At 69.6% G+C, this 56,431-nt stretch carries 49 protein-coding genes, 1 tRNA gene and 2 pseudogenes (2 of these 52 only partly in view); 22 read left to right on the top strand and 30 right to left on the bottom strand.

Annotated elements, in window-relative coordinates; translation table 11 throughout:
* The 3 genes from moaA to GGQ59_RS14915 form a co-directional block, all read right to left on the bottom strand.
* Positions 1-165: the beginning of a GTP 3',8-cyclase MoaA gene (gene moaA, locus GGQ59_RS03955; RefSeq protein ID WP_183815999.1), read on the bottom strand. Its footprint begins 834 nt before the window's first position; 165 of the gene's 999 nt are visible here — the first part of the coding sequence; its start codon is at positions 163-165; the stop codon falls past the left edge of the window.
* Between the two features lie 70 nt (positions 166-235).
* Entirely contained in the window at positions 236-1,375 is a 1,140-nt protein-coding gene (gene hisC / locus GGQ59_RS03950) for a histidinol-phosphate transaminase (protein ID WP_183815997.1), read from the bottom strand.
* Positions 1,372-2,046: a DUF4328 domain-containing protein gene (locus tag GGQ59_RS14915; RefSeq protein WP_183815995.1), complete on the bottom strand. Its 675-nt coding sequence runs from the start codon at positions 2,044-2,046 to the stop codon at positions 1,372-1,374. The genes hisC and GGQ59_RS14915 overlap by 4 nt, the downstream gene beginning before the upstream one ends.
* 112 nt (positions 2,047-2,158) lie before the next feature.
* Here GGQ59_RS14915 and metX point away from each other — a divergent pair, with 112 nt between their 5' ends.
* The gene (gene metX, locus GGQ59_RS03940) at positions 2,159-3,271 is read left to right on the top strand and encodes a homoserine O-acetyltransferase MetX (protein WP_425511349.1); all 1,113 of its coding nucleotides are present in this window, start codon (positions 2,159-2,161) and stop codon (positions 3,269-3,271) included.
* Positions 3,272-3,273: 2 nt separating this feature from the next.
* Complete coding sequence (gene metW / locus GGQ59_RS03935) at positions 3,274-3,885, top strand: methionine biosynthesis protein MetW (protein WP_221400855.1); 612 nt, start codon at positions 3,274-3,276, stop codon at positions 3,883-3,885.
* Here the strand turns inward: metW and GGQ59_RS03930 are convergent.
* Positions 3,780-4,622 carry a methyltransferase domain-containing protein gene (locus GGQ59_RS03930; RefSeq protein ID WP_183815991.1) on the bottom strand — a complete coding sequence of 281 codons (843 nt, stop codon included), beginning with the start codon at positions 4,620-4,622 and terminating at the stop codon, positions 3,780-3,782. The two genes, metW and GGQ59_RS03930, sit on opposite strands and share 106 nt — an antisense overlap.
* 45 nt (positions 4,623-4,667) lie before the next feature.
* Here GGQ59_RS03930 and gloB point away from each other — a divergent pair, with 45 nt between their 5' ends.
* Genes gloB through GGQ59_RS03915 form a run of 3 tightly spaced genes read left to right on the top strand, consistent with a single transcriptional unit; the run spans position 4,668 to position 6,345 of the window.
* Positions 4,668-5,468, top strand: a complete 801-nt coding sequence (gene gloB / locus GGQ59_RS03925; RefSeq protein WP_183815989.1) for a hydroxyacylglutathione hydrolase — start codon at positions 4,668-4,670, stop codon at positions 5,466-5,468.
* Positions 5,465-5,875 (top strand): cupin domain-containing protein, encoded by a 411-nt coding sequence (locus GGQ59_RS03920; RefSeq protein WP_183815987.1) that lies wholly within the window; start codon positions 5,465-5,467, stop codon positions 5,873-5,875. The genes gloB and GGQ59_RS03920 overlap by 4 nt, the downstream gene beginning before the upstream one ends.
* Positions 5,872-6,345, top strand: a complete 474-nt coding sequence (locus tag GGQ59_RS03915) for a DUF3429 domain-containing protein (RefSeq protein ID WP_183815985.1) — start codon at positions 5,872-5,874, stop codon at positions 6,343-6,345. The genes GGQ59_RS03920 and GGQ59_RS03915 overlap by 4 nt, the downstream gene beginning before the upstream one ends.
* Positions 6,346-6,369: 24 nt before the next feature.
* Here GGQ59_RS03915 and pdeM read toward each other — a convergent pair whose 3' ends face one another.
* The 5 genes from pdeM to GGQ59_RS03890 all read right to left on the bottom strand — a co-directional run bounded on the left by pdeM (position 6,370) and on the right by GGQ59_RS03890 (position 12,048).
* Complete coding sequence (gene pdeM / locus GGQ59_RS03910) at positions 6,370-7,095, bottom strand: ligase-associated DNA damage response endonuclease PdeM (protein ID WP_183815983.1); 726 nt, start codon at positions 7,093-7,095, stop codon at positions 6,370-6,372.
* Positions 7,096-7,167: 72 nt separating this feature from the next.
* Complete coding sequence (locus tag GGQ59_RS03905; protein ID WP_183816725.1) at positions 7,168-8,250, bottom strand: 2'-deoxycytidine 5'-triphosphate deaminase; 1,083 nt, start codon at positions 8,248-8,250, stop codon at positions 7,168-7,170.
* Positions 8,251-8,298: 48 nt separating this feature from the next.
* On the bottom strand, positions 8,299-10,122 hold the full coding sequence (locus tag GGQ59_RS03900) for a hypothetical protein (RefSeq protein ID WP_183815981.1): 1,824 nt from the start codon (positions 10,120-10,122) through the stop codon (positions 8,299-8,301).
* Positions 10,119-10,535 (bottom strand): GtrA family protein, encoded by a 417-nt coding sequence (locus tag GGQ59_RS03895; RefSeq protein ID WP_183815979.1) that lies wholly within the window; start codon positions 10,533-10,535, stop codon positions 10,119-10,121. Before GGQ59_RS03895 ends, GGQ59_RS03900 begins: the two co-directional genes overlap by 4 nt.
* A gap of 4 nt (positions 10,536-10,539) precedes the next feature.
* The gene (locus tag GGQ59_RS03890; protein WP_183815977.1) at positions 10,540-12,048 is read right to left on the bottom strand and encodes an NAD(P)/FAD-dependent oxidoreductase; all 1,509 of its coding nucleotides are present in this window, start codon (positions 12,046-12,048) and stop codon (positions 10,540-10,542) included.
* A gap of 239 nt (positions 12,049-12,287) precedes the next feature.
* Between GGQ59_RS03890 and metZ the strand changes: the two genes are divergently transcribed.
* Positions 12,288-13,487, top strand: a complete 1,200-nt coding sequence (gene metZ, locus GGQ59_RS03885; protein ID WP_221400853.1) for an O-succinylhomoserine sulfhydrylase — start codon at positions 12,288-12,290, stop codon at positions 13,485-13,487.
* Between the two features lie 10 nt (positions 13,488-13,497).
* Positions 13,498-13,932 carry a Co2+/Mg2+ efflux protein ApaG gene (gene apaG / locus GGQ59_RS03880; RefSeq protein ID WP_246408265.1) on the top strand — a complete coding sequence of 145 codons (435 nt, stop codon included), beginning with the start codon at positions 13,498-13,500 and terminating at the stop codon, positions 13,930-13,932.
* Positions 13,933-14,031: 99 nt separating this feature from the next.
* Here apaG and GGQ59_RS03875 read toward each other — a convergent pair whose 3' ends face one another.
* Both GGQ59_RS03875 and GGQ59_RS03870 read right to left on the bottom strand, forming a co-directional pair.
* Positions 14,032-14,463, bottom strand: a complete 432-nt coding sequence (locus GGQ59_RS03875; protein ID WP_183815975.1) for a hypothetical protein — start codon at positions 14,461-14,463, stop codon at positions 14,032-14,034.
* Between the two features lie 167 nt (positions 14,464-14,630).
* Complete coding sequence (locus GGQ59_RS03870) at positions 14,631-14,975, bottom strand: hypothetical protein (RefSeq protein WP_183815973.1); 345 nt, start codon at positions 14,973-14,975, stop codon at positions 14,631-14,633.
* Positions 14,976-15,188: 213 nt separating this feature from the next.
* Here GGQ59_RS03870 and GGQ59_RS03865 point away from each other — a divergent pair, with 213 nt between their 5' ends.
* The 3 genes from GGQ59_RS03865 to GGQ59_RS03855 all read left to right on the top strand — a co-directional run bounded on the left by GGQ59_RS03865 (position 15,189) and on the right by GGQ59_RS03855 (position 18,670).
* Positions 15,189-15,617, top strand: a complete 429-nt coding sequence (locus tag GGQ59_RS03865) for an FKBP-type peptidyl-prolyl cis-trans isomerase (RefSeq protein WP_183815971.1) — start codon at positions 15,189-15,191, stop codon at positions 15,615-15,617.
* A gap of 723 nt (positions 15,618-16,340) precedes the next feature.
* Positions 16,341-17,093, top strand: coding sequence for a nuclease-related domain-containing protein (locus GGQ59_RS03860; protein ID WP_183815969.1), 753 nt, complete (start codon positions 16,341-16,343; stop codon positions 17,091-17,093).
* Between the two features lie 158 nt (positions 17,094-17,251).
* Positions 17,252-18,670 (top strand): alpha/beta fold hydrolase, encoded by a 1,419-nt coding sequence (locus GGQ59_RS03855; RefSeq protein ID WP_183815967.1) that lies wholly within the window; start codon positions 17,252-17,254, stop codon positions 18,668-18,670.
* Between the two features lie 21 nt (positions 18,671-18,691).
* Here the strand turns inward: GGQ59_RS03855 and lepA are convergent, their stop codons facing one another.
* From lepA to GGQ59_RS03830, 5 genes are all read right to left on the bottom strand, one after another.
* Positions 18,692-20,494 (bottom strand): translation elongation factor 4, encoded by a 1,803-nt coding sequence (lepA, locus tag GGQ59_RS03850; RefSeq protein WP_183815965.1) that lies wholly within the window; start codon positions 20,492-20,494, stop codon positions 18,692-18,694.
* A 101-nt stretch (positions 20,495-20,595) separates the two neighbouring features.
* Positions 20,596-21,168 carry a DUF4114 domain-containing protein gene (locus GGQ59_RS03845; protein ID WP_183815961.1) on the bottom strand — a complete coding sequence of 191 codons (573 nt, stop codon included), beginning with the start codon at positions 21,166-21,168 and terminating at the stop codon, positions 20,596-20,598.
* 176 nt (positions 21,169-21,344) lie between these two features.
* Entirely contained in the window at positions 21,345-21,782 is a 438-nt protein-coding gene (gene mscL / locus GGQ59_RS03840; RefSeq protein ID WP_221400852.1) for a large conductance mechanosensitive channel protein MscL, read from the bottom strand.
* A 96-nt stretch (positions 21,783-21,878) separates the two neighbouring features.
* Entirely contained in the window at positions 21,879-23,435 is a 1,557-nt protein-coding gene (locus tag GGQ59_RS03835; protein WP_183815959.1) for an alkaline phosphatase, read from the bottom strand.
* 221 nt (positions 23,436-23,656) lie between these two features.
* Complete coding sequence (locus GGQ59_RS03830) at positions 23,657-24,964, bottom strand: hypothetical protein (RefSeq protein WP_183815957.1); 1,308 nt, start codon at positions 24,962-24,964, stop codon at positions 23,657-23,659.
* A 172-nt stretch (positions 24,965-25,136) separates the two neighbouring features.
* Between GGQ59_RS03830 and GGQ59_RS03825 the strand changes: the two genes are divergently transcribed.
* From GGQ59_RS03825 to GGQ59_RS03815, 3 genes are all read left to right on the top strand, one after another.
* Positions 25,137-25,427, top strand: a complete 291-nt coding sequence (locus GGQ59_RS03825; protein ID WP_183815955.1) for a hypothetical protein — start codon at positions 25,137-25,139, stop codon at positions 25,425-25,427.
* Positions 25,428-25,503: 76 nt separating this feature from the next.
* Positions 25,504-27,564, top strand: a complete 2,061-nt coding sequence (locus GGQ59_RS15125; protein WP_183815953.1) for a TonB-dependent receptor — start codon at positions 25,504-25,506, stop codon at positions 27,562-27,564.
* Positions 27,565-27,628: 64 nt separating this feature from the next.
* The gene (locus tag GGQ59_RS03815; RefSeq protein WP_183815951.1) at positions 27,629-28,228 is read left to right on the top strand and encodes a DUF1134 domain-containing protein; all 600 of its coding nucleotides are present in this window, start codon (positions 27,629-27,631) and stop codon (positions 28,226-28,228) included.
* 57 nt (positions 28,229-28,285) lie between these two features.
* On the opposite strand, the gene GGQ59_RS03810 is transcribed toward GGQ59_RS03815, so the two are convergent.
* From GGQ59_RS03810 to GGQ59_RS14900, 3 genes and pseudogenes are all read right to left on the bottom strand, one after another.
* Positions 28,286-28,894, bottom strand: coding sequence for a YadA-like family protein (locus tag GGQ59_RS03810; protein ID WP_246408246.1), 609 nt, complete (start codon positions 28,892-28,894; stop codon positions 28,286-28,288).
* A gap of 30 nt (positions 28,895-28,924) precedes the next feature.
* Positions 28,925-29,308, bottom strand: a pseudogene (locus GGQ59_RS15540) (hypothetical protein); the annotation flags it as partial.
* Between the two features lie 44 nt (positions 29,309-29,352).
* Positions 29,353-31,080: pseudogene (locus GGQ59_RS14900) on the bottom strand (hypothetical protein); the annotation flags it as partial.
* Between the two features lie 715 nt (positions 31,081-31,795).
* Here GGQ59_RS14900 and GGQ59_RS03785 point away from each other — a divergent pair.
* Together GGQ59_RS03785 and GGQ59_RS03780 are read left to right on the top strand one after the other, a co-directional pair.
* Positions 31,796-32,578 (top strand): MauE/DoxX family redox-associated membrane protein, encoded by a 783-nt coding sequence (locus GGQ59_RS03785; protein WP_183815947.1) that lies wholly within the window; start codon positions 31,796-31,798, stop codon positions 32,576-32,578.
* A gap of 88 nt (positions 32,579-32,666) precedes the next feature.
* Positions 32,667-33,530 carry a pirin family protein gene (locus GGQ59_RS03780; protein WP_183815945.1) on the top strand — a complete coding sequence of 288 codons (864 nt, stop codon included), beginning with the start codon at positions 32,667-32,669 and terminating at the stop codon, positions 33,528-33,530.
* Between the two features lie 18 nt (positions 33,531-33,548).
* Here GGQ59_RS03780 and putA read toward each other — a convergent pair whose 3' ends face one another.
* Entirely contained in the window at positions 33,549-36,662 is a 3,114-nt protein-coding gene (putA, locus tag GGQ59_RS03775) for a bifunctional proline dehydrogenase/L-glutamate gamma-semialdehyde dehydrogenase PutA (protein WP_183815943.1), read from the bottom strand.
* A 196-nt stretch (positions 36,663-36,858) separates the two neighbouring features.
* Between putA and GGQ59_RS03770 the strand changes: the two genes are divergently transcribed.
* The 3 genes from GGQ59_RS03770 to GGQ59_RS15120 all read left to right on the top strand — a co-directional run bounded on the left by GGQ59_RS03770 (position 36,859) and on the right by GGQ59_RS15120 (position 42,110).
* Complete coding sequence (locus GGQ59_RS03770) at positions 36,859-38,244, top strand: family 8 glycosyl hydrolase (protein WP_183815941.1); 1,386 nt, start codon at positions 36,859-36,861, stop codon at positions 38,242-38,244.
* Between the two features lie 86 nt (positions 38,245-38,330).
* Positions 38,331-39,422: a PAS domain-containing protein gene (locus tag GGQ59_RS03765; protein WP_183815939.1), complete on the top strand. Its 1,092-nt coding sequence runs from the start codon at positions 38,331-38,333 to the stop codon at positions 39,420-39,422.
* A gap of 138 nt (positions 39,423-39,560) precedes the next feature.
* On the top strand, positions 39,561-42,110 hold the full coding sequence (locus GGQ59_RS15120; RefSeq protein WP_183815937.1) for a M10 family metallopeptidase C-terminal domain-containing protein: 2,550 nt from the start codon (positions 39,561-39,563) through the stop codon (positions 42,108-42,110).
* A gap of 15 nt (positions 42,111-42,125) precedes the next feature.
* Here the strand turns inward: GGQ59_RS15120 and GGQ59_RS03755 are convergent, their stop codons facing one another.
* Positions 42,126-42,917 carry a class I SAM-dependent methyltransferase gene (locus GGQ59_RS03755; protein ID WP_183815935.1) on the bottom strand — a complete coding sequence of 264 codons (792 nt, stop codon included), beginning with the start codon at positions 42,915-42,917 and terminating at the stop codon, positions 42,126-42,128.
* Between the two features lie 195 nt (positions 42,918-43,112).
* Between GGQ59_RS03755 and ihfB the strand changes: the two genes are divergently transcribed.
* The 4 genes from ihfB to trpB are packed head-to-tail and all read left to right on the top strand — an operon-like array spanning position 43,113 to position 45,810.
* Positions 43,113-43,439: an integration host factor subunit beta gene (gene ihfB, locus GGQ59_RS03750; protein ID WP_183815932.1), complete on the top strand. Its 327-nt coding sequence runs from the start codon at positions 43,113-43,115 to the stop codon at positions 43,437-43,439.
* Positions 43,440-43,486: 47 nt separating this feature from the next.
* Positions 43,487-43,873: a LapA family protein gene (locus GGQ59_RS03745; RefSeq protein WP_183815930.1), complete on the top strand. Its 387-nt coding sequence runs from the start codon at positions 43,487-43,489 to the stop codon at positions 43,871-43,873.
* Positions 43,870-44,562 carry a phosphoribosylanthranilate isomerase gene (locus tag GGQ59_RS03740; RefSeq protein WP_221400851.1) on the top strand — a complete coding sequence of 231 codons (693 nt, stop codon included), beginning with the start codon at positions 43,870-43,872 and terminating at the stop codon, positions 44,560-44,562. Before GGQ59_RS03745 ends, GGQ59_RS03740 begins: the two co-directional genes overlap by 4 nt.
* A 3-nt stretch (positions 44,563-44,565) precedes the next feature.
* Positions 44,566-45,810: a tryptophan synthase subunit beta gene (gene trpB / locus GGQ59_RS03735; protein WP_183815928.1), complete on the top strand. Its 1,245-nt coding sequence runs from the start codon at positions 44,566-44,568 to the stop codon at positions 45,808-45,810.
* Positions 45,811-45,814: 4 nt separating this feature from the next.
* Here trpB and GGQ59_RS03730 read toward each other — a convergent pair whose 3' ends face one another.
* From GGQ59_RS03730 to rplT, 9 genes are all read right to left on the bottom strand, one after another.
* Positions 45,815-46,585, bottom strand: coding sequence for an SDR family NAD(P)-dependent oxidoreductase (locus GGQ59_RS03730; protein ID WP_183815926.1), 771 nt, complete (start codon positions 46,583-46,585; stop codon positions 45,815-45,817).
* A gap of 32 nt (positions 46,586-46,617) precedes the next feature.
* Positions 46,618-48,552, bottom strand: a complete 1,935-nt coding sequence (locus tag GGQ59_RS03725; protein WP_183815924.1) for an acetyl-CoA carboxylase biotin carboxylase subunit — start codon at positions 48,550-48,552, stop codon at positions 46,618-46,620.
* Positions 48,553-48,584: 32 nt separating this feature from the next.
* Positions 48,585-51,305 carry a G8 domain-containing protein gene (locus tag GGQ59_RS03720; protein WP_183815922.1) on the bottom strand — a complete coding sequence of 907 codons (2,721 nt, stop codon included), beginning with the start codon at positions 51,303-51,305 and terminating at the stop codon, positions 48,585-48,587.
* A gap of 158 nt (positions 51,306-51,463) precedes the next feature.
* Positions 51,464-51,539 (bottom strand) — tRNA-Thr (locus GGQ59_RS03715).
* A 34-nt stretch (positions 51,540-51,573) separates the two neighbouring features.
* On the bottom strand, positions 51,574-52,260 hold the full coding sequence (locus tag GGQ59_RS03710) for a GNAT family N-acetyltransferase (protein WP_183815920.1): 687 nt from the start codon (positions 52,258-52,260) through the stop codon (positions 51,574-51,576).
* The gene (pheT, locus tag GGQ59_RS03705; protein WP_183815918.1) at positions 52,257-54,638 is read right to left on the bottom strand and encodes a phenylalanine--tRNA ligase subunit beta; all 2,382 of its coding nucleotides are present in this window, start codon (positions 54,636-54,638) and stop codon (positions 52,257-52,259) included. Before pheT ends, GGQ59_RS03710 begins: the two co-directional genes overlap by 4 nt.
* Positions 54,635-55,027, bottom strand: a complete 393-nt coding sequence (locus GGQ59_RS03700) for an acyl-CoA thioesterase (protein ID WP_183815916.1) — start codon at positions 55,025-55,027, stop codon at positions 54,635-54,637. The genes pheT and GGQ59_RS03700 overlap by 4 nt, the downstream gene beginning before the upstream one ends.
* 10 nt (positions 55,028-55,037) lie before the next feature.
* Positions 55,038-56,084 (bottom strand): phenylalanine--tRNA ligase subunit alpha, encoded by a 1,047-nt coding sequence (pheS, locus tag GGQ59_RS03695; RefSeq protein WP_183815914.1) that lies wholly within the window; start codon positions 56,082-56,084, stop codon positions 55,038-55,040.
* A gap of 88 nt (positions 56,085-56,172) precedes the next feature.
* Positions 56,173-56,431, bottom strand: the 3' portion of a protein-coding gene (gene rplT / locus GGQ59_RS03690) for a 50S ribosomal protein L20 (RefSeq protein WP_183815912.1). It continues 98 nt past the right edge of the window; 259 of the gene's 357 nt are visible here — the last part of the coding sequence; its start codon lies beyond the right edge, outside the window — the gene reads right to left on this strand; the stop codon is at positions 56,173-56,175.

The following is a 56,431-nucleotide window of genomic DNA, read 5'->3' as shown; positions in this document are numbered from 1 at the left end:
CGCGACCCGGTCCAGCTCTTCGAGGCTCAAGACCTCGGGCTTGGGCAGGAAGCGCATCCGCTCGGCCATGCAGTAGCGGCATCGAAGGTCGCACCGGTCCGTCACCGACAGCCGCAGGTAGCGGATCTGACGGCCGAAGGGGTCGGTGAGGGGCGCCTCGGTCATGCCCCAGCCTGCGCCTCGGCCGAGCGAAGGCGCAACCGCTGCTGCTGCACGAAGTGGGTAGCGGCCCGCCTCAAGCCGCGCCCTCGACGAAGCGGGCCACCGCGGCGAGGAAGGCGTCGTTCGCCTCCTCGCTGCCGATCGAGACGCGGACGTAGTCAGGCAGCCACGCGCCGCCCATGGCGCGGATCATGATCCCCTCGCTCTCGAGGTGCTCGAGAAGGCTCGCCGCCTCGGACGCCCGTGCCGCTTCGTCGGCGCCGCGCATCCGCACGAGGAGGAAGTTCGCGAAGCTCGGCGCGGCGGTGAAGCCCATGCCTTCGAGGCGGTCCAGCACCCGCGCCCGCTCGGCCGCGTTGTGCGCTCGGTTCCTGTCAACGAAGCCCTGGTCGCCGAGCGCGGCCTCGGCCGCTGCGAGCGCCAGCGCGTTGACGTTGAAGGGCGGCCTGATGCGGTTGAGGACGTCGATGACGGAGGACGGCCCGAACGCCCAGCCGACGCGCAGCCCGCCAAGCCCGTAGATCTTCGAGAAGGTCCGCATCATGACGACGTTGTCCGCGCCGCTCGCCATGGCCTCGCGCACCATGTCCGCGCCGTCCGTGTAGTCGTCGCCCGCCTCCATGTACTCGGCGTAGGCGCCGTCGAGGACGAGGATGATCTGCGGCGGCAGCTCTTCGCGCAGGCGCCGCACCTCGGCGGAGGGGATCACCGTGCCGGTCGGGTTGTTGGGGTTCGCGAGGAAGACGATCTTGGTGTCCTCGCGCACCGTCCGCAGGATCGCGTCCACATCGGCGTGCAGGTCCGTCTCCTCGGCGAACAGGGGCTCCGCCCCCGCCCCCTGCGCCGCGATCCAGTAGTAGCTGAAGCCGTGGCGGGTCTGGACGATCGAGGTCCCCTCGCCGGCATAGGCGCGCAGGAGGAGCGTGATCACCTCGTCGGAGCCCGACCCGATGATCAGGTTCTCCTCCGGCAGGTCGTAGGTCTTGCCGAGCTTCGCCTTCAGGCTTCGCGCGGCGCCGTCGGGATACATCTCGGCGTGCGGCGCGACGCCGGCCAGCGCGGCGAGCGCGGCCGGCGCGGGGCCGAGGCCGCTCTCGTTCGAGGAGAGCTTGTAGACCTTGCGGCCGGCCGCCGGCGTCGGTGCCTTGCCGGGCTTGTAAGGCGTGATGTCGAGGAGGCCGGGGCGGGGCTCCGGCCGCGAAGGGGTCGTCATGCGTCGTACTCCGGTTCGGGCGCCATCGAGGCGCCTTCTTGCAGGCGGCGCGGGCGCGGCTCGATCCCCGAGTGGCGCTGCCGCTGCGCGAAGAGGCGCAGGAGGACGAGCGCGAGGACCTGACCGAGGACGCCGAGCGCCGATGAGGTTACGGTGAGGATGGTGATGCCGTCCTGCACGTCGAACAGCATCAAGGCGAGGTGCGCGAGCGTGATCCCCCACCAGACGGGCAGAACGGCGGGCGGCGGCACGGCCGCACGCCGCTGCGCCCGCCAGAGCGCCTCGAGGTCGCGTGGCGGCTGGTAGAGGTTCACGCCGGGAATGAAGTAGGCCCAGACGACCTGCGCCGGCGTGCGCGGGAACGCCCGCCCCTCCGCCGCCAGGTTCTTCACCGACCAGTCGAGCCATCGCATCCAGGTGAAGCAGCCGAGCGGGATCGCGACCGCGAAGGTGAAGAAGGAGGCGAGGTAGGCATGGCCGAGCGCGGTCCGTCCGCCTCCCGGCTGCGGCAGGACGAGCCCCGGCGCCAGCACCTCGCAGGCGAAGGTGAAGGCGTGAAGGACGAGCTGCACGAGGAGCGCGCCCATCATCACGGCGTAGAGCGTGCGCAGGCTTCGCGGGAAGCCCGTGGGCCTGCCTCTCGCACTCGCCTCGCGCTTACCCGCGTTCACGTTTCGGCCTCTTCGTTGTCACTCGCGCTCAACTGCCCTATCCGCGCGGCCTTACGAGCGTAAAGGGGCCGCGCCAGTGCACGGGTCGATCGAAGAGGGACGTAGCGGCCTCCTGCCGCCGGGCGAGGGCGAAGTCCTGCGTCTACCCGCGCCCCTGCCCCTCGACTGCGGCCGCACGCTCGAGAGCGTCGATGTCGCCTACGAGACCTACGGCACGTTGAACGAGGACCGCTCGAACGCGGTCCTCCTCTGCCACCCCCTGACCGCGGACCAGTTCGCGGGCCGCGACCACCCCGTCACCGGAAAGCCCGGCTGGTGGAGCTACCTGATCGGTCCCGGCCTGCCCCTCGACACGGACCGTGTCTTCGTCGTCTGCGCCAACGTCCTCGGCGGCTGCATGGGCTCGACGGGACCCGCCAGCCTCGATCCCGAGACCGGGCGCCCTTATGGCCTCGGCTTCCCCGTGGTCACCATCAGCGACATGGTCCGCGCGCAGGCCGCGCTTCTGGACGCGCTCGGCATCGGCCGCCTACTCGCCGTGGTCGGCGGCTCGATGGGCGGAATGCAGGCGCTCGCCTGGGCTGCGGACTTCCCAGAGCGGGTCCGGAACGCGGCCATCCTCGCCTCCGCCGCCCGCCACACGCCGCAGAACATCGCCTTCCACGAGGTCGGCCGCCAGGCGGTGATGGCCGACCCCGCCTGGCGCGGCGGCGACTATGCGGGCGAGGAGCCGCCCAAGGCCGGCCTCGCCGTCGCCCGCATGGCCGCGCACGTCACCTACCTCTCCGAGGCCGCCCTCGAGGAGAAGTTCGGCCGCAGGTTCCAGGACCGCGCGAGCTTGGGCTACGGCTTCGACGCCGACTTCCAGGTCGAAAGCTACCTTCGCCACCAAGGGTCGAGCTTCACCGATCGCTTCGACGCCAACAGCTACCTCTACATCACCCGGGCCATGGACTACTTCGACCTCGGCTCGGGCGAGGCGCTGTCGGAACGCTTCTCGGGCACGAAGACGCGTTTCCTCCTCGCCTCCTTCACCTCGGACTGGCTGTACCCCACCCCTGAGAGCCGGCGCGTCGTCCGGGCTCTGCACGGCGCGGGCGCGGCGGTCTCCTTCGTCGAGCTTCGAAACGACCGTGGCCACGACGCCTTCTTGATCCCCGACCCCGCCTTCGAGGCGGTGCTCGAAGGCTTTCTCGGCACCGCCATGCGCGAGGCGGGAGTCTGACCGTGCCGACCACGACCTCCCGCTACGACGTGATCGCGAGCCTCGTGCCGCACGGCGCGCGCGTCCTCGACGTCGGCTGCGGCGACGGCACGCTGCTGCGACGCCTCGCCGAGGAGCGCGGCGCGCAGGGCTACGGGCTCGAGATCGACGCCGGCGCGGTTTCCGCCGCCGTCGCCCAGGGCCTCTCGGTCGTTCAGGGCGACGCCGACACCGACCTTCAGGACTACCCCGACGGCGCCTTCGACGCGGTGATCCTCTCGAACTCCGTCCAGGCGCTCCGCGACCCGATCTTCGCCCTTCGCCAAGCCGTGCGCGTCGGCAAGCGCGCCGTCGTGGCCTTCCCGAACTTCGGCCATTGGCGCATCAGAGGTCAACTCCTCCTATCGGGCCGGATGCCGCGCAGCCGCGCGCTCCCTGCGAGTTGGTACGAGACGCAGAACATCCACCTCTGCACGGTCTTGGACTTCCTCGACCTCTGCCGGGACGGCGCCTTCGTGCCCGAGGCGGCCTACGGCCTGTCGGACCGCCGCGCCCGGCGCTTCGATCCGTCCTCGCCGAAGCTCTCCAACCTGCGCGCGCAGGAGGCCGTCTTCGCGCTGTCCGCGGGCACGTAGCGCGCGGCGGGACCCAAGACCCCCGGCGCGAAGACGCCGCGCAGGACCTCGGCCTTCGAGCCCTTGATCGGCACGGCCATGGACTTGCGCGCCTCGATCAGGTTCACGCCCGCCAGGTTCGGCAGGAAGAAGGGCGGCCCGAGCGCGCCGATCGCCGAGCCGACACGCTCCCAAGAGCCTGCGACCCGTAAGAGCGCCTCGTGGTTCACCGGCGGGAAGTGCAGCGCCGTCGCGTAGGCCGTCGGCGCGAACATCGCGCCCTGCAGCAGCATGTCGAGCTGGCGGCGCGAGTAGGGCCGCCCGACGCTGAAGGGCGTCGTCTCGACGAGTGCCCAGAGACCGCGCCTGTTGGCGCAGACGACGATCATCAGCCCGTCATCGGCCAGCACCCGCCACGCCTCGCGCAGCATCCTTCGCGGCCCCGAGACGTCTTCGAGCCCGTGCACGATCAGGAGGCGGTCGACGCTCGCGTCGGGCAGCGGCCAGAGGAAGTCCGAGACCACCGCCATCGGCACGCCTTCGTCCCGGCGCACGCCCGCGCCCTCGGGCACGAGGGCGACCAGACGCTCGGCTTCGGTGAAGGCGCCCATGAAGGGGCTGACATAGCCGAAGCCCGCGACGCGCTGCCCCTGCGCGGTGCCCCACGCCTCGGCGAGCTTCGTCGTCACGTGGTGGGCCGCGAGGCTTCCCAGCGCGCCGTCGTAGAAGCTCGTCAGCTCAGAGGTCGTGGTCCGCACGTCCGCTTCCTTGCCCGTCTTCGGGTCCGACCTAGAACATAGGGCATGCCGAGCCCGACCTCACGCCGCTTTTCGCATGGCGCCCTCACCGTTCATCAGATCCCGTGTCTGAAAGACAACTACGCCTTTCTCCTTCGCGACGAGGAGACGGGCGACGTCGCGGTCGTCGACACGCCCGAGGCGGGGCCGATCCTCGCGCTCGCGGACGATCTCGGCTGGCGCATCGGCACGATCCTGAACACCCACTGGCATGCCGACCACACGGGCGGGAACGAGGAGATCAAGGCCGCTCACGGCGCGCGCATCGTCGGTCCCGCCGCCGAGGGCGACCGTATTCCCGGCCGCGACGAGGCGGTATCGGAGGGCAACGAGGTCCGGGTCGGAAACCTGAGGGCAGCCGTCATCGCGACCCCCGGCCACACCCGCGGCCACATAACCTATCACTTCGAAAGCGTGGGTGTCCTTTTTCCCGGCGACACGCTCTTCTCGCTCGGCTGCGGTCGCCTCTTCGAGGGGACGCCCGAAGAGATGTGGTCCTCGCTGTCCAAGATCCGCGCCCTGCCGGACGAGACCGTCGCCTACCCGGCGCACGAGTACACGGTCTCGAACGCGAAGTTCGCGCTTGGCATCGACCCGGGCAACGCGGCCCTCCGCGACCGCGCTGCGGAGGCCGAGCGCCAACGCGCTGCGGGCGAGCCGACCCTGCCCGTCCGCCTCGGTGCCGAGAAGGCGCAGAACCCGTTCCTGCGCGCTGACGACCCCGGTCTCGCGGTGGCCGTCGGCCTCGAAGGCTCGCCGCCCGCGCAGGTCTTCGCAGAGGCCCGCCGCCGGAAGGACCAGGCGTGACCCCGGCCGAGGTCGCAGAGCGCCACCGGTTGACCGAGCACCCCTATGAGGGCTGGTTCCGCCAGACCGACCACGCCGAGGGCCGCTTCCGCTCCTTCCTCTACCTTTTGCCGGCGGGCGTCTTCGCGCCCTGGCACCGCGTGCCCGCGGACGTGCTCTGGAGCTACGAGGACGGTGGCCCCCTCGCCGTCAGCACCTCGCCCGACGGGATGCAGGTGGGCGCGGCGAAGCTCGGTCCCGGCGCGGGCTTCGCGCGCAGTTCCTGGGTCCGTCAGGGCGCCTACCAGACGCTCGAGCCCGTCGGCGAGTGGACGCTCCTGCGCGGCACGCTCGTCCCCGACGTGACGATGGCGGACCGCGAGGTGACGCCGGACGCCTGGTATCCCGGCGGCGGAGCCTGGGCATGACGCCCGAAGGCCAGGTCCGCCGGGACGCCCAGGCCTTGGGCTATGCCGGCCTCCTCCCCTTCGCGGCCGGCGCGCTTGCGCCTTGGGTCTTCCCCGCCTTCGCGAACGCGTTCCTCGGCTGGCTCCTCGCCTACGGCGCGGTCATCCTCTCCTTCATGGGCGGGGCCAGGTGGGCGCTCGCCATGACGAGCCCAGAGGCGCGGCAGGGGCGCCTCTTCTCGGGCCTCCTCGCCGCCGTCGCCCCCGCCCTCCTCGCCTGGGCGATGCTGGTCCCGGAAGCGATCCTGCCGATCCCCCTTGCCTTCCGCCTGATCGTCTTGGGCGTCGGCTTCGCCCTTCTCCTCCTCGATGACAGGGCAGGTGCGCGCGCCGGCGAGGGTCCAGCCTGGTGGGCGCCGCTCAGGACGAGGCTGACGATCGGGGTGGAAGCCGCCTTGGCGGTGGCGGCGCTGAGGGCGTTGACGGCCTGAGGTCGGCGACTGGCAAGCCTGTCGTCAGACGCCCCACGCAGCGCGGCGACCATCCGCGCGGAGCGAAGTGGTCGGCACCTGGTAGACCCGGCTGTCGCCGAGGAGGAACGTCGCAAACCCCCTCGGGAAGTGCGGCGCGAAGGCGGGGTCGAGGACGTTGAGCCCGCCCGTATAGGCGCCGAAGGCGGGTAGGATCAGCCGCTCGCCATCGGTGACGAAGCAGGGCCGGCGCACGCCCCGCCCGCCCTTCTGCGCGACCGCGCAGGGGTGAAGGTGGCCCGCGACCTGCCAGTCGTCCGTCGCGCCCGGCTCGTGCACGAAGGCGAGGCCGCAGAGCTCGGCCGCGTTCAGCGCCGTCCCGCCGAAGCGCTTTGGCGGCAGGGGGTCGTGATTGCCGAGGACCCAGACCCAGTCGGCGGCGGCGCAGAGGGCGTCGAGCCTGCGTGCGTCGGCCTCGTCCATCCGCGCCTCTGCGTCCTTGTCGTGGAAGGCGTCGCCGAGCGACAGCACGGTCTTCGGACGGCAGAGCCGTACCAGGCGTTCGAGCGCGTCGAGCGTCGCGCGGGTATCGTAGGGGGGAAGCGGGATGCCCTTCGCGGCGTAGTGGCTTCCCTTCTCGAAGTGGAGGTCCGAGACCACGAGGAGGCGTGCCTCGGGCAGCCACATGGCGCCCGAGCAGTCGAAGACGACGGACTGCCCGTGGAGGCGAAGAGTCTCGGAGAGGCAGTTCGAGGTCACGAGGCGCAGCATGCGCCGTCTATAACCCCGCGCAACTCCGGCGTGAATCCGCAAAACGCGTCATCTTGGGACAGATCGCTGCGCTCAGCCTCGCGCGAAGTGCTTCGACAGCCGCAGGCCCTGACCTTGATAGTTCGAGCCCAGCCCCGCGCCGTAGACGGTCTCGGGGGCGCCGGTCAGCCGTTCGTAGAGGAGGCGCGCCGCTACTTGCCCGTGCTCAAGCACGAAGGGCGCATCGTAGCCTCTGACCTCGAGGACGGCGCGGCTCGGCGCGCCGGTGCCGAAGCCGGGGTCGAAGAAGCCGGCATAGTGCGCACGGAAGGCGCCGAGCTCGGTGTCGATCGCGACCATCTCGGCGGCGAGGTCCGGCGGCACGCAGAGGGTCTCGCGGCTCGCCAGGATGTAGAACTCGTCGGGGTCGAGGACGATGAAGCCCTCGGCGGGCGCCGCGATCGGCTCCCAGAAGTCGGCGGGATCGAGCGCGCCCGTCCGGTCGACGTCGATGAGGCCGGCGTGGCGCCGCGCGCGGTAGCCGACGGTCTCAGCCTCGCGCCCGGCAAGGTTCACGGAGAGGCGCAAGCCGCCGCCGATGGCGCCGTTCTCGGACAGCGCGCGGCCCTCATGGACGCGGCGGAGCTCGGCGTCGCTGAGGAACGCGTCGCCGCGGCGCAGACGGAGCTGGTTCAGGGTCGAGCCCTCTCGGACGAGGACCGAGAAGGTCCGTGGACTGACCTCGGCGTAGAGCGGTCCTTCGTAGCCGTCGGGCACGCGCTCATAGGCGGTGCCGTTGTCCGTCACCAGGCGCACGAAGACGTCGATGCGCCCGGTCGAAGACTTGGGGTTCGCGCCTGCCGAGACGCCTTCGGGAAGCGAAAGCGCCTCGCGAAGCTCGATCAGGTACACGCAGCCCTTCTCGAGCACCGCGCCGCGGGACAGGTCGAGCTCGTGAAGCGCGAGGCCGGAGAGCCGGTCCGCCACGGTTCGCTCTGCGCCCGGCAGGAACGCCGCCCGCACCCGCCACGCCCTGCGGCCGAGCGTGAGGTCGAGGCTCGCGGGCTGAAGCTGGCGCGGGCCGAAGCCCGACGGCAGGCGCAGCACGCCTCCATCGGCGGCGGCGCGCAGATCCTCGGCCGTGAAGACGCCGGTAGAGGAAGGCTTTTCGGGAATCGTTCTCGTCCTCGCAACGCCGGGGGGTCCTACCCTCCCCGGCAAGCCTCAGGGAAGGGGCGGGGCGCCATCGAGGCGCCACGCACGGAAGACGGCCTCCTCGGCGCCGAGGTCGACCGGCACGAGCCAGTCCGGCGCCTCGTCGCGAAGCAGCAGAGCCGCAAGGCCGTCCGGCGCGTCCTTGGCGTAGACGGCGATCTCGGCCGCGGCGGGACAGATGACGACGAGGTCCAGCCCTTCGCGGCGCATGACGGCGGAAGCGGCCTCGTCGCCCTCCCTGAAGGCGTCGATCACCTTGCGCATGTCCGCGTCGCCGCGGTGATACGGCCCGGCGAGGAAGCGGTGGGGCGTCTCGCGCAGGAGAAGCGGGACCGCATCGATGGGGGCGAGGACGCCTCGACCCGGCCCGCCCGAAAGACGCGCAGGGACCGCGCCGCGCGTGCAATCGTCGTCCGACGCGGCAGCGAGCCCGGCCGCCCCCTCGGCGCGGGGCGTCCCCTCGGACCAGTCGAGCTTCCACAGCGCGCCGACCCCGCCGCTCAACGTCAGAGGACAGAGGACCACGATCGTGAGCACGGTACCGAAGACCCGCGGCAGAAGCGCTTCTCGTCGCCGTGCCCAGCGCCACCAGATCGGCAGGAGGGCGACGAGGCCCGGCAGCAGGTAAAGCTCCGCGACGCCCGAGGCGCGGCGGAAGGCGAGCGCGACGAGCACCGCGACGACCGAGGCGCAAAAGAGGCGCAGCCAACGGTCGCGTGCTTCGCCCGAGGCGTGCAAGGCAACGAAGGCCGTCGCGGACAGACCGAGCAGAGCCAGAACCACGAAGGACGCGGCCCAGCCGCCCGGCTGCGCGGTGATCGGCAGCCCCTCGAGGATCGAGGCGTACCAGACCTCCTGAACGACAGGGTCCATGGCGGAGAAAGGGTTCGCGAGGCAGGTCGGGGCGATCGCGGCGAAGGCCACTCCGGCCCCGCCGGCGCCCAGCGCCAGGAGACCCGCTCGCGCCCAGGCGCGACGCAGGAAGGGAAGCGGCGCCACGACGAGGCCCGCCACCGCGAAGGCGGCGAGGTGGCCCGCGCCGAGCGCGTCGCACCAGTCCCACGACCACGCCGCCCGAGGCCGCAGCGCGGCGAAGAGGAGAAGGCTGAGCACCGCCAACGATCCGAGGTAGACCGCGGCGCGCGCCGCCTCGTCTCGGGAGCGCAGCGATGCGACGCCGGTGATGAGGGCGAAGCCGGCGAGGTAGGGCAGCGCTTCGGTCGAGATCTGAGCCCAGACAGCGCCGGCACCCCCGATCAGGAGGCCGCCCCGCCACGGCACGCGGACGAGGAGGCCTAGAAGGCAGGCGGCGGCTGCGACCGCCTGCCAGGCATGGTGATCTATCCGTCCCGGCGCGAACTGAAAGGCAAGGTCCGGCAACAGCGCCGCAGCAGCGAGGCCGACCGGGACGAGCGCGCCTCGAACCATGCTTCTCAGCACCCACCCCATCGTGCCGAGGAGGGCGAGCAGCGCGAGAAGCGGCACGATGACGACCGCCATACGTTCTGCCGAACTCGGTCCGACGACCGGGGCCAGGACCGCGATGACTCCCGCGATCGGCAGATCGACGAGCCGCGACCAATGCATGGGCAGGCCCTGCGCACCGCCGAGCCGGTACTGCGTCACGTCCTGGAAGCCCTGACCGGAAAGGAGGTCGCGGACCTGAACGAGGCGGGTGTGATCGTCCGGTCCCAGCGTCATGCCGCTCGCGATCACGTCGGCCTTGGCGACGCAAAGGACGAGGGCGGCGGCGAACCAGACGAAGAGCAGCGGGGCCGGGCGCGGAAGCGGAGGCCGCGCCGCCCGAACGCTCGGCATCGCCGCCGCCGTCACGCCGTCCCCGCTTGGTCGAAGACGAGTTGGCGGCGGACGAACCAGACCGCCTGGAAGCTCGCGATCACCGCGAGCAGCTTCGCGGCGGCGGGGGGCGCGCCGAAGGACGAGGACGTCGCCGTCACGAACGCCGTCACGCCGAGGCCGATCGCGGCCGAACCGGCGAAGAGCGCCTTCTGGACCCTGCGGCGCGGCGACCCCTGCTCACCGACCTCCGCCGCGAAGACCAGCCGGGAAGACAAGACCCAGTGGACGACGACGCCGAGGGCGTAGCCGAGAGCCGCAGCGCCCGTGACCGGCAGGCCGGAGGCGACCATCGCGGCGAAGCTTCCCACGTCGCAGACAAGCGCCGCGGCGCTGACCGCGGCGTAGCGCACGAAAGGCGCGGAGTAGATGTCGCCGAGGACGCTCACGGGGTCAGGCCGCCTTCACCCGCCTCGGCACCATGCGTTCCGAGCGCAGGGCCTGTACGGCACCGTCCGCCCCCGCCTCGTGGTACTCCGCGTCCTCGTTGACGCCCCAGACGTCGTAGACGCGTTCGCCGGCCTCGATGTTCCGGACCGTGAGCATCGCCGTCATCATGGCATGGTCCTGGTTGTTGTACTTGTGCATGCCGTTCCGGCCGACGAGGTGCAGGCCCGGATAGCGCGCCTCGAGTTCGGTCCGCATCGCCTCGACGTTCGACGTGTACGCGTCGTCGTAGACCGGATAGGCCTTGTCCTGACGGACGACGACACCGCCCGTGATCGCCTCGTCGGCGCAGAGGCCGAGCTTGACGAGCTCGCGCTTGGCCAGCGCGACGAGGTCCTCGTCCGCCGCGCTCCAGAGGCCGTCGCCCTCGAAGCAGAAGTACTCGAGCCCGACGCAGGCCATGTCGTCCGCGGGGATGAGGTCGGGCGACCAGGACCGGAAGTTCTGAATGCGGCCGACCTTTACGGACGGATCGTGGATGTAGATCCAGTTGTCGGGGAAGAGGTCCTCCGACCGGACCATCAGCGCCACGGTCAGGAAGTCCCGGTATTTGAGGCCGGACGCCTGCGGCAGGGTTCTTGGCAGGGGGTGAAGTCGGCTCGCGAGCTCGCGCATCGGTACGGACGAGATGACGTGCTGCGCGTCGATCCGTGCAGGTTCGCCCGCCGCGGTCGTCGTGACGACCCATCGGCCGTCCCGCGGACGTTCGGATAGCCGAGCGAGGCTGTGTCCCATCAGGACCTCACCGCCGTGTTCGACCACCTTGTCGCGCGCCGCCTCCCACATCATGCCGGGGCCGAGGCGCGGGTAGCGGAAGCTCTCCAGCAGCGTCTTCGCCGCCATGCCGTCGTTCGGCGCGTGGTGGAGGTTCAAGGACCGTTTGACGCCATCGATCACGGCGGCGCCGAGCGAAAGCCCCTTGATCCGCTGGGCGGCCCAATCGGCACTGATCTCGTCGCAGCCCATGCCCCAGACCTTCTCCGTGTAGGTCTTGAAGAAGGTGGAGAAGAGCTTCCGCCCGAAGTTGTTGACGACCCAGTCCTCGAAGCTTCTGACCTCGGGCTTGGGAAACAGCTTCCAGCGCAGGTAGCTCAGCATGCAGGCCGCGGAGCGGAGGACGCCCAAGTTGCGCAGCGCCTCGAAGGCGCGCAGCGGATAGGCGTAGAACTTGCCGTCGTAGTAGATGCGGCTCATGCGCGGGCGCTCGATGAAGCCGGCCGGCAGGATCTCGTTCCAGAGATCGACGACCTCCTTCGACTTCGAGAAGAAGCGGTGACCCCCGATGTCGAAGCGGTAGCCCTCGTGCTCGACCGTACGGCTGATGCCGCCCACATAGGCCTCGTCACGCTCGATCACGCAGACCGAGTAGCCTGCCTTCGTCAAAAGATAGGCCGCCGTCAGCCCCGCCGGTCCCGCGCCGAGGATGGCCACGTCGACTCGCCTGCTGATCGCCATGCCCCTCAGTCCCTCGCCTCGCGCCGAACCAGACAAGCAGAGTGAGACTAACAAACATTATCCCTCTTCTTGCGCGTGCTCCCGTTTGACCGGTGCGGTCCGATCGCCTACCCCGCGCGCGGCGCCGGGTTTGGGCCGGCCGGCTTGCGGCGGCGCCTCTTCGGACCTCAACCTCCGAAGCGTTCACCGCTAAAAGGCCGGGACGCGCAGGCGACGCCTGCGCCAAGAAGGGTTCATCCGTGACCAAGCCTCCCTACCGACCCCGCACCCTCGCCGTGCGCGCCGGCACGCACCGCGCCTTCCAAGAGACGTCCGAGGGCCTCTTCCTCACGTCGGGCTATGCCTATGACGGCCCCGAACAGGCCGCGGCGCGGTTCTCGGGCGACGATCCGGGCCACATCTACTCCCGCTTCTCGAACCCGACCGTCCAGATGTTCGAGGAACGCCTCGCCGCGATCGAAGGGGCGGCTTGGTGCCAGGCGACGGCGACCGGCATGGCGGCCGTCACGGCGGCTCTCCTCAGCCAGCTCTCCGCAGGGGACCACATGGTGGCGAGCCGAGCGCTCTTCGGCTCATGCCGCTACGTCGCCGACGACCTCTGCTCGCGCTTCGGGATCGAGGCGGACTTCATCGACGGCACGGACCTTGGCGCCTGGAAGGCCGCCGCGCGGCCGAACACCAAGCTGTTCTTCCTCGAGAGCCCCTCCAACCCCGGCCTCGAGGTCCTGGACATCCCCGCCATCGCCGACATCGCCCATGATAAGGGCGCGCGCCTTCTCGTGGACAACGTCTTTGCGACGCCCGTCCTGCAACGGCCGCTCGACCTCGGCGCGGACCTCGTCTGCTACTCCGCGACCAAGCATCTCGACGGTCAGGGCCGCGTGCTCGGGGGCGCGGTGCTGGGCCGCGAAGAGAGCTTCCTGACCGACACGCTGAAGCCCTTCGTACGGAACACGGGACCTTCGATCAGTCCGTTCAACGCCTGGGTGCTTCTCAAGTCGCTTGAGACGCTGGACCTTCGCGTCCGCGCGATGTGCGAGAACGCGGCGCAGATCGCCGAGGGCCTCGCAGCGCACATCGGCGGACCGCTCGCACGGGTGCTCTACCCGTTCCGCGACGACCACCCGCAAGCCGAGATCGCCCGCCGGCAGATGGCGGCGGGGGGCACCGTCGTCACGGTCGAGTTCGCCGGCGACGCGGAGACCGCGCAGGCCAATGCGTTCCGCTTCCTCGGCGGCCTCGAGCTGATCGACGTGTCGAACAATCTGGGCGACGCGAAGAGCCTCGCCACGCATCCGCGCACGACGACCCACTCGCGCCTTTCCGAAGAGGCCCGTATGCTGCAGGGCGTCACGCCGGGCCTCGTCCGGCTCTCGATCGGCCTCGAGGATCCGGCCGATCTGCTCGCCGACCTCGACGCGGCGATGCGGGCGTGCTGACGAGGGAGGCATGATCTGGGGCGAAGTCAAAGACGGATGGGACGGCGCGATGCCCTATGAGAGCATCACGCGGGGGATCCGCATCTCGGTCGAGCCCGACTTCCTCGAGGAGGAATCGGAGCCCTCGGACGATCACTACGTCTGGGCCTATACGGTCCGGATCGACAACGTCTCGGACCGGGTCGTCACGCTGAAGACGCGGGTCTGGTACATCACAGACGCGGGCGGTCAGACCGTCACGGTGACAGGCGACGGCGTGGTCGGCGAGCAGCCGGTCCTTCGCCCCGGCGATGCCTTCGAGTACACCTCCGGCACGCCGCTGACGACGCCTTCGGGCATGATGCGGGGGGTCTATCACATGGAGACCGACGCCGGAGAGATCTTCGAGGCAGACGTCCCGGCCTTCAGCCTCGACAGCCCGCACGATTGGCACCGGTTGAACTGAAGGGCGACCAAATGCGGGACAAGAAGCGGTTCGGCCAGGGCGTGGTGATGGCCTCGGAATCGTCGCCGCGGTCGCGGTGATCGCGGCGGCCCTTCTTCGTTAGATCACGTCCGGCCAGTAGCGGCGCTTGATCAGCACGCCGATGATGACGGCCAGGAGGATCGGGCCGGTCACCACGCCGAGCGTCAAGAAGAGGCCGAAGCCCACGCCCACCGTGGCGAGCGCCAGGGACAGCACGGTCGCGAGGACCGCCGCGACGAGCCCGACCAGCGCCGCACCGAGGCCAACGAGGACGCCGGCCGCGCCTGCGGCCGCACCGCCCGTCACCTCGAGGAAGCTGAGGTCCGAGATCGTCCGGCCATCGATGTACACGACGCCTTCGCCGAAGCGGTAGGCGGCGACGATCAACGTGACGGTGAGGATGCCGAAGACGACGCTTCCGGTCGTCAGCGCCGCGCGCATCCGTCTCGACCTAGGCTCGCCTTCCGTAAGGTCGGCGGCGTCGGAGGCGGCTTCGTCGGCGGCGGTCATCGGAATTCCTCGGGTGGCTACGATGGACACGTCGTCGCACCTTACAGAGGTTTCAAGGGCTGCGCTGCCCAGATCATAGCATGATTGTCAACAGGTGTCAGCTAGCTTTTGATGACGCTTCGTATTTCCCCTGACGGCCTGTGTCGGCAAACCGGTCTTCCAGAACTTCAGTCGGGCTCGGGGATCATTTCCATCAGCTCGTCCGCCGCCTTGAGGACGTCGTCATAGCCCCACTCGCCAGCTCGCTGCTTCGCCGCTGCGAGGCCCGAGCGGTGGACGCGGGAGAAGTCGCCATAGGGGAACATGTAGCGCCCCTTGGTGCCTTCGTTCTCCTCGGTCTTCTCGGCGAGGAACCACTTCGCGTAGCCCTCATAGCCGTCGCGCTCGATCTTCTCGTTCTCGCGCGCCGCGGTCGGCGCGGCTTCGGACCAGTCCGACGCCTTCACGTAGTGGTTGGCTTTGATCAGATCCCGGGCGTGGTCGAGAGCCTTTTGGTTCAGCTTGACAGACATGATGCGTCTCCTTGCTGCAGATCAAAAACCAACGCTTTGGGCCCGCGCCTGGTTCGCCTCGCACCGCTGCGGGGGTGGCGTGCGCAGGGTGGTTCTGCTCGTTAGCCCTTGCCTCTCCTTAGATCGTTACCAGGTGGGGCGGACTTCACCCGCGGGGCCGCTTTACGCCGGCGCCCCGCTTCTCGAACGCCAAACTCACGGAAGGATAACGACATGAGCCAGGCGAAAGCAGGCGACACCGTCCAACTGCACTACACCGGCGCCCTCGCCGACGGGACCAAGTTCGACAGCTCGGAGGGCCGCGACCCGCTCGAGTTCCAGCTCGGTTCGGGCCAGATCATCCCCGGCCTCGACAAGGCGATCCCCGGCATGGAAGTCGGCGAGAAGAAGCAGGTCACCGTCGGGCCCGACGAAGGGTATGGCGACCGCGACCCCAGCCGCGTCCAGGCCGTGCCGCGCAGCCAGTTCCCCGACAACATCCCGACCGAGCCCGGCACCCAGCTGCAGATGCAGACCCAGGACGGCCAGACCATCCCCGTCATGGTCGCCGGCGCGAACGAGAACGAGGTCACCCTCGACGCCAACCACCCGCTGGCGGGCCAGGAGCTGACCTTCGACGTCGAGCTCGTCGGCATCAAGTAGGAGGCACGTTTGGCCTCACGGCCCGTAGGGCCTCCGGCGGGGCGGCGTCCCGCCGGCTTCGCGGTCGCTCGCTTCGCCAGCTTCGCTGGCGGGGCTCGAGCGGCCGTTTCCGTTTGTGGGGCAGGCACGCCGAAGCGTCCGCCCCTCGTGCGGTATGAGAAGGTCCGGGGTGTCCCGCGCGCGGCCCGCCGCAGCGAAGGGTTGAGTAAGGTTTGCTGCGGCGTGAAGGGTCCCACACCGTAGCCTGACGCGCGGCACGGGACCCTCCACGCCCCTCGGCGCGATCCGCCGGGGCCGTTCTTCAGCTCGCCCGGCGCGTGTCTGGCCCGATACGGCGGGGTGCATTCCATCACCCAGGCCGACCGGCACGTGACCTCGTGGCGGCAGGCAGGAGAGACGTCAGCTGTCCGCCCCGCCCCGGCCCTGCCGCGACGAAGGCAGGATGGCACGGGCGGCCGGGGGCGGGGATAAGTCGTAGGGCGGTCGCGGCACGCGGCCGCCATTGGCGACCGCCCTACGGGTGACGGCCAGCGGCGGTGACGCCTGGCACCGCCCTCGCTTCCCCTCACCCCAAATCGAAGATTTGGACCTCTCCCAGAGGGAGAGGTGGCGGCACGCGGTGCGAGCCGCCCTACGCGGCGGCGTTCAACTTCGACGCTTGTCGATAAGTCTTCCTTCGATCTGTCCTGCTAATCCGGCTTCGAAGCAAAGCGCGGGGCGCCCATGCGCGTTTTCAAGCGGAAGAAGAGCGACCGGACGCCGTTTCGGCCGCTGCGCCAAAGAATGGCGGCGCAGTCCTTGCGCGCCCGGCTCCTGGACGAAGTGCCCGCTACCTTGGCTGGACTCACCCTGATAGGCAGTGCCTTTTGGATCGGGTTCACGTACTTCGTCGCGCCGAACCTGATGGTCCCCGCCCTCGGCCTCATGTTCCTGGTTGGCACGGCGTGGTTCGGCCTCGGTATCCTCCGGATGCAGCGCCTCGCCAAAGGCGCGCAGGCCGAGGACTACGTCGGCGCGTTCCTGCAGACCCTCGAGCGACGCGGCGCCTACGTGCTGCACGACCTCTGCCGGGACGGCTTCAACATCGACCACCTCGTGATCGCGCCGAGCGGGCTCTACGTGATCGAAACCAAGTACGCCTCGAAGTCCGGGCGCGGGCGCGACGAGATCGCCTGCCGGGACGGCGTCCTCTATCGGAACGGGCGCCAGATGCGCGGCGATGCCCTGAGCCAGGTCACGCGCGCCTGCGAGGAGGTCGCGAGAATGACCCGCGCGCTTGGATACGCCCCGCCCCTGCAGCCCGTCGTCGTCTTTCCCGGCTGGTGGACGAAGAGCGAAGGGCCGGTCTGGGTGTTGAACGAGAAGGCCGCCCTGCGGTGGATCAGACAGCGCCCGGCGGTGATGACGGCTGCGGAGACGCGGCAGCTGTACCGCGCCCTGCGGGCGCCTGCGGCGGAGGGGGCGGCTGCGGCGTAGAGCCGTGGCCAGGACGCGCAGGCCGTGCCGCTAGACGGAGTGGCGCGGCTGTACGGCGGTTGCAGCAGCCTGAACATTCGGCACGGCTGGTCTCGACAGGCCCTTGCCCGAAAGTCTACCCGCGACCGGTCGCTCTGAAGTCCGATCCGGAGACCTTCGTGCCTTCCATTCGCCACGCCCTCGCATCCGCTCTCATGGTCCTCGCTACGCCCGGCGCTTATGCGACCGAGATGGGCGAGGACCCGCATTCGAGCTTTTCGCCCTGTCCCGATGCGGCGAGCGATCCTTCCCTGAACGGATCGTTGTGCACCGACGTCTCTGTCCCGCTCGATCACGAGGCACCCGAGCAGGGCAAGGCCGAGCTTTTCGTACGCAAGTTCCCAGCGGCCGGGCGGCCTCGCGGTCAGATTTGGATGATTGCGGGTGGGCCCGGGGAGTCCGGTGCCTCCTTCTATCCCTTCCTCGCTACCGTCAGGGCCGCGCTGCCCGGCTACGACGTCATCATACCGGACCACCGGGGCACCGGCTTTTCCGCCCGCCTCTGCCCCAAGGAAGAGAGTGTGAGCAGCGCTGGTGGCACCGCGCTTTCGGGGCCAGAGTGGGGGAGCTGCTTTCAGGCGTTGAATGTCGACGCCGCGCGGACCCGCGCCTTTACGATCTCGAACGCAGCCCGCGACCTCGCTCTCCTCATAGAACGCTTCGGTGCGGATAAGGATCGCCTGGTCTACGGCGTGTCCTACGGGACGCAGCTCGTCCTGCGCATGCTGACGATCGCAGGACCGGGTGGGATCGACGGCGTGGTCCTCGACTCGCTGATCCCCGTCGAGGACACGCAGCGGTGGGACCTTAGCCGCCGCTCCGCCGTCGTGGACGGCGTCGGGCGGCAGGTCCTGCGCGACTGCGCAGACCTTAGAGGCTGCGGCGTCCAAGGCGGGCGCCTCGAAGAACGAATGGCCGCACTGGTGGACGATCCGGCGACGGCGGATATGGTGGGGACCCCGCCGCGATACGCCTTCGGGGCTTTGCTCGACGATCCAGAGACGCGGGCGATGATCCCGCAGATCCTCGATAGGATCGAGGCAGGAGACGGCTCCGCGATGGCCGAGGCACAGGCCCGGCGCGAGGCGGTTGCAGCGTTGTTCGAGCCCTATCCGCAGGCCCCCTCCTCGATTCCACTCGTCAGCCTGATTAGTCGGTCGGAGAACACCGCCCGCCCCGCCCTGACCAAGGAGCAGATCGCGGCGGAGGAAGAGGACTACCTGTTCGCAAGCCCCCTCCCCTCGCAACTCATCAGCGGCGGCATTCCGACCTATGAGCGGGACGAGTACTTCGCGGCCCGGCCGGAGCGCGTGCCGCCGAGCCTGGTCCTGCACGGTGACCGCGATCCGAAGACGCCTTACGAAGGGGCGGTGGAGCATGTGGCGTCACTCGAACCTGCAGGGCCGGTTCAGCTCGTCACCGCGCACGGCGCTTCTCACTTCGTGCTGATGACGATGCCGAGCTGCTTCGCCGAGGCGGTCCGGACGTTCGTAGACGACGGCGTCGCCAGCGACAGCGCCTGCTCGGCGCCTCGATGACGAGCACCCAAGAGGCGAGGCTCAGCCCTCGTCCATCTTCAGGGCCTTGATGAAGGCTTCCTGCGGGATCTCCACGCGGCCGAACTGGCGCATCTTCTTCTTGCCCGCCTTCTGCTTGTCGAGGAGCTTGCGCTTGCGGCTGGCATCGCCGCCATAGCACTTGGCGGTGACGTCCTTGCGCATGGCGCCGATGGTCTCGCGCGCGATGACGCGGCCGCCGATCGCGGCCTGGATCGGGATCTTGAAGAGGTGGCGGGGGATGAGGTCCTTCAGCTTCTCGCACATGGCTCTACCGCGCGCCTCGGCCTTCGATCTGTGCACGACGATGGCGAGGGCGTCGACCGGCTCCTCGTTGACGAGGATCTGCATGCGGACGAGCTCGCCCGCGCGGTAGCCGGTGATCTGGTAGTCGAAGCTGGCATAGCCCTTGGTGATCGATTTGAGCCGGTCGTAGAAGTCGAAGACGACCTCGTTGAGCGGCAGCTCGTAGACGACCATGGCGCGGCTGCCCGCATAGGTGAGGTCCTGCTGCACGCCGCGGCGGTCCTCACAGAGCTTGAGGACGCCGCCCAGGAACTCGTCGGGGACGAGGATCGTCGCCTTGATCCAGGGCTCTTCGAGGTGATCGATATGCACGGGGTCGGGCATGTCGGCGGGGTTGTGGAGGTCCCGCCTCTCTCCGTCCGTCATGTACATGTGGTAGACGACCGAGGGCGCGGTCGTGATGAGGTCGATGCCGAACTCGCGCTCTAGACGTTCACGGACGATCTCTAGGTGGAGGAGCCCTAAGAAGCCGCAGCGGAAGCCGAAGCCCAAGGCCGCCGAGGTCTCCATCTCGTACTCGAAGCTCGCATCGTTGAGGCGCAGCTTGGCGATGGCGTCGCGCAGATCCTCGAACTCGGCCGAGTCGACGGGGAAAAGGCCGCAGAAGACGACGGGCTGGTTCGGCTTGAAGCCGGGGAGCGGCTTGTCGGCCGGGCGCTTGTCGTCGGTGATCGTATCGCCGACGTTCGTGTCCGCGACCTCCTTGATCGAGGCGGTGAAGTAGCCGAGCTCGCCCGGGCCCAATTGGTCCACTTCGGTCCTGTGGGGCGAGAAGAAGCCGACCTGGTCGACCTGGTGGGTCGAACCCTGGGCCATCATGCGGATCTTCTGGCCCTTCTTGAGGACGCCCTGCACGACGCGGACGAGGACCATGACGCCGAGATACTTGTCGTACCAGCTGTCCACCAGCATCGCCTGGAGGGGCGCGTCGGCGTCGCCCGTGGGGGCCGGCAGGCGGGTGACGATGGCCTCGAGCACGTCGCCTATGCCGAGGCCCGTCTTGGCGGAGATCAGGACCGCGTCCGAGGCGTCGAGGCCGATGACGTCCTCGATCTGCTCGCGCACGCGGTCGGGCTCGGCCGCGGGCAGGTCCACCTTGTTGAGGACGGGGACGATCTCGTGGTCGACCTCGATGGCCTGGTAGACGTTGGCGAGGGTCTGCGCCTCGACCCCTTGGGAGGCGTCCACGACGAGGAGCGAGCCCTCGACGGCGGCCAGGGACCGGTTCACCTCGTAGGCGAAGTCGACATGGCCTGGCGTGTCGATGAGGTTGAGCGTGTAGGTGCGCCCGTCCTTCGCCGTGTATTTGAGGCGGACGGTCTGCGCCTTGATGGTGATGCCGCGCTCGCGCTCGAGCTCCATGTTGTCGAGCACCTGCTCCTGCATCTCACGGTCCGTGAGGCCGCCGCAGGTCTGGATCAGGCGGTCGGCGAGCGTCGACTTGCCGTGGTCGATATGCGCGACGATGGAGAAGTTGCGCAGGTGGGAAAGGTCGGTCATGCGCGCCGCTCTAGGGCCGCACCGCCCGCCCCGCAACGCGGCAAAGAGAAAGGGCGCTCCTCGCGGAGCGCCCTTCCCTCCCCTCCGGCCTTCAGGGAGCCTCAGGCCGTGCGGCGACGGCTGCGCATGCCGGCCAGGCCAGCGATGCCGGTCAACATGACGATCGCGGCGCCGGGCACCGGGTTCGGGATCGCGCCGGCGGCGCTGTTCGAGACGGTGAAGCCGAAGTCGTTGAAGTCCTTGTCCCCGCCGCCGAGCATGTCCTCGAAGCTGACGCGGGTGACGAGGCCGCCAATGGTCTCGGCGCGGGCGTTCGCGAAGCCCTTGGCGTTACGGCTGCCGTCGCCCGAGTAGAGGCTGTAGCCGCCGCGGTTCGCGATCGCGAGGCGGAAGATGAGCTCCGTCCCCGCGGTGAAGTCGCCGAGGTCGAACGAAGTGCCCGCCGCGAAGGACTTGCCCTTGAAGACGAGCGTGTCCTCGCCGTCTGCGCCCAGGAGGTAGAGCGCCGAGCGGAAGCCCGCGTCTTTGCCTTCATAGGTCACGGTGACGTTGCCGTCCGCGGCGACGTAGACGCCTTTGCCCGCGCCGTCGGCCGAAGCGACGGGAACGGCCCAAGCGCTGCCGCCGGCCAGGAGGCCGACCGCGAGAAGGACCGAGGTGAGTTTGCGCAACATGGGTGTTTTACCCCTTTCTTACGGTTAAGGGGCAGACACTGCAGCGCAGCAAACGTCAATCGATCCATTAAGGGTTGCGCAAGAGATCACGCACAAGTCACCGGCGCACGCACGCGAGGCGCGATTTCAGCCGCCTCAGTACATGCGCCGGGTGTCTCTCACCAAGTATTACAGAGTTAAACACCCTTCGCGCGGATCGCGTCGCGGATCTCTTCAAGTAGAAGGATGTCCTTGGGCGGCTCGACCGGCGCATCGGCCGGGGCCTCGCTTTCGGCCTTGCGTTGGAGACTGTTCATGGCCTTGACGATGATGAAGACCGCCCAGGCCACGATCAGGAAGGCGATGAGGTTGTTGAGGAAGAGCCCGTAGGCGATCACCGGCTCACCCGCTTCGCGCGCCGCGTCGAGCGAGGTGAACGTCGAGTCCGGCTTCAGGTTCACGTAGAGGTCGGAGAAGTCGACCCCGCCGGTGAGCCAGCCGATCGGCGGCATGATGATGTCGTCGACCAGGCTCTTCACGATGGTCCCGAAGGCCCCGCCGATGATGACGCCGACGGCGAGGTCGACGACGTTGCCCTTGACCGCGAACTCTTTGAACTCCTGAATCATTCCCATACGGACCTCCACCATTTTCGTTTCGGCCCTGCAAGAGAGTAGGCGCCGCAGAGAAAGGTGTTCCCTGCGGCACCGTGATTCGCAAGACGAAAGTGGTTAACGCCCCCGGCCGCGGGCGGCGCCGAGGCGCTGCGCGGTCTCGACCTTTCGGCTCAGCGCGAGCGACTCGTCCATCACGTGGAAGATGTAGCTCTGCTCGACCGTGCCGTCGAAGAGGTAGGCCTTCGGTCCCCCCGCGTAGATCGCCACGTCCTGGCCACCATGGGTCTCGGACCCCGCCGGGACGAGCGCGTCCTGGTGGAAGTCCTTGTCGGTGGTGTCGACGCCGGTGAGGTCGCGGCGCGTGACGAGTTCGGTCGTGAAGAACGGAGAGGACGGACCGTTCGCGTAGGAGAGCGTGGTGTAGGGCTTGCCGTCGCCGGCCATCACCGGTCCGGGCAGCGGCTTGCCGGCCGCATCGACCCCGTCGGCGAGCCCGAGGATGTCGTTGTCGACCGTCGGGTAGCCGGAGAAGGTGAAGACGTGGCCGTGATCGGCGGTGACGACGACCAGCGTGTCGCGCAGGTCCACCTTGGCGAGCGCGGCCTTGATCGCCTCGTCGAAGGCGCGGGTGTCGCCCATCGCCTTGGCGGCGTTGACCTCGTGGTGGGCGTGGTCGATCCGGCCCGCCTCGACCACGAGCATGTAGCCGTCGGGGTCGGCGGAGAGGTTGTCGATGGCATAGGACGTCATCTCGGCGAGGCTCGGCTCACCGCCCGCGCTGTCGTCGCGGTCGAGGTCGTACTGCATGTGGCTCGACTCGAAGAGGCCGAGGACCTTCACGCCCGCCTTCGGCAGCGCCTCGAACTCGCCCTTCGTCATCGCGACGGCGTGGTTCGGCTTCGCCGCCCACTCGGCCGTAAGGTCGCGATCGGTCCGCCGGCCGCTATCGCCCTCAGGGCCGGTCTGGTCCTGGCGGAGGAAGGCCCTCCGGCCGCCGCCGAGCGCGAGCTCGATGCCGTCACCATACGGAAAGTCCACGAGCTGCGTGGCGATGTCGGCGCAGTCGGCCGAGGGATAGTCGGCGATGCCCAAAACGTCCGTGTCGCTTTCGAAGTCGCGGTCGACGACCTGGGCGTAGGTCGCGGCCGGGGTCGCGTGGGTGATGCGGGCGGTCGAGACGACGCCGGTGGCGAGGCCCGCCGTCTCCGCGAGCGCGAAGAGCGGCGTTATCTTCTTCTCGGCAGGCGTCGAGCAGTCGGCGCGGGTGATGCCGGGCATGTAGTTGATGAGGCCTTCGTCGGTCTTCACCCCGGTCGTGATCGCGGTCATGGTCCCGGCGCTGTCGGGGACCTGGACGTTGATGTTGTAGGTCTTGGACAGGGCGAGGTGCGGCAGGCCTTCGAAGCCGAGGACGTTGCGCACGCCCGGCAGGTCGTCGCCGTCGTGCTGACCCTCGTAGATACGGCCCGCCGTGACCGTGGTCGGTCCCATGCCGTCGCCGACGAAGAGGATGACGTTCTTGGCCGTGCCGTAGATCGGACGCTTGGCCGCGTTCTCGGCGAGGGCCTCCTTGCCGAGCTGCCAGTACTCGGAAGACTGGCGGGCGTCCTCGATGGCCGGGGCGGTCTGCGCCGTGGCGGTCGCGGCGAGGACGAGAAGGCTCACAGCCATTCTTAGAGGAGTTCTTGACACGGAGGGTCTCCATTGCGCTGTCGTGACGAGAGCGCCCTAAGTCGCGTCCGTGACGATCCCGCAACGAAGCGGTGCCAGTTCGGTGAAGAAGTCAGAACCGGTTCGCCTATACGGAGCAACGCGCGGGTCCGGTCATGGTCATGGCGAAGCGCCGCCCCGGAGGGCGGCGCCAGCGACCTCTTCCGCCTCGCGCCGAGACGTCAGGCGCGGCGGGCCCGGCGGCGCAGCACGGCGCCGAGGCCGAGGGCCGTGCCGAAGAGCGGCAGGCCGGCAGGCAGCGGAACCGGGCTGCCGAGGAGGTCGGAGAGGCTGTAGACCATCTGATCGCCCGCCGCGCCGATGCCGAAGAGTTCGAAGTCGATCAAGGACAGCGTGCTGAGCGATCCGTCCTCGTTCGCGAAGGTCAGCGCCATCGCGCCTTCGAAGACGTCGGACATGACGTAGGAGACGATGTCGCCGAGCGCGACGGAGGGGTCGAAGCTGACGAAGTCCTCGCCCTCGCCGCCATCGAAGAGGGTCGGCATGCCGCCCACATCCGCGTCCATGATGCCGGTGAGGAGAAGGTCGTCTTCGCCCTCGCCGAGGCTGACCGTGCCTTCGAAGGTGCCGCCTTCGACGAGCTCGACGAGGTCGTCGCCGATGTTGAGGTCGATCGCGAACTCACGCGTCGAGATGATCGCGCCGGCGTTGACGATGACGTGGCCGTCGAGGTTGCCGTAGTCTTCGAGGATGCCGATTTCGCCTCGGATGACCCCGTCGTTGAGGATCTCGACGGAGGCGACCGCGCCCGGCACTTCGGGCGCGTCGATGTCGATGCCGGCCTCGGGGCCGTCCTCGGTGAAGACGAGGTCGGTGCTGCGCGATTCGATCAGGCCGGAGGCGCGGTTGACGATCAGCCCGCCGTCGATGTCGATGCCGTCGCCGTTCGTCGTGCCGCCATAGATCGTGCCCTCGTTGACGATGGTGGCGCCGAGCTGGACCTGGACGCCGTCCTCCTCGGTGCTTTCGATCAGGCCCGTGTTCGTAAGCATGGCGTCGTCGCCGCCCTCGAAGGCCTCGCTGACGGCGGTGATGGTGCCCGAATTGTCGAGCGTCGCGCCCACGCTGTCGGCGATGCGGACGCCCTTGTCGCCCGCTTCGATGCTGCCCGTGTTGACGACCGAGACGCCGTCGAGGCCGTCCGCGTCGATAGCCTTGTCGCCCGCGACGACCGTGCCGTCGTTCACCACCGTGGCGTATGCGCCGACCACGATCCCCTCGTCGCCGCCTTCGACCGCGCCTTCGTTGAGGACGTAGGCGCCCTCCCCTTCGAGCTTGATCGCGTCGCCCTCGGACGTGACGCTGGCGCCGGGCAGGACCGACAGGCTGACGCCGTCGCTCGCGTCCTCGAAGCCGTCCGTGTCCGCGCCGGCGCAGACGACCGTGCCCGCGCCTTCGCATTGGGCCCAGGCGGGCGACGCGGCGAGAAGGGCGGCCGTGGCCGCAGAAAGAAGTACGCTGAACCGCATTGGGGATCTCCCTCGTGACGCCCCCCGGTAGCGCGCGTCCTTAACGGTTTGTTGACGAAGATGCGGGGTTCACGGAACTTTCGTGATGAGCACGTGGTGCATGGCGGGGCGGCGGCTCGCCTTCGCACCTGCGACGGCTGACAGGCCGCTCGCGCTGGTCTAAAGGACGCGGATGCGTCTTCGCGGCCTCCTCGTCGTGCTCGGTCTGCTCGTCGCCCTGATCCAGGGCGGCGCGGCGGCGCACGCGGCGGCGTTCGGCGACGGGCCGCACGACCATGACGGCATTCCCTGCTCGCTGCAGATCCACGGCGATCAGACGGTGGGCCTCCTGCCGCCCCCCGATGCGCCGCTCCTGATCCTGCCGCTGCCGGAACCCGTCGCGAAGGCGGAGGCGAGCCGGACCCTCCTCGTCCCGGCGAGCACGGTCACGCCGCCCGGCCGCGCGCCCCCCTTCTCCTTCTAGCGAACCCTTCTTCCCTTCGCCGCGACGACGCGAGGCCCTGCGCCCGCGTGCGGCCCGCTAGACGTGAGATATTCCCATGAAGACGACCCTCCGCGCATCCTGCGCCTGCCTCGCCCTGCTCGCCTCCCCCGCCCTGGCCCAAGACGACGACGTCATCGTCGTCACCGGCAGCCCGCTTCACGGCAGCCAGGACGACCTCCTGACCGGCGCCTCCGTCCTCGGCGGAGAGGACCTCCAGCGCCGCGCCGCCGGCACGATCGGCGAGACGCTGCGGACCGAGCCCGGCATCTCCGACACGGCCTTCGGCGCGGGCGCCTCGCGGCCCATCATCCGGGGTCAGAGCGGCGACCGGGTGCGGATCCTGACCAACGGCATCGGCTCGATCGACGCCTCCTCGGCGAGCCCCGACCACGCCGTCGCCGTCGAGCCCGCGACCGCCGAGCGGATCGAGGTGATCCGCGGCACGAGCCTTCTTCGCTACGGCTCCTCGGCGGCGGGGGGCGTCGTCAACGTGATCGACGGCCGCCTGCCGGAGACCGCGCCGGACGGCATCGAGGGCGCGGTCCGCGTGCAAGGCGCGACGGTGAACGATTCGGCGGAGGTCGCGGGCGGGCTGAACGCGCTGGCCGGGTCCGTGGGCGGCGTGGACGTCGTCGTCTCGGCCTCGGGCAGCTGGCGCGACGCGGAGGACTACGACATTCCGGGCTTTGCGGAGTCCGCCCGACTGCGCGCGCTCGAAGAGGAAGAGGCCGGGGAGATCGGCGAGGGCGGCCACGAAGACGACGAGGTGCGGGACAGCCTGCCCAACAGCTTCGTTCACACCGCCTCGGGCGCAGGCGGGCTCGCCCTGATCGGCGAGCGGGGGCGCCTCGCCGTTTCCGTGTCGCGGCTCGACACCAAGTACGGCGTGCCCGGGGGTCACGAGCACGAGGAGGGCGAAGAGGTGGACGCCGAGGAAGAGGGCGGCGTCTTCATCGATCTCGGCCAGACGCGCGTCGACATGAACGGCGCGCTGGCGCTCGGGGGCTTCTTCGAAGAGGCGACGCTGTTCGCCGGCTACGCCGACTATCGCCATACCGAGTTCGAAGGGCCGAACGAGCCCGGGACCGTGTTCACGAACGAAGGGTTCGAGGGACGGCTCGAGCTTCTTCAGACGCAGCGCGGCGGCTGGCGCGGGGCGAGCGGGGTGCAGGTCCTGACCCGCGACTTCGCCGCGATCGGCGACGAAGCCTTCGTCAAGCCGACGACCACGGACCAGTACGGCCTCTACACCTTCCAGGAGGTCCAGGCCGGGCCCTGGCACCTCGAGGGCGGGGCACGGGTCGAGCGGACCGAGCACGCCCGAAACCAAGGCCTTCCGGGGCGCGACTTCACCGGCGTCTCGGGCTCGCTCGGGGCCGGGTACGACGTGACGGACAGCTTCGATGTCGGCCTGACGCTCTCCCGCACGGAGCGGGCGCCGACCACGGAGGAGCTGTTCTCCGACGGCCCGCACCTCGCCACCGATCAGTACCAGCTCGGCGACGAAGGCCTGGGCCTCGAGACGGCGCTGGGCGTCGAGGCGTTGGCGCACCTTCACGGCGGCTGGGGCGCGCTGACCCTGAACCTCTTCGCGACCGACTATGACGGCTACGTCTACGAGCGCGAGACGGGGGACGAGGAGGACGGCCTGCCGGTCTATCGGTTCACGGGCGCCGATGCGCGCTTCTTGGGCTTCGAGCTCTTCGGCGAGACGGGCCTCGGCGAGTTCGGCGGCTTCGACCTCAGCGTCGACGGCACGCTCGACTACGTCGACGCCGAGCTGAAGGATGCTCCCGAGGGGACGTCCGAGAACCTGCCCCGCATCCCGCCTCTCGGGCTGACGGCTGGCGTCGAGGCGGAAGGGTACGGCGCGAGCCTGCGCGTCGAGGTCGAGCACGAGGCGGGCCAGGACGAGGTCGCGTCCTACGAGTTGCCGACCGCGAGCTACACGCTCTTGAACCTCTACGCGTCCTACGCGCTGACGGACCGGGTGAGCCTGCGCGCCGCGCTGTTGAACGCGACGGACGAGGAGGCGCGGACGCACGCCTCCTTCCTGAAGGAGGAGGTGCCGCTGCCGGGGCGGAACCTGCGATTGTCCCTCTCTTACGCCTTCTGATAGCGTAGGCCCCAGTCGATACCGCCCGTCGGCTGTGCCCGGCGGGCTCAGGGAAGGAGACCCGATGAAGTCCTACCTCGCCGCCCCGCTCGCCGTTCTCGCGCTCGCGGCCTGCGCCAGCACGCCCGCCAACCCGTCCAAGGACGTCAGCCGCGCCGAGGTCGAGGCGGACCTGCAGTACCCGACCTACGACCGGGACGACATCGTCGGGGAGGCGGGCAACTTCTTCGGTCAGGCCTCGGCCGAGATGGCGGAGGTGATCCAGGACATCTTCGCCAAGCAAGGCCGCCCGCAGGCCTACATCGCAGGGGAAGAGGCGGGCGGCGCGATCGGCGTCGGCGTGACCTACGGCAAGGGGATGCTCTACCGGCCGGGCTTCGCGCCGATCGAGGTCTACTGGCAGGGTCCGTCGCTCGGCTTCGACCTCGGCGCGGACGCGTCCAAGGTCTTCACCCTCGTCTACGACCTAGGGCCGACCGAGAACCTCTACCAGCGCTTCCCCGGCGGGCAGGGCAACTTCTACTTCGTAGGCGGCGTCGCCGCGACGGCGCTGACCAATGGCGAGACCACCGTAGTGCCGATGCGCAGCGGCGTCGGCGCCCGGGCGGGGATCAACATCGAGTACATGAAGTTCTCGAACAACCGGCGCTGGATCCCGTTCTGATCGCGACCGATCGAAGCTTCCGGCCCGGCAGCGCGGACGCTGCCGGGCCGGCAGTGATCAGAACTCGAAGCCGGCGCCCGCGCCGAGGCTCAGCTTCTTCTGCGAGTTGTAGGAGCCGCTGACCCGGACGACCCGGTTTCCGTCCCTGGACGAGCGGGAGTAACCCATAGCCGCTCCGTTCTGCCCGTTGTAGTAGCCGATACCGACGGCGAACATGCTGCGGCCCGCACGCATCGGCTGGGGAAGCTGCGCGGCTGCGATGGCCGTTGCGGTCCCGGCGTCCGCCTCCCGCGAGATGTTCCCGAGCTGTCCGGCGAGGCGGTCCATCCAGGCATCGGTGTAGTTGTTCGCTTCGAGGACGGCGTCGCTCAGCTGCGAGACGTTCACGGCGTCGGTCGCCGCCCGCCCTCGCGCAACGTTGTGGAGCCGGACAGGGCCGCCGCTCAAGCCGACGAGGACAGCATCGTCAGTGACCCGACTGACTGCGCTGCCGTCCTCCGAAGAGGCAGCGTAGGCGAGCGGAGTGAGACCGCCGCCCGTCCGCGACAGCGCGAGTAGCGCGGAACCCACATCGCGGTGCTCGACGCCATTGATCTCGTAGGTCGGCCCCGTCATCTCGCCGGCCTCCTCGTCATAGGCCGCGCCGCCGCCCAGACCCTCTGCCATCGCGGTCCCGACTTCGCTCGAGGCGCCCCGTAGCTGGGCCACGTTGACCGCGTCGTTGTCCTCGCTGCCCGCTGCGACGCCGGTGATCTGCCGGGCGCCGCTCGGGTAGCGTGAGCCGTCGATCGGCGAGACGAAGTCGACATCGGCCCCGATGGCGACCTCGCCGACGGAATTCTGGCTTTCGGCGAGCCCGAACGCTTCGTACTCGGCGGCGGCGCCACGGTCTGCGTGCGAGCGTGCCCCCAACGCGATCGAATCGTCGGCGCTCGCGATCGAGACAGGTCCGATCGCGATCGACGCTTCTCCGGTCGCCGTCGAGGAGCGTCCGACCGCGGTCGCGGCGATACCGAGCGCTTGGGCATCCTGGCCGATCGCCGTCGCAGCTTCCTCATCGGCATATGCGCCCGCCCCGATCGCCGTCGCGAAGCGGCCGACCGCAGCCCCCCTTCGCCGACGGCGAGCGCTTCTTGGCCGGCGGCGTTGGCATGGGCACCGAGAGCGGACGCGTTCTGACCGCTCGCCCGCGCCTGTTCGCCCAGCGCGAGGGAGTACGCGCTGTCGGCGACCGCACCGGCGCCCAGCGCGCTCGCACCGATAGCTTCGGCTTGGGCGCCATTGCCGATGCTCGTAGCGCGAGCGCCGCTGGCGACGACGTTGTTGCCGATCGCCAGGGTCTCGTCGGCGGAGATCATGACGTTGCTGCCGATCGCGAAGGCCTGGTCGCCGGTGACCTCGTTGTCGCGCCCGATGGCCAAGGAGCTGCCGCCGACCACCGTGTTGCGCGCGCCGAGAGCGATGGAATCCGCCCCCTCGGTCACATTGGTATGCCCGAGCGCGAGCGACGCCTCGCCGCTGACTTGGTTCCTATTGCCCAGCGCCACGGCCCCGTCCCCCTCGACGATGTTCGTGTCCCCCAGGGCGACGGCGCCCTCGCCCGTCGCCGAGTTGTCACGGCCCATCGCGACGGAACCGTCGCCGGTGGCGAAGTTCGGGTCGCCGATCGCGACCGCCCCGTTGCCCGAAGCAACGTTCGCGTAGCCGATCGAGACCGCCCGGCCCTCGCCCGCCACTGCGGCATCGCCGATGGCGACCGAACCGCCCGCTCGTGCTTCGGCGCCGCGCCCCGTCGCGATGGCGCTTTCCCCCATAGCGACCGCGCTCGGGCCGATCGCGATGGAATCCTCGCCTTCCGCGCGCGAGTCCGGTGCGGTCGACTGAGCGTTGAAGTACGGGTTCGTCCCGCCGCCGCCGCCGCCCGTACCGGTCTGCGTGTTCATCGACAACGCGACCGCATCGAAGGCCGACTGCATGTCGCCGTAGCTTGCGCCGCCGAATTCGATGTTCAGGGCGACCGTGCCCGTCTCGTGATCGAAGACGCTCGTACCGCCGTAAGCCGTGGCGAGGCTGACACCGAGATCGTTCATCTGACCGCCGCTGATCGCGTCGGCCGAACCGGCGGCCAGACTTCCCGTGGCCAAGTTCGTCAAGGCGACCGCGGCGCCCGCCTCGCCCAGAACGAGCTCGGTCTTGGACGCATCCGTGTAGGAGAGCGCCTCGCCGGCGAAGTCGTCGAGGCGGCTCGATACGGCCGCGACGTCGCCACTGAGCGTGCCGACCTGCCCGACAACCGCGTCGAACTCGCCCGACAGGACACCGACTTCGACCGAGACCGCGCCCAGATCGGAAGAGATCAACGCAACGTCTGCGGAGGTTTGTCCGACGGCCGTCGAGAGCGCGTCGAGGTCGGTCGAAACGAACTCCAAGTTCGCCGAGAGGTCGTCGGACACGCCCCGAAGCTGTGCGAGGTTGACGGCGTCCGTATCTTCGGAACCCGCTGCGAGGTTCGTGAGCTGTCGCTCCTGCCCGGTCGTGCCTAGCGAGACGTCGCCGACGCTGTTCTGACCTTGCGCAAGACCGAAGGCTTGATAGCCGGCGCGGACACCGCGGGTGCTGCGCGCACCGCGCCCCAGGGCGACGCCGCCCTCGGCCTCGACCGCCGCATCGTCGCCGATCGCAACGCCGCCCTGCGCGCCGATCACGCGGGCGCCGTTGCCCACGGCGATCGCGTTGACCGATGCCGCGTCCGTCAGGGCGGCGTTCCCGAACGCGATCGAGCCCACCTCGCCGGCGGAGGCCGCAAAGCCGGCATTGCCGAGCCCGCTGATCGTGTTGCCGCCGATCGCCATGCCCTGGCTTTCCCGGAGCGTGAAGCTGTCGGCGGCCGCGTTGCAGGGATCGGCCGGGCCCACGAGCGTGCCGTCCGAGGCGAGAACCTGGAGCGTGATCGGTTCGCCCGCCGCCGCCGCCGCGAGCGGAGTCGACAGATCGGTCTTGATCGTCGTCGCGGTGAAGGGCGTCAGCAGATCGAGGCGGCCGAACTGTGTGTTGAGGCTGCCTTCGAGAGGCTCGACGATGCCGGTGATCACGGGGGCCATGATGTCCGTCACGACCGAAGGCGGCAGTTGGACGCCGCTGCAAAGCTCGACGACGGCGCCGTTCGCGGCGACTGGCGCTGCGTGAGCGGGCAGCGCCGCCATCGCCGAGATGCTCACGGTCGAAAGAACGAGCCGTTTCGACCGGGCACGGTTCTTCCTCGCGTATCGGGTGTTCGCACTCGTCTTCAACATCATGATCCCCAACGGTTCTTCGCAAACGCAGAAGGGTATCACGAAATCGCGATCAAAAGGGATTAGGGTTAACGGCACCTATAACGGGCACGAAATCGGGCGGAATAATCGTCAGTTGTCTCCTCGACTGTTGCGCAAAGACCATGGTCGGAGGGAGGGGCACGCGCCGACCGTCCGTCCTGCACCGACACAGGCGGCGCGCCGCCCGACTGCAAAACATCCGAGACCTACCCACATGGGTTAGGGCGCTTACTCAATCTCAGGGAAACCGGCGATGAGCACTACGACTTCCAGTACCGACACCGCGGCGACCACGAAGCCCAAGGCCGTGCTCTACCGCATGGTCATGGAGAAGCACCTCTGCCCCTACGGCCTGAAGTCCAAAGCGCTGCTCGAGCGCAAGGGCTACGCGGTCGAGGACCACTGGCTGACGACGCGGGAGGAGACCGACGCGTTCAAGGCCGAGCACGACGTCAAGACGACGCCGCAGACCTTCATCGGGGGTGAGCGCGTCGGCGGCTACGACGCGCTGCGCGAGCGCTTCGGCGGGCACGTGCGTGCCAAGGGCGAGACGACCTACACGCCGGTGCTCGTCATCTTCGGCGTCTGCGCCCTGATGGCGGGGGCGGCGAGCTGGGGCGCGTTCCGCGAACTCTTCACCCTGCGCGGCATCGAGTGGTTCGCCGCGTTCTCCATGTGCGTGCTCGCGATCCAGAAGCTGCGCGACGTCGAGAGCTTCTCGACCATGTTCCTGAACTACGATCTCCTGGCGCAGCGCTTCGTCCGCTACGGCTACGTCTACCCGTTCGGCGAGCTCTTGGCCGGCGTCTTGATGATCGCGGGCGGGGTGTTCGGCCTTCTCGGCGCGCCGATCGCGCTCTTCATCGGGACGGTGGGCGCCGTTTCGGTCTTCAAGGCCGTGTACGTCGACAAGCGGGAGCTCAAATGCGCCTGCGTCGGCGGGGACACCAACGTGCCCTTGGGCTTCGTCTCGCTGACCGAGAACCTGGTCATGATCGCCATGGGGCTCTGGATGCTGGTCGAGGCCGCGATCTGAGGCGCCTCGCAAAGGGGCTTTGCGCAGGCAGTGCCTGTTCGGCGGCCGCACGGTTCTTACCTTCATGGTGAGACATCGGAGGACCGCCATGACCGGCCGCACCGTTCGCGCGCTTCACGCCGCGCATAGGGACGACATCGCCGACCTTACGACCCGCCGCCCCCTGCCGGGGCCACGGGTCGAGCAGGTCGACCCCTTCTTGTTCCTGAACCATCACGGGCCGCAGACCTACGGGCCGAACAATTCCGGCCTGCCCTTCGGCCCCCACCCCCATCGGGGCTTCGAGACCGTGACCTTCATCCTCGAAGGCAGCCTCAGCCACATGGATACGGGCGGGCATGAGAGCGTGATCGAGGCGGGCGGCGTTCAGTGGATGACCGCCGGGAAGGGCCTCGTCCACGCCGAGCTCAGCCCCGACGACTTCAAGCGCGAGGGCGGGCCGCTCGAGATCCTGCAGCTCTGGGTGAACCTGCCGCCGGCTCTGAAGATGACCGAGCCGCGCTATACGGGACTGCAGCGCGACGAGATCCCGGCCTTAGACCTCGGCGGCGGGGCGAGCGCGCAGCTGATCTCGGGCGAGCTGAAGGGCGAGACGGGGCCGATCCCGTCGCTCACCGGCGTGATGATGAGCGTCGTGCATCTGGAAGCGGGGGCGTCGGTCGCCCTGCCCGCCCCCGCCGCGCGCAACGTCTTCCTCTACGCCGTGCGCGGCACGGTGAGCGTCGGCGGCCAGGCGGTCGCGCCCTACACGCTCGCCGAGATGAACGCCGACGGCGACGAGGTGCGGATCGAGGCGGACAGCGACGCCGTCTTCCTCTTCGGGCACGCCGACCCGATCGGCGAGCCCGTGGTCGCGCACGGCCCCTTCGTGATGAACACGCAAGACGAGATCCGCCAGGCCTTCGCCGACTACCGCGCCGGGCTGTTCGAGCGGGAGCCGGTCAGCGTCTGACCGGCTCCGCGCCGCCGCTCACTCGTCCTCGCCCATGGCGATGAGGCTGGCGTTGCCGCCCGCCGCGGTCGTGTTGATCGTCACCGTCCGCTCCTCGCAGAAGCGGGTGAGGTAGAGCGGGCCGCCCGCCTTGGGGCCTGTGCCCGAGAGGCCCCGTCCGCCGAAGGGCTGTACGCCGACGATCGCGCCGATCTGGTTGCGGTTGACGTAGACGTTGCCCGCCGGCGCGCGGGGGACGAGGCGCGCGATGCGCTCTTCGAGACGCGTATGGAGGCCGAAGGTGAGGCCGTAGCCGGTCGAGCCGATCGCCTCCATCACCGCGTCGAGCTGGCGCGAGCCGTAGCGGATGACGTGGAGGATGGGCCCGAAGGCCTCCTCCTGCACGCTGTCCAGATCGGGCATCTCGACGATGCGGGGCGCGTAGAAGGTCCCCTCCTCCGGCGCCTCGCCGACATAGACGACGCGGCCCTCCTCGCCGACCTTGGCCCAATGCGCGTCGAGCCGTTCCCGCGCGGCGGCGTCGATGACGGGCCCGACATCCGTGCTCGCTTCGCCCGGATCGCCGAGGACGAGCGCCCGCGCCGCGCCTTCGATCATTTCGAGCATCGAGTCCGCGACGTCCTCCTGCAGGTAGAGCACCCTGAGCGCCGAGCAGCGCTGGCCCGCGCTCCTGAAGGCGGAGGAGATCACGTCGTCGGCGACCTGTTCGGGCAGGGCGGTCGAGTCGACGATCATCGCGTTGACCCCGCCGGTCTCCGCGATGAAGGGAATGATCCCCCCTTCCCGCTCGGCCAGGGTTCGGCCGATCGCCTTCGCGGTCTTGGTCGAACCGGTGAAGGCGACGCCTGCGATCCGTTCGTCCGCAGTCAGCGCGGCGCCGACCTTGCCGCCGCCCAGGACCAGGTTGAAGATGCCGCCGGGGATGCCCGCCTCGTGCGCGAGCTTCACGGCCATCGCCGCCGTGACGGGCGTTTGCTCCGCCGGCTTGGCGACGACCGCGTTTCCGGCCGCGATGGCCGCCACGGCCTGGCCGACGAAGATCGCGAGGGGGAAGTTCCACGGCGCGATGCAGGCGAAGACGCCCCGGCCTTCGAGGTGGTAGGTGTTGGTCTCGCCCACCGGGCTCGGAAGGTCCTTGGGCGCCATGACCCGTTCGGCTTCGGCCGCGTAGTAGCGGCAGAAGTCGACCGCCTCGCGCACCTCGGCGAGGCCGTCATCCATGGTCTTTCCGGCCTCCGCCCCGAGGACGCCGAGGAGTTCGTCCCGGTGCGCCTCGAGGATGTCGGCATAGGCGCGGAGGCAGCTCGCCCGCGCGGCCGGCCCCTTGCGGTCCCAGGCGGGGAAGGCGTCCTTCCCGACGGCAACGGCGCGGGCGACGTCGGCCTCGCTCGTCTCCGCCCATCGCGCGAAGGTCCGGCCCGTCGCGGGGTTGACCGCGTCGCGCAAGTCGTTCTCTCCGAGCGAAGCGCCGCCGACGAAGCCCGTCACGGTCTCCTCGCCGACGTAACCCCCCGCGACGGCGCCGCTGAGCTCGGCGAGGTCGGGGCGGTAGCCGAGCTCGGCCCCGCGGCTGTTGCGGCGGTCGGGGTAGAGGTCCGGCGGCACGTGGATCGCGGGGTGGAAGACGGGCCGCCCCGCATCCATCAGCTCCCGGATCGCGTCTTCGGGCTGCGTCAGGAGGTCGTCGTCGGAGATGCGGTCGTCGGCGACCTTGGCCACGAAGGAGGAGTTCGCCGCGTTCTCGAGCAGGCGCCGGACGAGGTAGGCGAGAAGCTCCTTGTACCCGCCGACCGGCGCGTAGACGCGGACGGGCACGCCCGCGTCCTTGATCTCGCCGTCGTGCAGGATCTCGCCCATACCGTGCAGGCGCTGGAACTCGTAGCCCGCCTCGGGGCCGGTGCCGCCGAGCTCCAGGATCGTCGCCATGGTGAGGGCGTTGTGGGTCGCGAACTGCGGGTAGAGGTTGTCGCGCATCGCGAGCAGCCGCTTGGCACAGTCGTGGTAGCAGAGGTCGGTCGCGACCTTGCGCGTGTAGACGGGGAAGTTCTCGAGGCCCCGCTCCTGGGCGCGCTTGATCTCCGTGTCCCAATAGGCGCCCTTCACGAGGCGGACCTTGAAGCGGCGGCCGAGGCGGCTCGCCACGTCGTTGACGTAGGAGATCACCGCTGGGCTGCGCTTCTGATAGGCCTGGACCGCGAGGCCGAAGCCGTCCCAGCCCGCAAGGCGCTCGTCCGCGGCGACGGCGGCGAAGACGTCGAGCGAGAGCTCGAGGCGGTCGGCCTCCTCCGCGTCGACGGTGAAGCCGAGGTCGTGCTGCTTCGCGGCGATGGCGAGCTCGGTCAGGCGCGGCACCAGCGTCTTCAGGACGTCTTCGCGGTTCTTGAGGAGGTAGCGCGGGTGGAGCGCGGAGAGCTTGACCGAGATGCCGGACCGGTCGGGCATCTCGCGGCCGAGGCGCTCGGCCCGCTCGCCGATCGCCTTGATCGCGTCCTCATAGGCCTTCGTGTAGCGCGCCGCGTCCTCGTGGGTGCGGGCGCCCTCGCCCAGCATGTCGTAGGAGTAGCGGAGCCCCTTGCGCTCCTGCTTGGCGGCGCGGGCGAGCGCGTCCTCGATCGTCTGACCGAGGACGAAGTTGTGCCCGAGGAAGCTCATGGCCTGGCGCGTGCCGGTGCGCACGACCGGGCTGCCAAGGCGCCTCACCATGCCGCGCAGCACGCCGCTCGGGGTCTCGCCCTGCCGGACGATGCGGGCCGAGAGCCCGATACCCCAAGAGGCGGCCATCAGGAGCCACCCCTCGTCGCCGTCCGGCGCGTCCCAGTCGCCCGCACCGAGCTTGTCCTCGATCAGGCGGTCCTGGGTCGCAGGGTCCGGCACGCGCAGCAGCGCCTCCGCCAGCACCATGAGGGCGAGGCCCTCCTTGGTGGAGAGCGAGTACTCCTGCATGAAGTCCTCGAGCCCCGCGCCCTTCGGCGCCTTGCGGATCGCCTCGATGTAGCGCCGCCCCCTCTTGCGCACGCGCGCTTCGACTTCAGGAGAAAGCCCGCCACGGGCGAGCATCGCCTCGATGAGGGCGGTGTCAGGCGGGCAGTACTCCGCCTCGAAGGGCGGAAGGGCTGTATCCGAGTAAGGCATCCGCGCACCTGAGACGTGCGCGGTCTCAGCGTCAACGATACCGGTCAATACAAGTGCGGCTGCCGCGCCTCTTGGCCGATCAATACTTTGCTACTGCAAGTTTTGCATCTTCCGTCTAGCGGTCGCCTCAAAGGCGCGCCAAGCTGATGATAGCGCCCAACAGAGGCGCGGTTCGATAGCCAGGGAGTGACACTGCATGCCGACCCTTCCACGCCTGAAGACTAGCCTTCGAGGTCTCTTGTGCGGCCTCGTGGGGACCACCGCGCTCGGGGCCGCGCACGCGCAGAGCGTCACCCCGGGCAATGCGACCCCGCCGCGCGAGGGCGCCGTCGAGAGCGGGCAGTACCGGAGCCTCTTCTACGAGATCGGCAAGACCCCGATCGAGATCGCCGACAAGCTGCGCTACGCCTACTACGTCTACTTCGAGGACCCGAACGTCAGCACCACGGACCCGGCGAACGGGACCAACCGCCTCTACTTCGACTACGACGCGGACGAGGCGTACATCCTGAACCCCAAGACCTATGACGGGGCGAACCCGGTCGACGTGCGTTCGGAAGGTCAGTCCTATGGGATGATGATCACCGTACAGATGAACGACCAGGCGCGCTTCGACAAGCTCTGGCGCTTCGCCTACGAGCGGATGCTGTACAAGTCCGGGCCGTGGGAAGGGTACTTCTGCTGGAAGTTCAACCCGCTGCCGATCGGCGCGAACCAGGGTTCCTGCGTCGGCAACACGCCTGCGCCGGACGGCGAGGTCTACTTCGCGGCCGCCCTGTACATCGCGCACGCACGCTGGGGCAGCGAAGCGGGCACCGGGCCCAAGAACTACAAGTACTGGGCCGACGAGATCACGCGGGAGATGCTGCACCAGGAAGAGGACAATGGCGGCCGCGTGGACGGCGTGACCAACATCATCGACCGGGCCACGAACCAGATCGTCTTCGTGCCCTACTACAGCTCGGCCGAGCACACGGACCCCTCCTACCACCTGCCGCACTTCTTCGAGCTCTTCGCGCAGCGCGGGCCCGTCGCGGATCGGCAGCGCTGGGCGGCGGTGGCGAAGACCAGCCGCGACTACCTGAACCGGCTGCGGCAGAAGAACCCGCGGACCTGCCTGTCGCCGGAGTACGCGACGTTCTCGGCCGATCCCTATCAGAGCCCCTACAACGCGGAGTCGACGCTTCACGTCGCCGACGCGTGGCGCGTGGCGGGGAACGTCGGCATGGACACCTACTGGTGGGCGGAGGATCCGCGCCAGGCGCTCCACGCCAACTGCCTCCTCGACTTCTTCTACGACGCGAACAGGGGCGGCGGGGGCCTCGAGAACGGGGGCGCCTACTTCCAGCGCTACGCCCTCGACGGCACGCCCTTGGAGCGGAACTATCCGCGCTGGGGCGGCCAGCAGGGCATGAACGCGGCCGCCGTCCTCGCCGCGCGGGTTCCGAACGGCGACTGGCCCTACGCCTTCGTCGAGGACCTCTGGAACGCGGGCCCGCCGACGGGCGGCGACCGCTACTACTCCGGCATGCTCTACATGCTGGGCACGCTGTCCGCCTCGGGCATGTACCGGGCGTACTGAACGGCGGAGGGGCCGGCGTGGCCGGCCCCTTTTCTTGACCGCGATCCTCGTTACGACCTAACTTTTTGGTCGTGGGGAAAGACGGCATGACAGAATCCAGCAGGAGCGGCGACTCAGGTACTATCGAAGGTTCGATCGCACGGCTGCCCTTCGCCATGGTGCTCACCGATCCGCGGATCGAGGACAACCCGATCGTCTACGTGAACGACGCGTTCGAGCGCATGACGCTCTACAGCCGCGCCTTCGCCGTCGGACGCAATTGCCGCTTCCTTCAAGGCGACGCCGCCGCGCCGGCCGACGTCGAGACGATCCGGACCGCCATCGCCGAGGGGCGCGACGTCAGCGTCGACATCGACAACCAGAAGGCCGACGGCACGACGTTCAGGAACCGCCTCGTCATCGCGCCCTTGCGAAGCGAGAGCGGCGAGCTCACCGGCTTCTTGGGCATGCAGACGGACCTCGACGCCCACCCTCGGACCGCCGAGGCCGGCGGCGACGGGCGGGACTTGATGCTGCGCGAGGTGCAGCACCGGGTGAAGAACCACCTCGCCATGATCGTCAGCATGATCCGGCTTCAGGCCGAACGGAAGGTGACGCGCGAAAGCTTCGAGGCGCTCAGCCACAGGATCGAAAGCCTCGCCCTCCTCTACGACGAGCTGTCGGGCAGAGGCGTCGCCGCCGTCGGCGACACGACCATCGCGGCAGGCGCCTATCTCAGCCGCGTCGCCGCGGCCCTGGCGGCGATCGACGGACGCGGCTCGATCCGGATCAACGTCGAATGCGAGGAGATCGAACTGCCCGTCGAGATCACGGCGCGGCTCGGCCTCCTGCTGACCGAGTTCCTGACCAACGCGCTGGAGCACGCCTTCAAGGGACGCAATGAGGGCGTGGTCCGCATCCGGTTCCAAAAGCTTACGGGCGGCGGCGTGAGGCTGATGGTGGAGGATGACGGGGTCGGCTTGCGGGAAGGCTCGAACTGGCCTTGGGACGCCGACAGCGTGGAGGCCCAGGCCTCGCGCACGCAGACCGAGCCGGGCGAGCTCGACACCACCGGCCATGACGGCGCCTCGGGCATGGGGGGCAGCATCGTCGCCGCCCTCGTCCAGTCCCTCGGCGCAAAGCTCGACGTCAACACCGCGACGCGCGGGACGGTGATCACGCTGGATCTAGAGACGTAAGAACGGGCGAGCCCGAAGCCGACGCTTCGAGGTCCCAGCTTCGCCCCCCCTGTAGAGGTTTGAGACAGCGTAAGAATCCGCTTCTTCGTGCGGACTTCCCGCGCTAATATCGGGCCGGGAACGGGGGCGCGATCATCAATGGATCACAAGCATTACGAGTTCGGCTCGGCCGGATTCCGGGCGTTCGGCGCGGCCGAATTCTGGCGCGCCGAGACTGCGCCGGTCCGCCCCGCCCGATCGGCGGTCTTCGACGTCCTGCCGAGCTTCTCGCATGAGGAGGCGGCCGCCCAGATCAGCCGGCTCGATTGGAAGTGGGACGACGGGGACGCGGGGACGGGCCGGAACGTCGCCCTGCCCGACGGCTCCGTCGTCTTCGATCCGAACGCGCTCGGAACGCCCGGCACCGTCACCTACGGCTATCTGGACGCGGCCGGGATGGCCGCGTTCGGGATCGAGGGCGACGGAACATTCGCCCTGCCGACGGCCGCGCAGATCGCCGACTTCGAAGACGCGATCGCCCTCATCGAGCAGGTCGCGAACATCGACTTTCGCCGGGTCGGCGGTGCGGGCGGCGCGTCGTCTCCGGGTACGGTCGAGATCGGCCTTTCGACCTGGACCAATGGCGGGGGCGGGGTCACCTTCTTCGAGGGCGGGGACGGCGAGATGATTTCGGCCGCCGCGACCGTGTCGTCCTGGTCCTTTGAGAACGGCGAGGGGTTCTTCGTGGCGCTGCACGAAATCCTGCACGCCGTCGGCCTCTCCCATCCGGGCGAGTATGACGGCGAAGCGGCCGTGTCCTACGACGCGGAAGCCGAGTACCGCGAAGACAGTCTTCAGTACACGGTCATGAGCTACTGGGGCGAGGACGAGACCGGCGGCTCGTTCCGCGGCGCCTACCCGACCGGGCTGATGCTTCACGACGTCCTCGCGCTGCAGCGCCTCTACGGTGCGAGAGGGGGCGTGCGGGCCGGCGACGACGTGTACGGCGTCGCCGCCACGGACCCGGCCTTCTCGATCACCGGCGAGTCCTCCCCCCCGATCGCGGCGGTTTGGGACACGGGCGGCATCGACACGTTCGACTTCTCGACGATCACGTGGGATCAGACGATCGACCTTCGCCCCGGCGCGATCTCCTCCGTCGGGAGCCTCTACTCGAACCTCGCCATCGTGCCCGGCGTCGTGATCGAGAATGCGCGGGGCGGGTCTGGCAACGACCTTCTCATCGGCAACGATGCGCGGAACCTCCTCGACGGCGGCGAGGGGTTCGACACGGTGAGCTACGAGCACGAGGCGGCGGGCGTCGTCGCGCATCTGGGCGCGGGCGCGCCCGGCGGCAGCGACCTCATGATCGCGATCGAAACGATGATCGGCTCTCCGTTTGCGGACAGGCTGTCTTCGTCGGTGGACGCGGAGTTGCAGGGGGGCGGCGGCAACGACACGCTGACGGGCGGCGGCCTGCTCGACGGCGGCGCCGGGCACGACCTTCTTATCGGCGCCAGCGGCGGCGGCTTGCTGATCGGCGGCGGCGGCGACGACACGCTGCGCGGCGTCGCCAATGACGGCCAGTTCGTCTTCGCGGGGGACGACGGGTTCGACATCGCCGACCTGCGCTACGCGACGCGGCCGATCGTTCTCACCATCCCGATGGATGAGTGGGGGTACGTCGACTACAGCCTCGTGACGGACGAGGAGGGCATCGACGCGTTGCGAGAGGTCGAGGGCTTGATCCTGTCGCGTTACGACGACGACGTGACCGGAACATGGGGCGCCGATTACCTGGACGGATGGGAAGGGAACGACACGCTCATCGGCGGCGGGGGCGACGACACCCTCATGGGCGGCCCCGGTGACGACGTCATCTTCGCAGACGACGGCGCGGGCGCTTACGCCGTCATCCTGAACGGAACGCCGGGTGCTGACGTGCTGACGGGCAACGCGCGCGACAACGAGATCCACGGCTTCGGCGGCGACGATCGGCTCAGCGGCGGGGCGGGCTCAGACACGCTCTATGCGGGCGCGGGGAACGATACGCTCCTCGGCGACGGCGACTACGACCTTCTGCTTGGCGAAGCCGGCGACGACACCTTGACCATGACCGCGTTCGCCGGCGCGGCGAATGGCGGCGACGGATGGGACACACTCGACCTCTCGCGGCTGTCCAAGGGCGCTCGGGTGATTCTCGACCCGTTCGGCGGTCGGGGCGTACCGATGGGAGCCGACTTCTGGGATTGGGAGGAGCGGTTCACCACCTACTCGATCGAAGAGGTGATCGGAACATCCTACGCGGACGAGTTCATCTTGAACATCCAGGGCGCGGTGATTGATGCCGGTGCCGGGAACGACGTGTTCGACGAGTTCGCGTTCGGCAGCACGCTTCTAGGCGGGCTCGGCGACGATCGGCTCTTCGTCGGCGGCGACAACGTGCTGACCGGCGGCGCCGGCCGCGACGTCTTCGATGCGCGCGGGCGCGGCGGCACCGTGATCACCGACTTCGAGGACGGCGTCGATCGGATCGACCTCTCCTACGTGCAGGTCTATGTCGAGCACGACGGTGTAAGGAACGCCCGGTGGTCCGACGTCTCGTTGACGCAGGAGGCCGAGGGCGTGAGGGTGGACGTCGGCGATGCCGACTTCCTTCTGCACGGCGTCGGGCTCGAGCAGATCACGCAGGCGGACTTCATCCTGTAGCGGGGCCCGCCCGGCTCAGATCCGCCAACCCATGTGTAGCGCCGCGACCCCGCCGGTCAGGTTCTCGACCTTGACGCGCGCGAAGCCCGCATCCTCGACCTCGAGCGCGAAGGCGTCCTGCGGCGGAAAGCGTCTGATCGACTCGACGAGGTAGCGATAGCTGTCCTCGTCGTCCGCGACCCAGCGGCCGAGGCGGGGGATGAAGGCGTCCGAGTAGGCCGCGTAGAGCGCCTCGAAGCTCGCGGTCACGGGCCGCGAGAACTCGAGGCACACGAAGCGCCCGCCCGGCTTCAGGACGCGCCTCGCCTCCGACAGGGCGCGGTCGCGGTGCGTCACGTTCCTGATGCCGAAGGCGACGGTGTAGGCGTCGAACGCGGCGTCCTCGAAGGGCAGGGCCTCCGCGTCGGCGCAGACGCGGTCCGGCACGGCGCGGCCGTCCTTGTCCCTGCCCGCGACCATCATCGCGTGGTTGATGTCGCAGATCGTCGCGCTGGCGCTGGGTCTGCCGCGCGCAGGCCGCTCGGCGGCGCGAGCGAGGAAGCCCCTCGCGACGTCGCCCGTGCCCCCGGCCACGTCCAGGAGGCGCTGCCCGGGCTGCGGGTTCAGCCGGTCGAGGAGTACGCTCTTCCAAGCGCGGTGGACGCCGAGGCTCATCAGGTCGTTCATGACGTCGTAGGCGGGCGCGACCCCGTCGAAGACGCCGCGGACGAGGCCGGCCTTCTCGTTCTCGTCGACGTCGCGTGCGCCGAAGCTGACGCGGCGGGGCGAATCAGGCACGGGGCCGCGGGGGGCTTCAGGCTGGTCCATGCCGCCTTTTGGCGTCCCATCGGTCCGGCATCAATCCGCGCAGGATCAGTAGCCTGTGCGTTAGTGTTGACAAATGTTAAAGCGCAGACCCATTGTGCCGTCGCGGCCCGCCGCATCAGGACGGGAGCCGTTCGCGTACGCACCCCCTGACCCCTTCGGCAGGACGGTTGCGGCTAGGAAGGGAGGGATCGCGTCATGATCAAGTCCGAACTGATCCAGAAGCTCTCGCAAGAGAACCCGCACCTCTACGCCAAGGACGTGGAGCGCGTGGTCGCCGCCATCTTCGGCGAGATCGCGGACGCGCTGTGTGCGGGAGACAGGGTCGAGCTTCGCGGCTTCGGCGCCTTCTCGGTCAAGCACCGCGAAGCGCGCACGGGTCGCAACCCGAGGACCGGCGAGCCCGTGGAGATCGACGAGAAGTGGACCCCGTTCTTCAAGACCGGCAAGGAGATGCGCGAGCGGCTGAACCGCGAGCCCGTGGCCGGGACGAAGGACGACGAGCGCATGCGCGCCGCGCGCTGACGCTTCCGCGTCTGGTCAGCTACGTGCCCAGCGTCTAACAGCGCGCCATGCGACGCGCCCTGACCCTCCTCGTCCTGTTCGTCCTCGGCGTCCTCCTCGCCGTCTTCCTGACGGCGAACAGCGACCCCGTGACGCTGAGCATGGACCCGTTCTCGAAGGACGCGCCGGCGGTGTCGGTCGGTCCGATCTCGCTCGCCTACGTCCTTCTGATCCCGCTCTTCTTAGGCTTCGTGCTCGGCGGCTTCGGCATGTGGCTGTCGGGCGGCAAGGCCCGGACGCTCGCCAAGGAGCGGCAGCGGGAAGTTCGCCGGCTGCGCGAAGAGCTGCGCGAAGCGCGCAGCCTCAAGGCGCCGCAGCATGACGGCGTGCTCGTCCCCGTCGGCCAGGCCGGGCCCGGCGAGACCCCGACGGGTCTGCCGAGCGTAAGGGCGTGACCGAACCCGCCCTGAGCACGGCGGGCCTCGTCAAGATCTGCGGCCTGACGGACGAGGCGGGCGTCGAGGCGGCGACAGGGGCGGGCGCGGATCTCGTCGGCCTCGTCTTCGTGCCGAAGAGCCGCCGCTACGTGCCGCCCGCCCAGGCCGCCGCGCTGGCGGCGCGTGCAAGGGGCGAAGCTTCGGTCGTCGGGCTGTTCCAGGACCCCGCCCTCTCCGAGATCGAGGAGGTCCTCGAAGCGGTTCCCCTCGACCTCCTCCAGCTGCACGGCCGGGAAAGCGAGGAGGACGTTCTGCGAATCCAAACGGGCTTCGGCCTGCCGGTGATCCGGGCGTTCGGCGTCGCCAGCGAGGGCGACCTCTACGAGAGCGCAGGCAGCAACGCGGCGCTGGCGCTGTACGACGCCAAGCCGCCCACCGGGGCGGGCGCGGCCGGGGGGCACGGCGCCACCTTCGACTGGTCGGTGCTGCGCGCGGCGCCCGGAAGCCCGCGCTGGCTCCTCGCAGGAGGGCTGACGCCGCAGAACGCGGCTGACGCCGTCCTCGCCTGCCGGGGGCTGCCTGGCTTCGCCGGGCTCGACGTGTCGTCGGGCGTGGAGAGCGCGCCCGGCGTGAAGGACCCGTCACGCATCGCCCGCTTCGTCGCGGCAACGAGGGCTGCTATGGCCGCGGCCCCACAGGAGAGTTGAGACATGGCGGACGCCGCGAGACGCAACAGCTACAGGACGGGCCCGGATCAGGACGGCCGGTTCGGCCACTTCGGCGGGCGATTCGTCGCCGAGACCCTGATGCCGCTCGTCCGCGCGCTCGAGGCCGAGTACGAGGCGGCGAAGACGGACCCGGCGTTCAGGGCCGAGTTCGATGAGCTTCTGCGGACCTATGTCGGGCGCCCCTCGCCGCTCTACCACGCGCGGCGCCTGACCGAGCACGTCCGCGAGGGCGCCGAGCCCGGCCACGGCGCGAAGATCTACTTCAAGCGCGACGAGCTGAACCATACGGGCGCGCACAAGATCAACAACTGCGTCGGTCAGATCCTCCTTGCCCGCCGCATGGGCAAGACGCGGATCATCTGCGAGACGGGGGCGGGCCAGCACGGGGTCGCGACGGCGACCGTCTGCGCGCTCTTCGGGCTGAAGCTGACCGTCTACATGGGCGCGACCGACGTCGAGCGGCAGAAGCCCAACGTCTTCCGCATGAGGCTCCTCGGTGCCGAGGTGAAGCCCGTCACTTCCGGCACGGGCACGCTCAAGGACGCGATGAACGAGGCCTTGCGCGACTGGGTGACGAACGTCGCGGACACCTTCTACGTCATCGGCACGGCGGCCGGCCCCCACCCCTACCCCGCCATGGTGCGCGACTTTCAGTCCGTGATCGGCACCGAGGCGCGAGCGCAGATGCTGAAGGCGGAAGGCCGCCTACCCGACTGCATCATGGCGTGCATCGGCGGGGGGTCGAACGCGATCGGCCTCTTCCACCCCTTCCTCGACGACGAAGAGGTCGAAATCATCGGGGTCGAGGCGGCGGGGCGCGGTTTGGAGAGCGGGGAGCACGCGGCCAGCCTCACCGGCGGGCGGCCCGGCGTCCTGCACGGCAACCGGACCTACCTCCTTCAGGACGAGGACGGACAGATCACCGACGCGCACTCGATCTCGGCAGGCCTCGACTACCCCGGCATCGGGCCCGAACACGCCTGGCTGCACGACACCGGGCGCGTGTCCTACGTCTCGGCGACCGACGAGGAGGCGCTGAAGATGTTCCAGCTCTGCTGCCGCCTCGAGGGAATCATCCCCGCGCTCGAGCCTTCGCACGCCCTCGCCCGGGCGCTCGACCGCGCGAAGGAGATGCGCTCCGAGCAGATCCTCCTCCTCAACATGTGCGGCCGGGGCGACAAGGACGTGTTCGCGGTCGCAGCGGCGCTCGGCCAGGACGTGGACTGACGAATTAGCCTTCGCCCCGCGACACCGACAACGGTCCGGACGCCTGCTGCACGGGCATTACCTCGACCCTGTTGACGACTACATGGGGCGGCAGGGCGAGGAGGTTCGCGATCACCTCGGCGATGTCCTCGCCGGTGAGGGCTTCGACCCCTTCGTAGACCTTGGCGGCCTTCCGCTCGTCGCCGGAGAAGCGCACGGAGGAGAACTCCGTATCCGCCATGCCGGGCTCGACGCAGGCGACGCGGACCTTCGAGCCGAGAAGGTCCGCCCGCAGGTTCAGGCTGAACTGGCGCACGAAGGCCTTGGTCCCGCCATACACGTTGCCGCCGGGATAGGGGTAGGTCCCGGCGATCGAGCCGATGTTGACGACGTCGGCACGGGGGAGCGCCTTCAGCTGCGGCAGGAAGGCACGGGTCACGTGGACGAGGCCCCGGATGTTGGTGTCGATCATCCGGTCCCACTGGTCGAGGTCGGCCTCGTCCGCCCCGCCGAGGCCAAGGGCGAGCCCCGCGTTGTTGACGAGGATGTCTGGCGCGAAGCCCTTCGGCAGCGCCGCCGGCAGGGTTGCGACGGCCTTCGCATCGGTGACGTCGAGCGTGAGGGGGTAGACGCGCCCCTCATGCCCCGCCGCCAGCCCTTCGAGCCTATCGGTCCGGCGTCCGGCGGCGACGACCTTCGCGCCGCCCGCCAATAGGCGCTCGGCGGTCGCGCGGCCGATGCCGGACGTGGCACCGGTGACGAGGGCGCAGCGGCCCTCGAAGCTCTTATCGGTCATGGAACGACTCCGTTCTTTCGATCGCCAGGCGGTCAGTCCGCCTCGAAGCCGAGGAGCTTCGCGCCCTCGGCCACCGTGTCGCCGGGAAGGTAGGGCGTCTCGACGATCCGCCCGTCCGCCGGCGCCTTGACCACGTGCTCCATCTTCATCGCCTCGATGGTGAGAAGAGGCGTGCCCGCCTCGACCTGTTGGCCGACTTCGACCAGCACGGCCGTCACCGTGGCGGGCATGGGCGCAAGAAGAGAGGCCGCGTCCGCGCCGCCCGCCGCGGCTTCGGCGAGGGGGTCGTGGAGCGTCAGCGGGTAGGTCTCGCCGTCCGGCCCCGTGACGAGGAGGCCCGTTCCGGTCGCCCTCACCGCGTAGGCATGGCGCGCCCCGCCCTCCGACAGGAGAACGGCCTTCTTCGTCACCTCCGCGCCCTCCAAGCGGACGGTCTCGTCCCCGACCGTTCCCGACCAGTCCTCGCCGCGCTCGGACAGGGAGACGGGGACGGGGCCGTCCGTGCCTAAGAAGGCCGCGCTCACCGTCCGGGGCAGGTTGAGGCGGAAGGGCGAGCCCGCCCGCAGCCCGCGCCACAGGGCCGCCGCCGCGAGGACGCGCGCGCCGGGCGCCGGATCCTCGCGCAGGCCCGCCCCTTCTCCTTCCAGAAAGCCGGTCGTCACCCCGCCGTCTTCGAAGGCCGGGGCGGCGAGGATGCGGCGCAAGAAGCGCAGATTGGTGGAGACGCCTTCGACCCTCGCCCCGGCGAGGGCGTCCCGCAGGCGGCGAAGCGCGGCCATCCGGTCGGGGCCGTGCGCGACGATCTTGGCGAGCATCGGGTCGTAGTACGGCGTGACCGTCGAGTTCGGGCCGATCCCCTGATCGACGCGCACGCCCCGCCCGCGCGGCAGGCTGAGGTCCGTGATCCGCCCGGTGCTCGGCATGTCCCCGCGGGCCGGATCCTCCGCGTAAAGGCGGACTTCGATCGCATGGCCGTCGCAACGGACCTCGTCCTGGCGCAGCGGCAGGCCTTCGCCGGAGGCGACGCGCAGCTGCCACTCGACGAGGTCGAGGCCGGTGATCATCTCGGTCACCGGGTGCTCGACCTGCAGGCGCGTGTTCATCTCCATGAAGTAGACGCCGTCCACGCCGTCGTAGAGGAACTCGACCGTGCCCGCCCCGCGGTAGGAAACGGCCTCGGCTGCGCGGACGCCCGCCTCGAGGAGGCGCGTTCGCACGGCGCCGGGCAGCTTCGGCGCCGGGGCCTCCTCGACCACCTTCTGGTAGCGTCGCTGCACGGAGCAGTCGCGCTCGAAGAGGTGGAGGACCTCGCCCCTGCCGTCGCCGAAGACCTGGACCTCGACGTGGCGGGGGGCGCCTAGGAACTTCTCGACGAGGACGCGGTCGTCGCCGAAGGCCGAGGCGGCCTCGCGCCGGGCGCCCGCGAGCGCCTCCTCGATCTCGCCCGGCCCCTGGACGATCCGCATGCCCTTGCCCCCGCCGCCCGAGACCGCCTTGAGGAGGACCGGGTAGCCGATGCGCTCGGCCTCGCGGGCGAAGGTCGCGGGCGACTGGTCCTCGCCCTGATAGCCCGGCAGGAGCGGCACGCCCGCCTTCTGCATCGCGTCCTTGGCGGCCGCCTTGGAGCCCATCAGCGCGATCGTCTCCGGGCTGGGGCCGACGAAGGCGAGCCCCGCCGCCTCGCAGGCGCGGGCGAAGCCTTCGTTCTCGGACAGGAACCCGTAGCCGGGGTGGACGGCGTCCGCGCCCGCGCGCTTCGCCGCCTCGAGGATCGCGTCCTTGCGCAGATAGCTCTCGGAGGCCGGCGCGGGACCGATCAGGTAGGCCTCGTCGGCCGCCCGGGCGTGAGGAGCGTCCCTGTCGGCCTCGGAGAAGACGGCGACGGTCTTGATGCCGAGGCGGCGCGCGGTGCGGCAGACGCGCACCGCGATCTCGCCCCTGTTGGCGATGAGTAGCTTTCCGATCATGCCCCGCTTGTGCCAGCGGGACGCGAGGTCGGCTAGGCGGGCGACGCAGCCGGGACGACCTCGACGCGCTGGATGTAGCGGGTCGTGAGGCCGGTCGCGGGGTCGCGGCCGTAGATCGGGAAGCTGTCCTCGCCCGTGAAGTCCGGATCGGGCCTGTAGAGGATCGGCTCGCCGTACACCCCGCCCGAAACCGTCCCGTAGGGCGCGATGTCGATCCCGTCGGGTTCGACCCCTTCCGGCAGGGACGGGCGGACCGTCAGGGTCTGACCGCTGACCACGCGGATCGCGGGCAGCGCCTTCCTCGGCGGCGGCGGCGCCGCGAGGTCGAGCGCGCCGTGGCGGACCACCTTGTCCTTGATCTGATAGTCGTCGGCCAGGCGGAAGACGACGCGGGCCTTCTCCCGCTCGCCGTTGAGGCGGTTCGTCAGCCACTCGCTCCACAACGTCACCCGCCCGCCGTCGAGTTCGTAGACGCCGTAGCGATCGAGGGCGAGGCGGAGGCTCTGGTTCGTCACCGCGTGGTCGAGGCTCCAGGGCACGTTCTCGCCCTTCGCGTTCGTCGCCCACATGCCGTAGATCGCCGGCGAGCCGTAGGCATAGGTCCCCAGGCCATCCGTCTTCTCGGCCCGAAGCGGCACGGTCTTGCGGTCCTTACGGTGCCAGACGGGCACTTCGTCCTGCGTCAGGGCGAGGGCGCCCGCCCCCGGCAGCGGGTCCAGGGTCTCGCTGTAGATCAACGAGCCGTCCTTAGGGTCGAAGGCCTTCTTTCCCCGCACGAAGGGACGATCGACGTCCACGAACTGCGTGCCCAGCACGGCGTGGCGCTTCTCGTCTTCCGTCCGCGTCTTGTCCTTGCCGGCGAAGTCGTTGATCGACATGTCGTGCAGGCCGTTGCCGAAGTCGTGCACCTCACCGCCGAGCAGGGTCAGGCCGATCGAGTTCTTGCCGAACAGGATGCCGATCGACCGCTTCTGCTTGTTCTGCGCGCTGCCGACGACGTTCTTGGCGCCGACCGCGTAGCGCAGGCGCGGGTTCACGACCTCGTAATTGCCGGTGTACTGGAGCGCGATGCCGTCGCCGACCTGCCAGCCGACGACGTCACGCAGGACGCTGTGCAGGTCGTGGTTCTGCAGCGCGTTCTCCTTGTGGACCTCGATGGCCTCCCGACATGCATAGGCTTCGAAGCCGTCGAGCTGGAGGATGTGAGGATCGTTCGGCGCCGCCTTGTTCCGGCCTCGGAACGAGGCGGGCTGGAGCAAGGACGTGGCGTCGACCCGGGCGAGCCCCTTCTTGTACTCTCCCCTCGGCATCCAGACGGCGCCGTGCTGGCAGCTCGAGACGGAGTTGTCGCGCATGCGGACCATGCGCCCCTGCAGCCAGAAGCCATCGCCCGTGCGTCCGAGGTCGAAAGCGCCCACATCGGCGCCGTCCTTGATCAGCCTGCTGACGCCGACGACCCGGACGGCGTGGTTCTCGCTCCACTTTCCGACCTCGTCCCCGGACTCGGCGACGAAGGCCGAGCCGAAGATGTCGAAGGCGACGTTGCGGTGCAGGTCCGCCGCGCTCCCGTGCTGGGCGAAGCCCCAGCCGGGGGCGCCCTCGATCACGTTGTAGGCGATGAAGACCGGATCGTAGGGCTGGCCGTACCGCTTGGGCAGGCCGCCCGCGCGGTGGACGTGGAGAGGGTAGCGGCCCTTCACGTTGGTCTCGGGCGTCATCGCCTCGACGAGCTCAGCGTCGAAGGCGCGGTGCAGCTTATCGGTACGCCCCAGCCCCCTGAAGGCGGCGTAGCGGATGTCCGCCTCGCTGGTCATCAACATGACGTGGCCACGGTGGTGCAGCGTTCCGTAGTCGCTCGAGGTCAGAACGAGGCTGCGGTCGAGGTTGGAGAGGCGCCAGCGCGTGCCCGCGAGGACCGGGTCGGGGGCGTGCTCGTATGTCAGCGGCTCGTCGAGCGTCAGGGTGACGCGTCCGCCCTTCTCCCGGACGATCTCCTCGATCCTGCGGACCTCCGCCTCGTCGCCGCGCCAGTAGCCGCCCTTGCTGGGCGTGCCGTCGGTCTCGTAGCCGCTCCCATAGGTCTCGCGCGGATCGTTCGGATCGTTGCCGTAGGGAATCCAGCGGGTCGCATCGAAGACGACGCGTTGGCCTTCCGCCCAGCCGACCGGCAGCGCCTCGAGCGTCACCCGGTCCGCCCCCTCCTTCACCGCCGACGTCATCACGGTGAAGGGCTCGATGGCCTCGCCGTGCAGGCTGACGCGGCCCATCGCCATCAGCCCGATCCCTTCGAGGTGCGGGTCGCGGGCGACGTCGATGTCCGCACCGGCGCCGAAGGCGATGCGGCCCGAGACGGGCGCCGTCTCGGTTCCCGCCGTCAGGCTGCCGCTCTTGAGGATCAAGAGCAGCCCCTGACCGACGCGCAGGTCGAAGCCGTCCGCGAGGGTGAGGTCACCGTCGACGCGCACGGAGTCGAGGAGGGGGGCGTCCGCCTTGAGGTCGTAGGTGACGGCGATCCCTTCGGGGATGTGGACGCTGTCGCCCGCCTGAGGCGCTTTGCCGTCCCAGGTCGCAGGGTCGGACCACGCCCCTGATCGGCAGGCGGTCACGCCGCCGACGGGCGCCAGGCGGCCGGCGCCGACCTGCGCCGACCAGAGCGCCTCGCCGCGGCCCGCTTCGACGTTGCAGCCCGCCGCCGCCGCCGCGGGCACGACGCTCAGCAAGGCGAACAGAAAGGTCGCGAAGATCGATCGCATAAAGGATCCCTAGCCGATGACATGCGAAGCTCGTGCCTGCGCGAAGGTAAGGACCGCGCGGCGGGGCGTACAAGTCACGGCTGGAACAGAAATGCGCTGTCCCCGCGTGACCGCGCCTCGCCCTTGAGGCCAAGTCACTGATGTCGCAGGGGAAAGGATGGTGCCGCTTGCGTGACTCGAACACGCGACCTACGCATTACGAATGCGTTGCTCTACCAACTGAGCTAAAGCGGCGCTGCCTGAGGCAGGGCGCCCCGATAGCCGAAGCTCAGGAGGCGCGCAAGCGGTCGCGAAGAGCGGCGAGGGCCTCTTTCTGCTCGCCTTCCTCGGTGAAGTTGTCTTCGGACAGCCAGGCTTCGAAGGCTTGGCGCACGGGCGGCCACTCCCGGTCGATGATCGAGTACCAGGCCGTGTCGCGGTTGCCGCCGCGGATCATCATGTCCTGGCGGAAGACGCCCTCGAAGGTGAAGCCGTAGCGCGTCGCGGCGCGCTTCGAGGTCTCGTTCTGCGTGTCGCACTTCCACTCCGCGCGGCGGTAGCCGGTCTCGAAGAGGCGGGCGAGGAGGAGGTAGACGGCTTCGGTGCCGCCGGGCGTGCGGCGCAGGGCCGGCCCGTAGGCGAGACCGCCGATCTCGGCCGAGCCGTGATTGGGCCGGATGCGCAGGTAGGAGATGAGGCCGAGCGCCTCGCCGGTCTTCGCGTCGTCGATCCGGAACGGGATGCCGTCCCCCATCCGTCCGCGTAGCGCGTCGCGCAAACCGTCGGGCTCGGTGAAGCCGCCCATCACGGCGTGACGGTAGACGTCGGGCTCCGTGCCGTTGCCGAGCGCGTAGAAGACCGCCTCGGCGTCCGCTTCGGGGTCGAGCGGCTGGAGCGTGACGAAGCGGCCGAGAAGCGGGTCCGAAGGCGGCGGGGGCGGCGGCGACCAGTCGTCGGGCTTCGGCTTCGGCCTCATCGCTGGACCGCGCCGAGCTTGCCGGCGGCCGCCACGATGCGGCCCGAGACCGCCTCGATGTCCTCTTCGGTCAGCGTCCGGTCTTTCGGCTGCAGAACGACCTCGATGGCGAGGGACTTGTGCCCTTGGGGCACCCCCTCCCCTTCGTAGAGGTCGAAGAGGCGGACGTCCGAGACGAGCTTCTTCTCTGCGCCTCTGACGGCCCTGATCAGCGCTTCGGCGGAGACGCCCTCCTCGACCACGAAGGCGAAGTCGCGGCGAAGCGGCATCAGGTCCGAGGCCCCGAGCGCGGGCTTGGCCGTCGTCTTCGAGCGCGCGGCGGGCACGCGGTCGAGGAACACCTCGAACGCCGCGACGGGGCCGGGGACGTCCATCGCGGCGAGGACGCCGGGGTGCACCTCGCCGAACGCCGCGAGGATCAGCTTCGGCCCGAGGCCGAGGCGGCCCTTACGGCCTGGGTGGTAGTGGTCCGGGCCGTCGGCGATCGTCATCAAGTTCGCGGTCGTCACGCCGGCCGCTTCGAGCGCGAGGAGGGCGTGCGCCTTGGCGGTGAAGACGTCCGGCGCCTGTCGCCGCTCCCGCCAGTCGCGGGGGCCGGTGCCGGAGAGGACGCCGCAGGCCACTGCCTTCTGGCCATCGGGCTTGTCGGTCGCGTAGGCGCCGCCGAGCTCGAACAACGCGACGCTCTCCGCCCCCCGCGCACGGTTGCGGCGCACGGCGAGGAGGAGGTTCGGCAGCGGGCTCGGCCGCATGACGCCAAGGTCCGAGGAGATGGGGTTGGCGAGCTTCAGCCCCGGATCGGTGCCGCCGAAGAGGCCCGCCGCGCCCTCGTCGGTAAAGGCCCAGGTCACCGCCTCGAGGTAGCCCTCGTTCGCGAGCGCAGAGCGCACGGCGCGGCTGCGCGCGGGCAGTGTGTCGAGCCTCGCCATCTGCACGGGCTGCAGCGGCGGCAGGGTCGCGGCGGGCAGGTCATCGAGCCCCACGATGCGCGCGACCTCTTCGACGAGGTCGGCCTTGTGCGTGACGTCGGGGCGCGCCGTCGGCACGGTGACGGTCCACTGCCCTGCCCCACGCTCGACCGCGAAGCCGAGCGCGGTGAGGATGCGGTCCATCTCGTCCTCGGCGACGTTAAGGCCTGTCAGGCGTGCCACCTCCGAGGGCGGGAAGGCGACGGTGGCGCGCTCGGTCGGAATGCGCCCCGCGACCGCGACCTCCGACGGCTCGCCGCCGCACATGTCGAGGATCAGCCGCGTCGCAAGCTCGATCCCCGGCAGGACCGAGGCCGGATCGACGCCGCGTTCGAAGCGGTAGCGGGCGTCAGAGGTGATGCCGGTCGTCCGCCCCGTGCGCGCGGTGCGCAAGGGGTCGAAGAGCGCGCACTCGATGAGGACGTCGGTCGTGTCCTCTTCGGAGCCGGAATGCTCGCCGCCCATGACGCCGCCGAGGCCCAGGACGCGCGCGTCGTCCGCGATGACGCACATGTCGGGCGTGACTGCATAGGCCTTGCCGTCGAGCGCGTCGAGTTCTTCGCCCTCGCGGCCCATCCGGGCACGGAGCGTGCCCGTGATCTTGGCCGCGTCGTAGACGTGCAGGGGCCGGGCGCGGTCGTGAGTGAGGAAGTTCGTGACGTCGACGAGCGCGTTGATGGGCCGGAGGCCGATCGCGCGCAGGCGGTCCTGAAGCCATTTGGGGCTCGGCCCGTTCTTCACGCCGCGAATGAGCCGCGAGGCGAAGGCGGGGCAGGCCCCCTCGTCGTCGATCTCGACGGGGACAGGCTGGGCGAACGCGCCCCGGACCGGCTCTACGCTTTCATCCTTGAGCGTCCCGAGCCCTGCGGCTGCGAGGTCGCGGGCGACGCCGTCCACGCCGTTCGTATCGGGACGGTTCGGCGTCACCTCGAAGTCGATCACGGGGTCCGAGGGTCCAAGGACATCCGTCAGCGGCGCGCCGACCTCGGCGTCCGCGGGCAGCTCCATGATGCCGTCATGCTCGTCGCCGAGCTCGAGCTCGCGGACCGAGCAGAGCATGCCGAGGCTCTCGACGCCGCGGATCTTGGCCTTGGTCAGGGTCGTGTCGATGCCGGGCACGTAGGCGCCGACAGGGGCGTAGGCGACCTTGATCCCCGCCCGCGCATTGGGCGCGCCGCAGACGATCTGCTGGGTCCCGTCCTTCGTTTCGACCGAGCAGACCTGCAGCTTGTCCGCATCCGGATGACGCTCAGCGGTCTTGACGTAGCCGACCGAGATCGGCGCGAGTGCCGCAGCGGGGTCGTGGACGTCCTCGACCTCGAGCCCGACGCGCACCATGGCCTCGGTGATCTCATCGAGCGAGGCGTCCGTTTCGAGGTGGTCCTTCAGCCAGGAGAGCGTGAACTTCATGAGCTAGCCTCCGGCAGGGGCGCAGGGCGGCCCGTGCCGTCCAGGTGGACATAGGTGAAGTCGGCATGGGTGACCTTGGTCCACTCGCCGATGACGCGCCTTCTGACCCAGGCCTCGACACCGATGGTGACGGAGGTCCGGCCGCGCCTGCGAAGGCAGTTGTAGACGCAGAGGATGTCGCCGACCTTGACCGGGGCGACGAAGGCCATGCCGTCGACCGCGACCGTGGCGACCCGCCCGCCCGCGATCTCGTAGGCCATCAAAGAGCCCGCGATGTCCATCTGCGCCATGACGTAGCCGCCGAAGACGTCGCCCGCGGCGTTGAGGTCCGAGGGCATTGGCAGGGTGCGGATCGCAAGCTCGCCCTGAGGTTCCGTTCTGTCGCTCATCTCGTTCCCCTCACGCTTCCGGCGCGAAGCCGTAATGCTGCAGCCACCGGACGTCCGCGGCGAAGAAGTCGCGCAGGTCCGGGATGCCGTATTTCAGCATGGCGAGACGGTCGACGCCCATGCCGAAGGCGAAGCCCTGGAACTCGTCGGGGTCGAGGCCGCAGGATCTGAGCACGTTCGGGTGGACCATGCCGCAGCCCAGGATCTCCATCCACGCGTCCCCCTGCCCGATCACGACGCGCTCGCCCTCGCGGGTGTAGCGCACGTCCATCTCGGCAGAGGGCTCCGTGAACGGAAAGAAGTGGGGGCGGAAGCGGGTCTCGACCTCGTCGACCTCGAAGAAAGCTTTGAGGAACGCTTCGAGCGTGCCCTTGAGGTGGCCCATATGGGTCGAGCGGTCGATGACGAGGCCTTCGACCTGGTGGAACATGGGCGTGTGCGTCTGGTCCGAGTCGCAACGGAAGGTGCGGCCCGGCGCGATGATGCGGATCGGCGGCTTCTCGGTCAGCATGGTGCGCACCTGCACGGGGCTCGTGTGCGTGCGCAGGAGCATGCGGCTGCCGTCCTCCTTCGGCTCGAAGAAGAAGGTGTCGTGCATCTCGCGGGCGGGGTGGCCCTCGGGGAAGTTGAGTGCGGTGAAGTTGTGGAAGTCGTCCTCGACGTCCGGCCCCTCGCGCGTCTCGAAGCCCATCGCGCCGAAGATCGCCTCGACCTCGCGGAAGACTTGGGTGACGGGGTGGATGCGGCCCCGCGCCGGCGTGGCGACCGGCAGGGTCACGTCCACCGCCTCGGCCTTCAGGCGCGCCGTAAGCGCCGCCTCCGCGAGGACGCCGCGGCGCGCTTCGATCGCCTCGGCGATGCGCGCCTTGAGGCCGTTGAGGGCGGGCCCCGCCTCCTTGCGCTCCTCGGGCGTCATGCGGCCGAGGGTCTTCATCCGCTCGGACACCGCGCCCTTCTTGCCGAGGGCTGAGACGCGCACGGCCTCGAGGCCGCGCTCGTCCTCGGCGGCCCGGATGGCGTCCGTGATCTGGTCTTCGAGAGTCTTGAGGTCGTCCATAACGCTTGCTCCTGCCCAAGGGCGGCGCGCCATACAAGAACGCCCGGCGGTGAGGCCGGGCGTCCGCTTGGAAGAAGAGGCCGAAGGCTTACGCCAGCGCGCCCTTCGCCTTCGCGGCGATCTCGGCGAAGGCGGCCGGTTCGCGCGCGGCGATTTCGGCCAGCATCTTGCGGTCGACCTCGATGCCCGCCTTGGCGAGGCCGGAGATGAAGACCGAGTAGGTCATGCCGTGCTCGCGCGCGGCGGCGTTGATGCGCTGGATCCACAGGCTGCGGAAGTTGCGCTTGCGGGCCTTGCGGTCGCGATAGGCGTACTGGCCGGCCTTCTCGACCGCCTGGTTGGCGATG

This window comes from Parvularcula dongshanensis, from assembly GCF_014199615.1.
Lineage (GTDB): Bacteria > Pseudomonadota > Alphaproteobacteria > Caulobacterales > Parvularculaceae > Parvularcula > Parvularcula dongshanensis.
The sequence above is the reverse complement of the archived record's forward strand: the minus strand, read 5'-3'. Positions and strand labels throughout refer to the sequence as shown.

Bases quoted from the DNA above. Each gene is read 5' to 3' on its own strand.
- hisC (WP_183815997.1), bottom strand. From the start codon at position 1,375: ATGACGACCCCTTCGCGGCCGGAGCCCCGCCCCGGCCTCCTCGACATC.
- gloB (WP_183815989.1), top strand. From the start codon at position 4,668: ATGCCGAGCCCGACCTCACGCCGCTTTTCGCATGGCGCCCTCACCGTT.
- GGQ59_RS03915 (WP_183815985.1), top strand. From the start codon at position 5,872: ATGACGCCCGAAGGCCAGGTCCGCCGGGACGCCCAGGCCTTGGGCTAT.
- pdeM (WP_183815983.1), bottom strand. From the start codon at position 7,095: ATGCTGCGCCTCGTGACCTCGAACTGCCTCTCCGAGACTCTTCGCCTC.
- GGQ59_RS03890 (WP_183815977.1), bottom strand. From the start codon at position 12,048: ATGGCGATCAGCAGGCGAGTCGACGTGGCCATCCTCGGCGCGGGACCG.
- apaG (WP_246408265.1), top strand. From the start codon at position 13,498: ATGATCTGGGGCGAAGTCAAAGACGGATGGGACGGCGCGATGCCCTAT.
- GGQ59_RS03875 (WP_183815975.1), bottom strand. From the start codon at position 14,463: ATGACCGCCGCCGACGAAGCCGCCTCCGACGCCGCCGACCTTACGGAA.
- GGQ59_RS03870 (WP_183815973.1), bottom strand. From the start codon at position 14,975: ATGTCTGTCAAGCTGAACCAAAAGGCTCTCGACCACGCCCGGGATCTG.
- GGQ59_RS03865 (WP_183815971.1), top strand. From the start codon at position 15,189: ATGAGCCAGGCGAAAGCAGGCGACACCGTCCAACTGCACTACACCGGC.
- GGQ59_RS03860 (WP_183815969.1), top strand. From the start codon at position 16,341: ATGCGCGTTTTCAAGCGGAAGAAGAGCGACCGGACGCCGTTTCGGCCG.
- lepA (WP_183815965.1), bottom strand. From the start codon at position 20,494: ATGACCGACCTTTCCCACCTGCGCAACTTCTCCATCGTCGCGCATATC.
- GGQ59_RS03845 (WP_183815961.1), bottom strand. From the start codon at position 21,168: ATGTTGCGCAAACTCACCTCGGTCCTTCTCGCGGTCGGCCTCCTGGCC.
- mscL (WP_221400852.1), bottom strand. From the start codon at position 21,782: ATGGGAATGATTCAGGAGTTCAAAGAGTTCGCGGTCAAGGGCAACGTC.
- GGQ59_RS03835 (WP_183815959.1), bottom strand. From the start codon at position 23,435: ATGGCTGTGAGCCTTCTCGTCCTCGCCGCGACCGCCACGGCGCAGACC.
- GGQ59_RS03830 (WP_183815957.1), bottom strand. From the start codon at position 24,964: ATGCGGTTCAGCGTACTTCTTTCTGCGGCCACGGCCGCCCTTCTCGCC.
- GGQ59_RS03825 (WP_183815955.1), top strand. From the start codon at position 25,137: ATGCGTCTTCGCGGCCTCCTCGTCGTGCTCGGTCTGCTCGTCGCCCTG.
- GGQ59_RS15125 (WP_183815953.1), top strand. From the start codon at position 25,504: ATGAAGACGACCCTCCGCGCATCCTGCGCCTGCCTCGCCCTGCTCGCC.
- GGQ59_RS03815 (WP_183815951.1), top strand. From the start codon at position 27,629: ATGAAGTCCTACCTCGCCGCCCCGCTCGCCGTTCTCGCGCTCGCGGCC.
- GGQ59_RS03810 (WP_246408246.1), bottom strand. From the start codon at position 28,894: ATGGCAGAGGGTCTGGGCGGCGGCGCGGCCTATGACGAGGAGGCCGGC.
- GGQ59_RS03785 (WP_183815947.1), top strand. From the start codon at position 31,796: ATGAGCACTACGACTTCCAGTACCGACACCGCGGCGACCACGAAGCCC.
- GGQ59_RS03780 (WP_183815945.1), top strand. From the start codon at position 32,667: ATGACCGGCCGCACCGTTCGCGCGCTTCACGCCGCGCATAGGGACGAC.
- putA (WP_183815943.1), bottom strand. From the start codon at position 36,662: ATGCCTTACTCGGATACAGCCCTTCCGCCCTTCGAGGCGGAGTACTGC.
- GGQ59_RS03770 (WP_183815941.1), top strand. From the start codon at position 36,859: ATGCCGACCCTTCCACGCCTGAAGACTAGCCTTCGAGGTCTCTTGTGC.
- GGQ59_RS03765 (WP_183815939.1), top strand. From the start codon at position 38,331: ATGACAGAATCCAGCAGGAGCGGCGACTCAGGTACTATCGAAGGTTCG.
- GGQ59_RS15120 (WP_183815937.1), top strand. From the start codon at position 39,561: ATGGATCACAAGCATTACGAGTTCGGCTCGGCCGGATTCCGGGCGTTC.
- GGQ59_RS03755 (WP_183815935.1), bottom strand. From the start codon at position 42,917: ATGGACCAGCCTGAAGCCCCCCGCGGCCCCGTGCCTGATTCGCCCCGC.
- ihfB (WP_183815932.1), top strand. From the start codon at position 43,113: ATGATCAAGTCCGAACTGATCCAGAAGCTCTCGCAAGAGAACCCGCAC.
- GGQ59_RS03745 (WP_183815930.1), top strand. From the start codon at position 43,487: ATGCGACGCGCCCTGACCCTCCTCGTCCTGTTCGTCCTCGGCGTCCTC.
- trpB (WP_183815928.1), top strand. From the start codon at position 44,566: ATGGCGGACGCCGCGAGACGCAACAGCTACAGGACGGGCCCGGATCAG.
- GGQ59_RS03730 (WP_183815926.1), bottom strand. From the start codon at position 46,585: ATGACCGATAAGAGCTTCGAGGGCCGCTGCGCCCTCGTCACCGGTGCC.
- GGQ59_RS03725 (WP_183815924.1), bottom strand. From the start codon at position 48,552: ATGATCGGAAAGCTACTCATCGCCAACAGGGGCGAGATCGCGGTGCGC.
- GGQ59_RS03720 (WP_183815922.1), bottom strand. From the start codon at position 51,305: ATGCGATCGATCTTCGCGACCTTTCTGTTCGCCTTGCTGAGCGTCGTG.
- GGQ59_RS03710 (WP_183815920.1), bottom strand. From the start codon at position 52,260: ATGAGGCCGAAGCCGAAGCCCGACGACTGGTCGCCGCCGCCCCCGCCG.
- pheT (WP_183815918.1), bottom strand. From the start codon at position 54,638: ATGAAGTTCACGCTCTCCTGGCTGAAGGACCACCTCGAAACGGACGCC.
- GGQ59_RS03700 (WP_183815916.1), bottom strand. From the start codon at position 55,027: ATGAGCGACAGAACGGAACCTCAGGGCGAGCTTGCGATCCGCACCCTG.
- pheS (WP_183815914.1), bottom strand. From the start codon at position 56,084: ATGGACGACCTCAAGACTCTCGAAGACCAGATCACGGACGCCATCCGG.